Source organism: Agromyces sp. Root81 (genome assembly GCF_001429165.1).
In the GTDB taxonomy this organism is placed as follows: domain Bacteria; phylum Actinomycetota; class Actinomycetes; order Actinomycetales; family Microbacteriaceae; genus Agromyces.
In genome coordinates, this window is sequence record NZ_LMIR01000004.1 from 226,274 (window position 1) to 283,944 (window position 57,671).

At 70.7% G+C, this 57,671-nt stretch carries 49 protein-coding genes and 1 tRNA gene (2 of these 50 running past the window's edge); 16 read left to right on the forward strand and 34 right to left on the reverse strand.

The features are described 5' to 3' along the window. The 7 genes from ASE14_RS17885 to ASE14_RS17915 all read right to left on the reverse strand — a co-directional run. A protein-coding gene (locus tag ASE14_RS17885; protein WP_056658352.1) for a transglutaminase-like domain-containing protein crosses the window boundary here: on the reverse strand, positions 1–1,877 show its 5' portion. It extends 520 nt beyond the left edge of the window; the window shows 1,877 of its 2,397 coding nt (coding positions 1–1,877); the start codon lies at positions 1,875–1,877; its stop codon lies off the left edge, out of view. Then, positions 1,874–3,196: a DUF58 domain-containing protein gene (locus tag ASE14_RS17890; protein WP_056658354.1), complete on the reverse strand. Its 1,323-nt coding sequence runs from the start codon at positions 3,194–3,196 to the stop codon at positions 1,874–1,876. The genes ASE14_RS17885 and ASE14_RS17890 overlap by 4 nt, the downstream gene beginning before the upstream one ends. Next, positions 3,193–4,164: a MoxR family ATPase gene (locus ASE14_RS17895; protein WP_056658356.1), complete on the reverse strand. Its 972-nt coding sequence runs from the start codon at positions 4,162–4,164 to the stop codon at positions 3,193–3,195. The genes ASE14_RS17890 and ASE14_RS17895 overlap by 4 nt, the downstream gene beginning before the upstream one ends. Positions 4,165–4,176: 12 nt before the next feature. Then, positions 4,177–10,065: an Ig-like domain-containing protein gene (locus ASE14_RS17900; RefSeq protein ID WP_056658360.1), complete on the reverse strand. Its 5,889-nt coding sequence runs from the start codon at positions 10,063–10,065 to the stop codon at positions 4,177–4,179. Further along, positions 10,065–11,552 carry a serine/threonine-protein kinase gene (locus tag ASE14_RS17905; protein ID WP_082601031.1) on the reverse strand — a complete coding sequence of 496 codons (1,488 nt, stop codon included), beginning with the start codon at positions 11,550–11,552 and terminating at the stop codon, positions 10,065–10,067. Before ASE14_RS17905 ends, ASE14_RS17900 begins: the two co-directional genes overlap by 1 nt. A gap of 70 nt (positions 11,553–11,622) precedes the next feature. Continuing rightward, entirely contained in the window at positions 11,623–12,450 is an 828-nt protein-coding gene (locus ASE14_RS17910) for a PP2C family serine/threonine-protein phosphatase (protein WP_056658364.1), read from the reverse strand. Between the two features lie 25 nt (positions 12,451–12,475). After that, complete coding sequence (locus ASE14_RS17915) at positions 12,476–13,603, reverse strand: FHA domain-containing protein (protein WP_162257764.1); 1,128 nt, start codon at positions 13,601–13,603, stop codon at positions 12,476–12,478. A 221-nt stretch (positions 13,604–13,824) separates the two neighbouring features. On the opposite strand from ASE14_RS17915, the gene ASE14_RS17920 reads away from it, so the two are divergent. Genes ASE14_RS17920 through ASE14_RS17930 form a run of 3 tightly spaced genes read left to right on the forward strand, consistent with a single transcriptional unit; the run spans position 13,825 to position 17,180 of the window. Continuing rightward, positions 13,825–14,307, forward strand: coding sequence for an Lrp/AsnC family transcriptional regulator (locus ASE14_RS17920; protein WP_056658369.1), 483 nt, complete (start codon positions 13,825–13,827; stop codon positions 14,305–14,307). A 33-nt stretch (positions 14,308–14,340) separates the two neighbouring features. After that, positions 14,341–15,729 (forward strand): aspartate aminotransferase family protein, encoded by a 1,389-nt coding sequence (locus ASE14_RS17925; RefSeq protein WP_056658371.1) that lies wholly within the window; start codon positions 14,341–14,343, stop codon positions 15,727–15,729. Then, entirely contained in the window at positions 15,729–17,180 is a 1,452-nt protein-coding gene (locus tag ASE14_RS17930; protein ID WP_082601032.1) for an FAD-binding oxidoreductase, read from the forward strand. The genes ASE14_RS17925 and ASE14_RS17930 overlap by 1 nt, the downstream gene beginning before the upstream one ends. On the opposite strand, the gene ASE14_RS17935 is transcribed toward ASE14_RS17930, so the two are convergent. Next, entirely contained in the window at positions 17,167–18,309 is a 1,143-nt protein-coding gene (locus tag ASE14_RS17935) for a DUF4192 family protein (RefSeq protein WP_056658376.1), read from the reverse strand. The two genes, ASE14_RS17930 and ASE14_RS17935, sit on opposite strands and share 14 nt — an antisense overlap. A 188-nt stretch (positions 18,310–18,497) precedes the next feature. On the opposite strand from ASE14_RS17935, the gene ASE14_RS17940 reads away from it, so the two are divergent. Both ASE14_RS17940 and ASE14_RS17945 read left to right on the forward strand, forming a co-directional pair. Next, positions 18,498–18,989, forward strand: coding sequence for a methylated-DNA--[protein]-cysteine S-methyltransferase (locus ASE14_RS17940; protein ID WP_056658378.1), 492 nt, complete (start codon positions 18,498–18,500; stop codon positions 18,987–18,989). 5 nt (positions 18,990–18,994) lie between these two features. Continuing rightward, positions 18,995–19,585, forward strand: a complete 591-nt coding sequence (locus ASE14_RS17945) for a DNA-3-methyladenine glycosylase I (RefSeq protein ID WP_082601096.1) — start codon at positions 18,995–18,997, stop codon at positions 19,583–19,585. Positions 19,586–19,615: 30 nt separating this feature from the next. Here ASE14_RS17945 and ASE14_RS17950 read toward each other — a convergent pair whose 3' ends face one another. The 15 genes from ASE14_RS17950 to ASE14_RS18020 form a co-directional block, all read right to left on the reverse strand. Continuing rightward, positions 19,616–20,377 carry a YaaA family protein gene (locus tag ASE14_RS17950; protein ID WP_056658382.1) on the reverse strand — a complete coding sequence of 254 codons (762 nt, stop codon included), beginning with the start codon at positions 20,375–20,377 and terminating at the stop codon, positions 19,616–19,618. Then, positions 20,377–20,949 carry an ATP-binding protein gene (locus tag ASE14_RS17955; RefSeq protein ID WP_056658385.1) on the reverse strand — a complete coding sequence of 191 codons (573 nt, stop codon included), beginning with the start codon at positions 20,947–20,949 and terminating at the stop codon, positions 20,377–20,379. Before ASE14_RS17955 ends, ASE14_RS17950 begins: the two co-directional genes overlap by 1 nt. Positions 20,950–20,959: 10 nt before the next feature. After that, positions 20,960–21,220 carry a F0F1 ATP synthase subunit epsilon gene (locus ASE14_RS17960; RefSeq protein WP_056658387.1) on the reverse strand — a complete coding sequence of 87 codons (261 nt, stop codon included), beginning with the start codon at positions 21,218–21,220 and terminating at the stop codon, positions 20,960–20,962. Between the two features lie 2 nt (positions 21,221–21,222). Then, positions 21,223–22,686 (reverse strand): F0F1 ATP synthase subunit beta, encoded by a 1,464-nt coding sequence (gene atpD / locus ASE14_RS17965; protein WP_056014043.1) that lies wholly within the window; start codon positions 22,684–22,686, stop codon positions 21,223–21,225. Between the two features lie 23 nt (positions 22,687–22,709). Next, positions 22,710–23,621, reverse strand: coding sequence for a F0F1 ATP synthase subunit gamma (locus tag ASE14_RS17970; RefSeq protein ID WP_056658389.1), 912 nt, complete (start codon positions 23,619–23,621; stop codon positions 22,710–22,712). A gap of 94 nt (positions 23,622–23,715) precedes the next feature. Continuing rightward, positions 23,716–25,356, reverse strand: a complete 1,641-nt coding sequence (atpA, locus tag ASE14_RS17975; protein WP_056658392.1) for a F0F1 ATP synthase subunit alpha — start codon at positions 25,354–25,356, stop codon at positions 23,716–23,718. A 77-nt stretch (positions 25,357–25,433) separates the two neighbouring features. Then, positions 25,434–26,228, reverse strand: a complete 795-nt coding sequence (locus tag ASE14_RS17980; protein ID WP_056658394.1) for a F0F1 ATP synthase subunit delta — start codon at positions 26,226–26,228, stop codon at positions 25,434–25,436. 3 nt (positions 26,229–26,231) lie between these two features. Next, positions 26,232–26,798 (reverse strand): F0F1 ATP synthase subunit B, encoded by a 567-nt coding sequence (locus tag ASE14_RS17985; protein ID WP_056658396.1) that lies wholly within the window; start codon positions 26,796–26,798, stop codon positions 26,232–26,234. A 28-nt stretch (positions 26,799–26,826) separates the two neighbouring features. Continuing rightward, the gene (gene atpE / locus ASE14_RS17990; protein WP_022888426.1) at positions 26,827–27,060 is read right to left on the reverse strand and encodes an ATP synthase F0 subunit C; all 234 of its coding nucleotides are present in this window, start codon (positions 27,058–27,060) and stop codon (positions 26,827–26,829) included. Between the two features lie 45 nt (positions 27,061–27,105). Then, the gene (gene atpB, locus ASE14_RS17995) at positions 27,106–27,885 is read right to left on the reverse strand and encodes a F0F1 ATP synthase subunit A (RefSeq protein ID WP_235511473.1); all 780 of its coding nucleotides are present in this window, start codon (positions 27,883–27,885) and stop codon (positions 27,106–27,108) included. Positions 27,886–28,066: 181 nt separating this feature from the next. After that, complete coding sequence (locus ASE14_RS18000) at positions 28,067–28,543, reverse strand: hypothetical protein (RefSeq protein WP_056658398.1); 477 nt, start codon at positions 28,541–28,543, stop codon at positions 28,067–28,069. Then, complete coding sequence (locus tag ASE14_RS18005; protein WP_082601033.1) at positions 28,540–29,844, reverse strand: MraY family glycosyltransferase; 1,305 nt, start codon at positions 29,842–29,844, stop codon at positions 28,540–28,542. The genes ASE14_RS18000 and ASE14_RS18005 overlap by 4 nt, the downstream gene beginning before the upstream one ends. After that, entirely contained in the window at positions 29,841–30,659 is an 819-nt protein-coding gene (locus ASE14_RS18010; RefSeq protein ID WP_056658401.1) for an L-threonylcarbamoyladenylate synthase, read from the reverse strand. Before ASE14_RS18010 ends, ASE14_RS18005 begins: the two co-directional genes overlap by 4 nt. 125 nt (positions 30,660–30,784) lie before the next feature. Further along, positions 30,785–31,621, reverse strand: a complete 837-nt coding sequence (locus ASE14_RS18015; RefSeq protein WP_082601034.1) for an ABC transporter permease — start codon at positions 31,619–31,621, stop codon at positions 30,785–30,787. Positions 31,622–31,626: 5 nt separating this feature from the next. After that, the gene (locus ASE14_RS18020; protein WP_056658403.1) at positions 31,627–32,535 is read right to left on the reverse strand and encodes an ATP-binding cassette domain-containing protein; all 909 of its coding nucleotides are present in this window, start codon (positions 32,533–32,535) and stop codon (positions 31,627–31,629) included. Between the two features lie 132 nt (positions 32,536–32,667). On the opposite strand from ASE14_RS18020, the gene ASE14_RS18025 reads away from it, so the two are divergent. After that, positions 32,668–33,669 (forward strand): TetR/AcrR family transcriptional regulator, encoded by a 1,002-nt coding sequence (locus tag ASE14_RS18025; RefSeq protein ID WP_082601035.1) that lies wholly within the window; start codon positions 32,668–32,670, stop codon positions 33,667–33,669. 65 nt (positions 33,670–33,734) lie between these two features. On the opposite strand, the gene prmC is transcribed toward ASE14_RS18025, so the two are convergent. Next, entirely contained in the window at positions 33,735–34,619 is an 885-nt protein-coding gene (gene prmC, locus ASE14_RS18030; RefSeq protein ID WP_369816509.1) for a peptide chain release factor N(5)-glutamine methyltransferase, read from the reverse strand. Between the two features lie 85 nt (positions 34,620–34,704). On the opposite strand from prmC, the gene cysK reads away from it, so the two are divergent. Together cysK and epsC are read left to right on the forward strand one after the other, a co-directional pair. Then, entirely contained in the window at positions 34,705–35,640 is a 936-nt protein-coding gene (cysK, locus tag ASE14_RS18035) for a cysteine synthase A (protein WP_056658408.1), read from the forward strand. A gap of 87 nt (positions 35,641–35,727) precedes the next feature. Then, positions 35,728–36,306 (forward strand): serine O-acetyltransferase EpsC, encoded by a 579-nt coding sequence (gene epsC / locus ASE14_RS18040; protein ID WP_056658410.1) that lies wholly within the window; start codon positions 35,728–35,730, stop codon positions 36,304–36,306. Between the two features lie 81 nt (positions 36,307–36,387). Here the strand turns inward: epsC and prfA are convergent, their stop codons facing one another. The 8 genes from prfA to ASE14_RS18080 all read right to left on the reverse strand — a co-directional run bounded on the left by prfA (position 36,388) and on the right by ASE14_RS18080 (position 48,052). Next, positions 36,388–37,464, reverse strand: coding sequence for a peptide chain release factor 1 (gene prfA, locus ASE14_RS18045; RefSeq protein WP_056658413.1), 1,077 nt, complete (start codon positions 37,462–37,464; stop codon positions 36,388–36,390). 7 nt (positions 37,465–37,471) lie between these two features. Next, on the reverse strand, positions 37,472–39,694 hold the full coding sequence (gene rho / locus ASE14_RS18050) for a transcription termination factor Rho (protein ID WP_056658416.1): 2,223 nt from the start codon (positions 39,692–39,694) through the stop codon (positions 37,472–37,474). Positions 39,695–40,293: 599 nt separating this feature from the next. Further along, positions 40,294–41,268: a homoserine kinase gene (thrB, locus tag ASE14_RS18055; protein WP_056658417.1), complete on the reverse strand. Its 975-nt coding sequence runs from the start codon at positions 41,266–41,268 to the stop codon at positions 40,294–40,296. Then, positions 41,265–42,365 carry a threonine synthase gene (gene thrC, locus ASE14_RS18060; protein ID WP_235511474.1) on the reverse strand — a complete coding sequence of 367 codons (1,101 nt, stop codon included), beginning with the start codon at positions 42,363–42,365 and terminating at the stop codon, positions 41,265–41,267. Before thrC ends, thrB begins: the two co-directional genes overlap by 4 nt. Continuing rightward, the gene (locus ASE14_RS18065) at positions 42,362–43,672 is read right to left on the reverse strand and encodes a homoserine dehydrogenase (RefSeq protein WP_056658419.1); all 1,311 of its coding nucleotides are present in this window, start codon (positions 43,670–43,672) and stop codon (positions 42,362–42,364) included. Before ASE14_RS18065 ends, thrC begins: the two co-directional genes overlap by 4 nt. Then, positions 43,669–45,096, reverse strand: a complete 1,428-nt coding sequence (gene lysA / locus ASE14_RS18070; RefSeq protein ID WP_056658422.1) for a diaminopimelate decarboxylase — start codon at positions 45,094–45,096, stop codon at positions 43,669–43,671. Before lysA ends, ASE14_RS18065 begins: the two co-directional genes overlap by 4 nt. Before the next feature lie 187 nt (positions 45,097–45,283). Beyond that, on the reverse strand, positions 45,284–46,354 hold the full coding sequence (locus ASE14_RS18075) for a DUF2993 domain-containing protein (protein WP_056658424.1): 1,071 nt from the start codon (positions 46,352–46,354) through the stop codon (positions 45,284–45,286). 24 nt (positions 46,355–46,378) lie between these two features. Further along, positions 46,379–48,052: an arginine--tRNA ligase gene (locus ASE14_RS18080; RefSeq protein WP_056658426.1), complete on the reverse strand. Its 1,674-nt coding sequence runs from the start codon at positions 48,050–48,052 to the stop codon at positions 46,379–46,381. A 39-nt stretch (positions 48,053–48,091) separates the two neighbouring features. On the opposite strand from ASE14_RS18080, the gene ASE14_RS18085 reads away from it, so the two are divergent. The 8 genes from ASE14_RS18085 to ASE14_RS18120 all read left to right on the forward strand — a co-directional run bounded on the left by ASE14_RS18085 (position 48,092) and on the right by ASE14_RS18120 (position 56,060). Next, positions 48,092–48,709: a hypothetical protein gene (locus ASE14_RS18085; protein ID WP_056658428.1), complete on the forward strand. Its 618-nt coding sequence runs from the start codon at positions 48,092–48,094 to the stop codon at positions 48,707–48,709. A gap of 16 nt (positions 48,710–48,725) precedes the next feature. Further along, positions 48,726–49,907 carry an ROK family transcriptional regulator gene (locus ASE14_RS18090; RefSeq protein WP_056658431.1) on the forward strand — a complete coding sequence of 394 codons (1,182 nt, stop codon included), beginning with the start codon at positions 48,726–48,728 and terminating at the stop codon, positions 49,905–49,907. 65 nt (positions 49,908–49,972) lie between these two features. Beyond that, positions 49,973–50,045: transfer RNA gene (locus ASE14_RS18095), tRNA-Arg, on the forward strand. Positions 50,046–50,208: 163 nt separating this feature from the next. Continuing rightward, positions 50,209–52,188 carry a TPM domain-containing protein gene (locus tag ASE14_RS18100; protein WP_082601038.1) on the forward strand — a complete coding sequence of 660 codons (1,980 nt, stop codon included), beginning with the start codon at positions 50,209–50,211 and terminating at the stop codon, positions 52,186–52,188. Between the two features lie 78 nt (positions 52,189–52,266). Continuing rightward, positions 52,267–53,004: a PspA/IM30 family protein gene (locus tag ASE14_RS18105; protein ID WP_056658437.1), complete on the forward strand. Its 738-nt coding sequence runs from the start codon at positions 52,267–52,269 to the stop codon at positions 53,002–53,004. Positions 53,005–53,152: 148 nt separating this feature from the next. Beyond that, entirely contained in the window at positions 53,153–54,004 is an 852-nt protein-coding gene (locus ASE14_RS18110) for an arginase family protein (protein WP_056658439.1), read from the forward strand. A gap of 80 nt (positions 54,005–54,084) precedes the next feature. Continuing rightward, positions 54,085–55,596, forward strand: a complete 1,512-nt coding sequence (locus ASE14_RS18115) for an NAD(P)/FAD-dependent oxidoreductase (RefSeq protein WP_082601039.1) — start codon at positions 54,085–54,087, stop codon at positions 55,594–55,596. Continuing rightward, complete coding sequence (locus ASE14_RS18120) at positions 55,593–56,060, forward strand: hypothetical protein (protein ID WP_056658441.1); 468 nt, start codon at positions 55,593–55,595, stop codon at positions 56,058–56,060. The genes ASE14_RS18115 and ASE14_RS18120 overlap by 4 nt, the downstream gene beginning before the upstream one ends. On the opposite strand, the gene ASE14_RS18125 is transcribed toward ASE14_RS18120, so the two are convergent. Together ASE14_RS18125 and ASE14_RS18130 are read right to left on the reverse strand one after the other, a co-directional pair. Next, positions 56,023–56,961 carry a siderophore-interacting protein gene (locus ASE14_RS18125; RefSeq protein ID WP_056658443.1) on the reverse strand — a complete coding sequence of 313 codons (939 nt, stop codon included), beginning with the start codon at positions 56,959–56,961 and terminating at the stop codon, positions 56,023–56,025. The genes ASE14_RS18120 and ASE14_RS18125 overlap by 38 nt on opposite strands. Positions 56,962–56,989: 28 nt before the next feature. After that, positions 56,990–57,671: the 3' portion of an iron ABC transporter permease gene (locus ASE14_RS18130; RefSeq protein WP_082601040.1), read on the reverse strand. It continues 1,427 nt past the right edge of the window; the window shows 682 of its 2,109 coding nt (coding positions 1,428–2,109); its start codon lies beyond the right edge, outside the window — the gene reads right to left on this strand; the stop codon is at positions 56,990–56,992.

Genomic DNA, 57,671 nt, shown 5'->3' on the forward strand with positions numbered 1-57,671 from the left:
TCGACCGGCGTGCGCTCGGCCGGCGGCGGCAGCGCCGACTGCGGCCGCGAGACGATCGTCGGCTGGTCGGGCTCGCGCGGGGGGATCTCGCGCGGCACGGGGTTCGGGTCCACCGCGATCCACGCACCGTCGGCCCGCTGCACCTCGATCCAGGCCTGCTTGTCGCCGCTCACGAAACGGGTGACTCCCTCTGGCACGGGCTCGACTGCGGCATCCGTCTCGGTCGACGAGTCCTCGGTCGACGAGTCCTCGTTCGACGATTCCCCGTCCGACGAACCCGCCTCGTCGGCCGCATCGGACGCATCGGCCGTGCCCGGCAGGTAGCCGACGACGACCCGTGCCGGGAATCCGATGCGCCGCGCCATGAGGGCCGCGGCCACGGCGTACTGCTCGCCGTCGCCGACCATCGGCTTCTCCGTCGCGAGGTCCGCGAGCCGGTCGAGCGAGTGCCCCGAGCGGCTCGCCACCTCGTCTTCCAGACCGTGACTGACGTAGCCGTTCGCGTGGAAGCCCTCGATGACAGCCTGCAGGCGCTCGCCGGGGTCGTCGGAGGCCGGCGCCCATGCATCGAGCAGTTGTGCGAGGTCCTTGGGCAGCTCGGGCACCGCGGGCAGCACGCTCGTGCCGGGGCTCAGCTCGCCGAGCTCGTCGGGATCGACCGGCACCACGGACGCGGCGACGTACCGATCGCCGGCCTGCAGCGGGCTCTGCACTGCTCCCGTACTCGTGATCTCGTTGTAGAAGAACGATTCGGTGAGCACCTCGGCACGGGGCCCGCCGAACACCATGCGCTCGAGCCGGCCGACACCGGGCACCCACACCTCGGAGTAGCCGTCGACCTCGACCTCGACGGCGAGCCGCTCGGTGTCGCCGCTCGTCCCCGACTGGTCGAGCCGGTACGGGACCCGCGTGAACCGGCCGGACGCCGACTCCCCCTCGGCCCCGCCGACCGTGTAGACGATGCCGTCGTAGGAGTCGAGCGTCGCCATCCGCACCCCGGCGCCCTCGGGCAGCCCGCGCACGTCGAGCATCGACTCGTCCGCGATGTCCTCGCGGAATGCCGCCCGGAACCCGGCGAGCGGGCTGTCGTGCTCCCGCGGCTCGAACGGCGGCTGCAGTTCTGCCCGCACGACGTTGCGCGGCGGCACCGGCATGGCGACGGATGCCGCGGTCGCCCCGACGACCGCGATGGCCACGAGCGCAGACGCCCCCAGCACACGTCGTGCATCGGTGAGCGCGGCCTCGACCCGGCGACCGCTCGTGATCGCGCGGCGGTCGGCGATCGACACGCGGACGAGCCAGGCCACCGCCGTGATGAGGAATGCGACGCCCGCCTCGACGGCGAGGGCCGAGTGCACGACGCCGAGCGCGATGCCCGCGATGAGGAGCACGGCCGGCGGCAGCGCGGCCGCGGCGGGCCACCGACTGCGCAGGGCGATCGTGATCGCGGCGGTCGCGGCGATCAGCCCGAGGAGGAACGGCGGCACGAGCAGCGCCTGATACGAGCCGACCGGCACGGAGATCGTGACGAGCTGCTTCCACGAGAGGGCGGCACCTGCGAGCAGTTCGACGAGCCCCGCCGGGCTCGGCAGTACGCCGCCGATCGCGCGTCCGGGCACCGCCGCCGGCACGCCGAGCACCACGAACGCGCCGAACACGGAGAGCACGACGACCCACGTCGGCAGTCGGAACCGGGCGCCCACGACGCCGATCGCGACGCCCGCTGCGATCGCGATCGCCGCGGCGACGACGAATGCCGGACTCTCGTAGACGGGCCACCACGGCACCATCGCAGCGGCGAGCATCGCGACGACGAGCACGACCGTGACGAGGGTCGGCCCGAATCGCCGGGCGCCCGCCGGGGTCCGGTTCTTCATGAGACCGACGCCGATCTGGCGAGCATGGCACGGAGGTCTTCGAGGTAGCCGATGCCGAAGACGGTCAGCCCGGCGATCGTGCGCGCGCTCGCCTCGCCCTCCGGCGAGCACTGCACCGCGACCGTCTCGACCCCGGGCGGCAGTCGCGTCGCCGCGGCGCGCAGCGGAGCGACACCGCGGGCGGTGCCCGTCACGAGGAACGCGAGCGAGACGCCCGCGAGCGTCTCGGCCGCGGCGCGGGCGACGTCGGGCAGCATCACCGCAGCGGCATCCGTCTCGACGAGGCACAGCGCGTCGAGCAGCCGGTCGCGCGAGACCGTCGGGAGCTCGCGCATGGCGCTGCGACCGTCACGGGTGCTCTGCTGTCGACCCGAGACCACGAACGAGACCGTTCTGGCGTCGCGGATCGCCCGCGAGCCGACGGATGCCGCGGCGCTGACGGCGAGCTCGAACTCCGCAGCATCGGAGTACGCTCCGGGATCGAGGTCGAGGAGCACCATGAGCCGGCTGCGCCGCGTCTCCTCGAACTGGCGCACCATGAAGGTGCCGGTCTTCGCCGAGCTGCGCCAGTGGATGAAGCGCCGATCGTCGCCGGGCACGTACTCGCGCAGGGCGTGGAATGCGATGTCGCTCGCGGTCAGGTCGCGCGTCGGCGTGCCCTCGAGATCGCGGATGAACCCCGTGCTGAGCGCGTTGATCGGCACCGTTCGCGGGTGCACGTGCAACTCCGCGGTCTCCGACCACACGAACTCGCGTCGCATGAGGCCGATCGGGTCGGCCCGCACGGTGCGCGCAGGACCGACCGGAACGACGCCGCGGCGCTCGGTCGGAATGGGGAACTGCTCGTCGAACACGCCGCCGCGGGGCAGCCCCGGGAGCACTCGTTCGACGATGCGACGGCCGACGGGCAGCTCGAGCTGGACCCCGCCGAACCGGCGTCGACCCGGGTTCGCGGCGATGAGCCGCGCCTCGGCGGGCTCACCCACGACCACTCGCGGCGACGGCAGCACGAGCTGGATCGTTCCGGCGCCGCGGCCGATCAGCCAGATGGATGCCGCGGCAACGAGCACGGCGAGTCCCCATCCGAGCGCGATCAGCTCGAGCAGACCCCAGGTGTAGCCGGCGACGAGTGCGACCACGGCGGCGATGACCACCGCCCAGCCGAGCGGAGTCACGACCCCCTGCACCGCCCGTGACGCCTGGGCGATCGCCGCGCCCGCGCGGCGCGCCGCTCCGACGGCGCGCCCGATCACGACCGCGAGCAGACCGGCCTTCCTGGCCTCCTCGGGGATCGTCGTTCGGGTCTGGGTGAGCGTCACACCGCCTGCCTGGTCGAGGGTGGTGGCGTCTCGATCAACACCTGCGCGATCAGGTTCGAGGCCGTCACGCCGTCGAACTCGGCCTCGGGGTCGAGGATCAGCCGATGGGCGAGCACCGGTTCGGCGAGCGCCTTCACGTCGTCGGGCACGACGTAGTGGCGCCCGCGACCGGCCGCGTGCGTCTTGGCCGCTCGGATGAGGGCGAGCGCACCGCGCACGCTCACGCCGAGCCGCACCTCGCGGGCGGTGCGCGTGGCATCGACGAGACGCGAGACGAAGTCATGGATCGTGGGGTCGACGTAGACGGTGCGCGCGAGGGCGGCCATCTCCACGACCTCGTCGGCGGCGAGCTGGGAGGAGACGCGCTGCTCGTGCGCTCGCTGGTCGGCGCCTTCGAGGATGCGGATGGTCGACGCGTGATCGGGGTACCCGATCGAGGTGCGCATCAGGAAGCGGTCGAGCTGGGCCTCGGGCAGCCGGTAGGTTCCGGCCTGCTCGACTGGGTTCTGCGTCGCGATGACCATGAACGGATGCCCCACGGGATGCGTCTGCCCGTCGACGGTGACCTGCCCCTCCTCCATGACCTCGAGGAGCGCGGACTGCGTCTTCGGGCTCGCCCTGTTGATCTCGTCGGCGAGCACGATGTTGGCGAACACGGGTCCGGGGTGGAACTCGAACACGCCCGATCGCTGGTCGTACACCGTGACGCCCGTGATGTCGCCGGGCAGGAGGTCGGGCGTGAACTGCACGCGGTTGCTCGTGCCGTCGATCGACTGCGCCATCGCCCGGGCGAGCGACGTCTTCCCCGTGCCCGGCACGTCGTCGAGCAGCAGGTGCCCTTCGCTGAGGAACGCCGTGAACGCGAGCCGGATGACGCGGTTCTTGCCGAGCAGCACCTCCTCGACCGCACCGACGAGACGGTCGAGCGTCGCGGCGAACCGGGCCGCCTCATCCGGGGTCATCGTCATCTCTGCTCCTTCTCAGCGGTTCTGGTAACGGACGACGACGCCCGCGATCTCAACATCCAACCAGACGAGGTCGCCGGGCTTGGCTTCGGGGATCTGACAGCTCGTCGGCGACTGCGCCGGTCGGCCGTCGCGATCGCGGTCGATCCCGCACGTGAACGTCGCCGGGATGCCCGAGTTCACCGGCGCCGAGGTCCATGACCAGGTCTTCGTCGCCTCGTCCCAGACCCTGCTCGGCAGCGCGAACGTCAGCGACGGTTTCGCGTCGCCCGGCAGCACGCCCGACCACGGACCGCAGCTGCCCCAGATCGAGCACGTCCGCACCTGGAACTGCACGGACTCGCCGAACGGGCGGGAGAAGAGATCCTGCGCCCACCCCGAGCCGTTGAAGCTCTGCTGCGTGCCGGGGATCTGGGAACCGTTCGCATCGACGGCCACGATGTCGTAGCGCCAGGCCCCGGGCGAGACGCCGGCGATGTACCGGTCGTAGACGTCGGCGGTGCGCATCTCCATCCGGCTGTCGACGTCACGGATCCTGTCCGGTGCCGGTCGCACGACCGTGCCGGCGACCTCGGTGTTCACGCATGCGGCGCGGTTGTACCCCCACACGACGAAGGAGTACTTCGTCGACTCGGTCGCGGTGCCGGCGAACTGCACCGTCGTGGTGCCCGGGCCGACGGAGATCACGTCCGCGACGGAGCCGCCGCTCGACGGCGGCACGACCGTACCGGGAGCCGGACTGGTCACCGAGCAGGCCTGAGCACCGCCGGGTACGCTCGACGCTCCGTCGACGAGCCGCTGCACGAAGTAGCCACCGATGGGATCGCCGTTCCCGGCGAACGCGTCCCACGCGACCGTGACCGTGCCGGCCGCGGCATCGCCGTTGACCGAGATGCCTCCGGCGACCGGCGAGCCGAACGGCGTTCCGCTCGTGCCGGCCTCGGTCCAGACGGCGAGCGCCGGGTACGCCTGGTTCCTCGCGCTGACCGTGATGGGCACCTGGCTGCCGTTCTCGAGCGGCTGGGATTCCGTCGAGCAGAGCGTTGCCGTGCATGCGGTGCCCGCCGCGACCTCCGTCGAGACGCCGGCGACGGTGACCACGTACGACCGGACCGAGCTTCCGGATCCGGTGGGCGCCGGATCCCATTCGAGGCGCAGACGTCCGTCGAGGGGCATCGCACGCAACCCGCTCGGAGGAGGCGGAATGACATCGGACCAGATCGGGCCGGGAGCGTCGACGGGGTCGGAGAGTCCGATCGCGTTCCTCGCCCTCACCCGGACGTGGACGGCGTTCGCCTGGCCGTTGCCGGGCGTCGCCACCGTGCAGGTGGTCGCGGCGCAGTCGCTCGTGCTCACCACCTCGCCCGTGCCCGCATCGACGAGCTGGATCTCGTATCCCGTGATCGGCGAGTTGTTGAACGCGCCGGCGCCGAAGGCCACGTCGAGCGTTCGATCGCCGAAGCCCGTCACCTGCGCGGCGGTGACGGGGTCGGGGCGATCCTGCACGGAGATCGTGACCAGGCCCCATGCGTACCGGCTGGCGTCGCCGGTGGCGTCGGCCACCTGGTACTGCACCGTCGAGTTCACGGGTGCCGCACCGGGCTCGACGGTCACGTTCAGCGTCGAGCGGTCGTCGCTCGGTTCGATCGAGACGCCGTCGGGCAGGTCGTCTGCGTCGAGCCCGCGCACGTCGACGACTCGGAGCGGCACGTCGGGGAACGGGTTCGTCGACCGGTCGTTGTCGAGCACGTCGATCGATGTCGTCCGTCCGCGGGGTGCGATCGCGCTGTCGGGTGCCGGCCGGGCGATCGGCTTCGTCGACGGCACCACTCGCAGCTGGATCCGGCCGGGCTTGCCTGCACCGGCGTCGTCGGCGACGCCGATGGCGACCGCGGTCTCGGTGCCCTTCTGCGTGGAGGCATCCGCGTCGATCGTGAGTTCGCTGCCGTCGAATGAGAAGTGGAACCCCTCGACCGGCGGCGGCAGAAGTTCGAACTCGAGCTCGTCCAGGGACTCGGGATAGGGGTAGTTCGTGAGTTTCACCAGGTCGATGCGCTTGGACTCGCCCGGCTCGAAGTCGATGACCCCGCCGGTGAACACCGGAGGCTGGTTCTCCGTCGGCCGCACGGTGATCGGGATGACGATCGTGCCGGTGCGCGCGGAGGGATCCGCCGCCGACTCGCCGTCGGTCACGGTGAACGAGAGCGAGGCCGGACCGAAGTACCCGTCTTCGCTGCGGTACCTGAGCGTGTCCTGGTCGACGACGAGCTCCGACCCGTCGCTGTGCGACGCGCGCACGGTCGCGGTGTCCGTGATCTTCACCGGCCGCCCGGAAGCTGCGATGACGTGGTCGGCGAGGTCGAGGGTGACCTCTTCTCCGCTGACGACGCGCACGGCCGGGGCGTCGGTGCGCAGCTGCGGCAGTGCATCATCGCGGCCGGGCACCCAGATGAAGGCGTAGCTGACGACCGACGGGTCTTCCGGGTGGGCCACGGAGAACGGGATGACACGGCGTCGGTCCTCGACCTGCACCCGGATGCTGCCGTTGCGGCGCACCTCGACGCCCTCGTCGTAGCCGTCGACGAGTCCGACCTCGAGGTCGGCCACGTCGGCGTCGGCGAGGAAGACATTGCGGAGCACCGGCACGTCGACCTGGTCCTTCTCGAGGATGTCGCTGAGGGTCAGCACGGTGTCGGATGCCTCGGGGCGAGCGAGCGGCGCATCGTCGCGGGCCTCGATGCGGAGGAAGTTCGAGGCGCTGACGAACTGCTCGTTCTCGATCGTGTACATGAAGCCGTATTCGCCCTCGCCGGCCGGGATCTCGACCTCGATGCGGTCGTCGACGAACTCGGCCGCCGCTTCGCCCTCGGTGGGAGTCAGGCCCGTGATCGACAGCGCGCCGCCGTCAGGGTCGGAGTCGTTCTCGAGGACGCGCACGGAGATCGTGCGGCCGGGCCGCACCTCCACGAAGTCGGTGACGGCGATCGGTGCACGCGCCCCGTCGAGGCGGGGGGCGATGCCGACCCTGACGGTGCCGACGGCGCGTTCGCCGAGGGCGTCGACGACCTCGTACTCGAAGTCCTCGGTGCCCGCCGAGTACTCCCCCGCCTGGTATTCGAGCCAGTCGGGACCGTGAGCGGTGACGCTGCCGAGGTCGGGGTTGTCGCCCTGACCGAGCAGTTGCACGCTGTCGCCCTCGGGATCGGTTCCGCCGAGCGGCACCGGGATGCGGATGGTCTCGCCCGCGAGCACGCGGGCGGTCACCGTGGCGGGCACCGGTGCCGTGTTGGTCTCGGGGTCGGCGGCACGGACCGACATCTGCACGATCGCCGTCGCCGTCTGCGGGCCCGGCCCGGCGATCCGGTACGTCGCCTCGTACTCCCCGGGCGTCTCGGGGGCGAAGTACCGGAGACGGTCGCCGGCGACGAAGAGGAGACCCGCCTCGGGCTCACGCTCGAGCACCGGCTCGAGCGTGATCGGGAGCGCGTCGGGATGCTCGTCGTTGGCGAGCACCGCGATGTCGACGACGTCGCCGGTCCGTGCCGAGATCTTGTCGGGCACCGCGACCGGCGGTTGGGGGATCTCGAGCTGCGGCACCTCGACGATGGTCACCTCGCCCTCGGCTTCCGCGAGGCCGTTGCTGATGCGGTACCCGAACACCGTCGACCCGGTCTCGAGCGGGCCCGAGAGCGTCACCCGGAGGATGCGATGCTCGATCACCTCGACCTGCACGCCGGCCTCGGGGGCCGGTTCGCCGAGTCCGGTGAGGATCAGCACGCCGCCGGTCGGGTCGATGTCCGTGGCGAGCACATCGACGTCGACTGGCTGCTCGACGCGGAGGAACGCCGTGTGCGGCACGGTGATCGGGGTGGTGTCGAGCTCGGGCGGTGCGGAGACGTCGACCCTGACGCGCCCCGTCGTCGTCCAGGTGCCGTCGGTCACCGTGTACTCCAGATAGTGGGTGCGCACCGCCGAGCTCGCGAATCGGAATGTGCCGCCGTCGAAATCGGGGGTGAGCTGCGCATCGGGCTTGGCAGGCACCGCGCTCAGCTGGATCCGGCCCGAGCCGCCGCGCACGTGCCGCAGCGGGTCGACGCGCACCTCCTGCCCCTGTGTCGCGAGCACCACGAACGGGTCGGCCACGAGCGGCACGTCACCGGGGGCGCGCACGCCGACTCCGAGCACGCCGACCGCCGTGTCGCGGCCATCGGACATCTCGAGAGAGATCGTCCGCTCGCCGCCGGCGCCGCCCTTCTCGTCGAAGACGACCACACCGTCGGCGGTCGACGACAGCGTGTCGGGCGCGGCCGTCGTCGCCCGCTTGAGGAAGAACGGATCGCCGTCGGGATCGACCCAGTCGCCGAGCACCGCGGTGCTCACACGCCCTCCGGTCTGCACGAACGCCTTCGTCTGCCGCTGTTGCATCGGGGGCGAGTTCTCGTCAGGGTCCCGTACCGTCACGCTGACCATGGCATGAGCCGTGCCGCCGAAGCCGTCGTTGATCGTGTACCCGAACGAGATGACCCCGGATGCCTCGTCTCCGAGCGTGAGCTGCAACTGCTGATTCTCGGCGATCCGATCGATGCCGACGCCGGGCGGAAGCTCGCCGTCGACGGAGTCGACGACGACGACATCGCCGTTGGCGTCGTAGTCGTTGAGCAGCACGGGCAGCGACGTCGTCCGCCCGGGGCGGGCGCCGAACTCGTCGTCGGCCGCCACGGGCGGCACCTGGCTCTTCTCGATCGTCGGCGGCGTCTCCGGGTCGTTCTGCTCGACGGTCTCCTCGTCGCGTTCGATCTCGAGCAGGTCCTCCCAGTTGTCGATGAGCCCGAAGTCGGAGGCGACGGCCCAGGTGCGGCCGCTCCGGCGCTCGTTCAGCACGAGCGTCGCGCCGTTCGCGACGAAGGCGTAGTCGCCGATGGCCGGTGCCGACTTCAGGTCGACGTCCGGCTCCTCGTCGGTCCCGCAGGAGCGCCACGCCGTGCCGGAGGCCCACGCGGCGTAGAGGCATCCGTCGTGCACGAATGGAGCGGCGGGAAGCGCTGAGCGCCCGTCGACACGCATGCGCGGCGCTTCGCCGTCGAGCCCGACGCTGACGAGGCCCTTCCGAGTCGCGATCACGACCTCGTCTCCGTCGCTCGACGGGGTCTGCAGCACGGGCTCGTCGTTCGCGGCGATGAACTCCCGGAGGTCGACAGCACCCCGATCGAGGTGGAGCATCCGAGCGTCGACGTCGAGCACCGCCCAGCGGTCGGCGACCGAGGTGATCTGGACGTCGGGGTCGTCGGCGTCGGGAGCGATCTGCCAGCGCGCTGCGACCGTCTCGGCCTCAGCCGCATCGACCAGTTTGATGTCGCCCGTCGACGGGGAGTAGGCGAAGAGCGTGCCGTCGGGATCGACCGAGATGACCGAGCCTGCGCCGAATGCGAGCATCGGTTCCGAGTCGGCGTCGAACTGCGCGAACTGCGCGATGGGCGTCGTCCAGAGCTTGCCGCCCGATGTCACGACCACGCGGGAACCGGCCAGGGCGAGGGCGGCATCGTCGGGTGGGACCGCGACGGTCTCGGTGAGGCTCGACGTCGTCGCATCGACCATGCGCACGGTTGCGAGTGCCGTATCGAGCACGAGCACGGTAGAACCCTGTTGCACGATCTCGGCGCCGGTGGAGCCCGTCTCGACGACCGAGTTCAGTTCGTGAAGGGCGGTGTTCGCGCGCCCGACCGACTGGTGCTCGCCACTGCCGACCCACACCGCCGCGTCGCCGAGGTCGACCCGCTGCGAGGCGTACCCGCCCGAGGCGATCGCGACTCCGGCGACGAGGGCCACCACGGCCGTCGTCGCCGCCGCCGTGATGGCGACGGATCGCGGCTTCGGGACGCGGGACAGGTCGGGGAGCTTCGGCATCACGACCCCTGATCGACGTCGACGGACACCTCGACGCAGCGTTCGGCGCTCGACGCGCCCGACTTGCCGTCGCGCATGACCGTGACGGTCGCGCAGACCCGGTCGCCGTCCTCCGCCTGCACCGTCACCTGGGGTTCGCGCCGCACCGGGAGCGCCTCCCCGTCGACGGTCACGACATACGCGTCGGAGGTCTGGAGACCGGGGTCGTTCCAGGAGAAGGTCACGCTTCCGTCGGCCGCGGAGCCCTGCACGTCGGTCACGACCGGGATCGATCTGGTGCCCTGGATCACGGCGTAGGCGCCGACGCCGACGAGCGCGACCAGCAGCACCGACACGAGCGAGATGCCCCACGCCAGACGGCGGGCGGTCGGCGGCGTCGTGCGGCTGCGGCTCAGGCCGGCGTCACCGGGACGGGAGTCGGCGCCGCTGGGCGCTGGATGGTGGGACCCGGCGCGGGAGCGTCGTCGGCGGCCCCCCACATCACCGGTGCCGAACGCGCCGCTGATGCGGGTCTGCTCGTCGACATCGACCGCGGTCGCGAGCGCCCAGTCGTCCATCGCGACCTCGAGCTGGGTCTGAGCGAGCCCGAGCTCCTCCTCCACCGCCTGCAGGTCGCGGATGAACTCGAGCACGCTCGACTGCCGCGCCGACGGCTTGCGCGACATCGACCGTACGAGCACCTCCTCGAGGCTCTTCGGAACGTCGATCCGGCCGGTGGGGGCCACCTTCGCCTTGTCGATGCGTGCCATGAGGGCACCCGAGCTGTTGTCGCCGCCGGTGACCTCGAACGGACTGCGCCCGGCGAGGAGCGAGTACACCGTCGCACCGAGCGACCAGACCTCGCTCGCGACGCTCCCGGAGATCTCGTCATGCAGCACCTCGGGTGCCGACCACGGGATCGACAGCCCGACGGCGTCGCCGGTCTCCGCCTCGCCGAGGGTCGCGGCGATGCCGAAGTCCGACAGCACCGGGTGGCCGTATGCGGTGGTGAGGATGTTGGACGGCTTGATGTCCCGGTGCAGCACGCCCTGACGGTGGGCCGTCTCGACGGCGCTGGCGATGCGGACCCCGACGGAGAGCACCTCGGCGATCGGCAGCTGCACGGCCCGGTACCGCTGCCCGAGCGAAGCCGAGCAGTACTCCATCACGAGGTACGGGCGGCCGTCGGCGGCGACGCTCGCCTGGTACACGGTGAGGATCGACGGGTGCGACGAGAGCTGGGCCATGAGGTTCGCCTCGGCCTGGAACATCTGGCGCAGGTCGTCGTTGACGACCTCGGCGAGGAGCACCTTCACGGCGACCAGTCGCCTCGGCATGTTCTGCTCGTAGAGGAAGACGTCGGCGAAACCGCCCGATCCGAGCACGCGGATGAACGCGAACCCCGGCAGGTTCGGCGGTGTGGACGGCAGTCGACGCGACACGATCCTCCTGCCCTGCTCGGGGTCGATGCTGCGCCGCCCCGGTTGCCGGCGGCGCCCGGTGCCCATCATTGTATCCGCGGGTGACGGATGTCTCGTGGAGCCGTGGACAGGTCGAGCACCCGCCCCGGGGCATCCGTCAGCCGCGCTCGAGCTCGCCGTCGACGGGCTGCTTCGCATTCGCCGGCCTGGCGACCTTCAGCACGTCGACGACGATCGCGGTGACGTTGTCGCGACCACCATTGCCGAGGGCGGCCTCGAGCAACTGCCGCGCGGCCTTCTCGGCCTTCGCATTGGCCACGAGGAAGTGGCGGATCCCGTAGGTCGTGAGCTCCTTCGTGAGCCCGTCGGAGCAGATCAGCAGTCGCATGCCCGGCTCGACGGCGATCGCCCGGTAGTCGGGGATGGGCGCCTCGTGGAATCCGACGGCGCGCGTGATGACGTTCGAGTGGGGATGCGTGTCGGCCTCCTCGCGCGTGATCTGGCCGGCGTCGACGAGCTCCTGCACGATCGAGTGGTCGACCGTCAGCTGCTCGAGCACGCCGCCGACCAGGCGGTAGACGCGCGAATCGCCGATGTTGAAGACGATCCACGCGGGCTCGTCGGAGATCGCGCCGAGCGCCGCACCGGTGACTGTGGTGCCGCTGCCCTCGTCGGTGACACCGGCCCCGCGGCCCATGTCCTGCACCGCGAGCCGGAGCGCCTGGTCGATCTCGGGGGTGCCGACGAGCGCCTTGCCGCCGTGCTCGGCGAGCCGGGTCACGACCGCAGCGCTCGCGAAGTCGCCAGCGGCGTGCCCGCCCATGCCGTCGGCGACGGCGAAGATCGGCGCCTGCGCGATGAAGCTGTCCTCGTTGACCTCTCGGCGGAGCCCGGTGTCGGTGACCGCCGCCCACGCGAGGGTGATGTCGGTGCCGTCGGGCAGCGTGATCCGGTGGCGGGCGTTGCCATTGCCGATCTGGGTCACCTGTGAAGCCTGCTGTCTGTTCGGGTCATGCGCCGGGAGCACCCTGGGCGCAGAGGATCTCGATGATCGTATCGTCTCCGAGATCGAGGAGTGTGCCGGGGAGCACCACGATGGATTCGCCGGAGCGCAATCGGCGAGCGCCGGAGTTCGTGCGGAGCATCGTGCCGTTGGTCGAGTGCAGGTCGGTCGCGACGAGCCGGGCGCCGACGAGTCGCAGCTCGAGATGCGTCCCGGAGACGACCGACGCGGGAGAGGCGACGGCGAGCAGTTCCGGCTGCGGGCCGGGCGCCGCCACGCGCGGCCGCAGCGGACGCCGCCCGATGAGCACGGGTGCGGTGACCGTCAACGGCGACCCGGTGCCGACCCGGAATCTCGGCCCGCTCGGCACGACGGGCTGCGCAGGCACGACCGGCGCCGACCCGTTCGTCTCCGCCTCGCTCGCCTCCGCCGATTCGACGCCCGGTTCGGGCGATGGGTCGGACCTGCCGCTTCCCCGCCGGCGTTCGGCCGTGCGGGCGGTCACGATCGTGTCGGCAGCGGCCTCGTGCGCGTCGGCCTCGCGCGGGAGGACCTCGCGTTCGGCGACCTCGTGCTCGTTCGACCGAAGGAGGCGCGGTGCGAGCACGGTGTCGGCATCGAGCCACGTCTCGGTCGTCGCGGCGTCCGCGGGTCCCGCTTCGGCGGCCCACTCGACCGACGAGGCGCTCAGGCTCGCCCGCGGATGCGCCACCGGCGAGCCTGCGCGCTCGATGCGGTCGAGGGGCGCCGCGGCATCCGTGATGCGCAGCGCGACCACGTCGTCGAAGTCGGCGAGGTGCCACGGCCGGATGCCACGGGCGTCGAAGCGCCGACTGCCGCCCGGTGACGCGAGGTCGACGACCGCGTCGCCGCGCACCACCGCGGTGACGCTCGTCAGGGCATCGTCGGGCCACCACACGAGGCCGAACGAGGACACGGGGTCGACTCGGCCCGAAGGGATGAGTCCGACGAGCGTCTCGAGCGACAGTGCTGCGTCGCCTGCCGCCTCGGCGAGCGACGTGAGGACCCGTTCAGGAGCCGGGGCCGCGATCGCGGCGATGAAGCGGTCGCCCACGATCACATCCCACGCGCGCGCGCCGGCCACCGCCGCACTCGAGACTGCGCCTCCGACCATGCCGAACATTCTGGCACCGCTCGGCGCGGTGCACGAGAGGCCGCCATGAGGTGCGGGTGTCGATCCGCATGCGGTCGAAGTCGGGGTGCTTCGGGCCCGATGACCCGTGCTCGCCGCGATCCGCAAACGAAAGCGACCGTTTGCTGTGGATTCAGTCGATTTCGCGCCTGAATTCAACGGAATCGCTTGCACGGGGCATCCTTCACTGTCACAATCGTGCCATGACGAACACCGGGCGTTCTTCGCAGTCCCGACCCGTGCAACTCGACGACGTCTCGAAGGCGATCGTCGAGCAGCTGCAGGCCGATGGACGGCGCTCGTACGCCGATATCGGCAAGGCCGTCGGCCTGTCGGAGGCTGCCGTGCGCCAGCGCGTGCAACGGCTCACCGAGTCGGGCGTGATGCAGATCGTCGCTGTGACCGACCCGATGCAACTCGGATTCACCACGCAGGCGATGATCGGCATCCGCACGTCGGGAGACACCCGCGTGCTCGCCGCACGGCTCGCGGAGATCCCCGAGATCGACTACGTCGTGCTCACCGCCGGCAGCTTCGACGTGATGGCCGAAGTGGTCTGCGAGAACGACGATGAGCTGCTCGAACTCCTGAACACGCGCATCCGCGTGATCGAGGGCGTGCAGTCCACGGAGACGTTCGTCTACCTGAAGCTCCAGAAGCAGTTCTACAACTGGGGCACTCGCTGAGAAGGGCGAGCGCTCATCGAAGAAAGGAAGGCCATGACCGAAACGGTCTATGACAACGATGCGCTGCAGCAGAAGGCGAAGGATCATCTCTGGATGCACTTCTCCCGGCAGTCCACCATGGAGACGTCGGGGGTGCCGATCATCACCCGCGGTCAGGGCCACCACGTCTACGACGTCCAGGGCCGGGAGTACTTCGACGGGCTGGCCGGCCTCTTCGTCGTGAACGCCGGCCACGGCCGCGCGCGTCTCGCCGAGGTCGCCGCCAAGCAGGCGGAGCAGCTGGCGTTCTTCCCGATCTGGTCGTACGCGCACCCCTCGGCGATCGAGCTCGCCGACCGGCTCGCGGGCTACGCGCCCGCCGACCTGAACCGGGTCTTCTTCTCGACGGGCGGCGGTGAAGCCGTCGAGACCGCCTTCAAGCTCGCCAAGTACTACTGGAAGCTTCAGGGCCGGCCGACGAAGCACAAGGTGATCTCCCGCTCGGTCGCGTACCACGGCACCCCGCAGGGCGCCCTCGCGATCACCGGCATCCCCGGCATGAAGGAGATGTTCGAGCCGGTGACCCCCGGCGGGTTCCGCGTGCCGAACACGAACTTCTACCGCGCCGCCGAGATGGGCGCACCCGCCGACGACCTCGAGGCCTTCGGCCTCTGGGCTGCGAACCGCATCGAGGAGATGATCCTCTTCGAGGGCCCCGAGACGGTCGCCGCCGTCTTCCTCGAGCCCGTGCAGAACTCCGGCGGCTGCTTCCCGCCGCCCCCCGGCTATTTCAAGCGCGTGCGCGAGATCTGCGACCAGTACGACGTGCTCCTCGTCTCCGACGAGGTCATCTGCGCCTTCGGCCGCCTCGGTCACATGTTCGCGTGCGACGCCTACGGCTACGTGCCCGACATGATCACGTGCGCCAAGGCCATGACCTCGGGGTACTCCCCCATCGGCGCGACGATCGTCTCCGAGAAGATCTACGCCCCGTTCGCCGAGGGCAACACGTCGTTCTACCACGGCTACACCTTCGGCGGTCACCCGGTGTCGGCCGCGGTGGCGCTCGAGAACCTCGACATCTTCGAGGAGGAGGGGCTGAACGAGCGCGTTCAGGAGAACTCGCCGCTGTTCCGGGCCGAGCTCGAGAAGCTGCTCGACCTGCCCATCGTCGGCGACGTCCGCGGCGACGGGTACTTCTTCGGCATCGAGCTCGTGAAGGACAAGGAGACGCGCGAGACCTTCGACGACGACGAATCCGAGCGGCTGCTGCGCGGGTTCCTGTCGAAGGCGCTGTTCGACGCCGGGCTCTACTGCCGCGCCGACGACCGCGGCGACCCCGTCATCCAGCTCGCGCCGCCGCTCACGATCGGTCCGGCCGAGTTCGCCGAGATCGAGCAGAAGCTGCGCGGTGTGCTGACCGAAGCCTCCAACCGCCTCTGATGGCGGGAGCTCCCCCGACGGTGACGGATGCCTCACCGGATTCCTCCCGTCGGGTGAGCTTCTGGCTCGACGACCTGGTCGTGCGCGGACTGGACGATCTCCGTCCGCGCACGGCCCTCACCGCGAGCGCCCGGTTCGACGTCTGCCTCATCGGAGGCGGACTCACGGCGCTCTGGACGGCCTACTCCCTCGCGAAGTCCGATCCGAGCCTGCGCATCGCCGTGCTCGAGCGGGAGGTCGCGGGATTCGGGGCGTCGGGCCGGAACGGCGGTTGGTGCTCCGCCCTGTTCCCGCAGTCGGCCACCTCGATCGAACGCGATCACGGGTACGACCAGGCGGTCGCGATGCGCCGCACGATGCTCGACACGGTCGACGAGGTCGGCCGGGTCACGGCTCGTGAAGGCATCGACTGCGATTTCGTGAAGGGCGGAACGGTCACGTTCGCGCGAAGCGCCTCGCAGCGCGAGCTCGCCGCCGCCGAGGTCGAGGACTCGCGCCGCTTCGGCGTCGACGCACTCGAGTACTGGGACGAACGCTCGGTCGGCGCGCGGTTCGGAGCCACCGGACTCGACGACCGCGCGCCCGACGCGATGTTCGATCCCTCCTGCGCTCGCGTGCATCCCGCGAAGCTCGTGCGCGGCCTCGCGCGCGTGGTCGAGGCGCTCGGCGTCTCGGTGTTCGAGCAGACCGAGGTCGTGGGCTGGTCCGCGGGCCGGGTCGGATTCCGCTCGCTCGACGGCAGCGAGGCGGAGGGCACGGTCTCGGCGCGCCACGTGATCGTCGCGACCGAGGGATACGGCGCGCATCTGCCCCGCGTGCGCCGGCGCATCCTCCCGCTCTACTCCCTCATGATCGCCACCGAGCCCCTCGCCGACGACATCTGGGACGAGATCGGCATCGACCACGGCCAGACATTCAGCGATTACCGCCACCTGCTCGTCTACGGGCAGCGCACCGCCGACAACCGGTTCGCGTTCGGCGGTCGCGGAGCGAGCTATCACTGGGGCAGCGCGCTCGATCCCTCGTTCGAGCGCGTGGAGTCCGTGTTCGAGCGCCTGGATGCGGCCCTGCGCGATCTCTTCCCCGCGATCGGCGACGCGGCGATCACGCACCGGTGGGGCGGTCCGCTCGGCGTCGCGCGCGACTGGAACCCGACCGCGAGCTACAACCAGCGAACCGGTGTCGGTTTCGCCGGCGCCTACGTCGGCGACGGCCTCTCGACGACGAACCTGGCGGGCCGCACCATGTCCGACCTCGTGCTCGGGGTTCGGAGCGACCTCACCCGGCTGCCCTGGGTGAATCACCGCTCTCCCCTGTGGGAACCCGAGCCGCTGCGGTACCTCGGTGCGAATCTCGGAGTGCTCGGCATGCGGCTCGCGGATGCCGAGGAACGCCTCACCGGGCGGCCATCGCTGCTCGCGGGTGCGGTCGGCCGACTCACCGGCCACTGAACGCCCACTCGGGAAGCGCGCCGCTGCCGACGAGCGTTGCGAGCAGCCCCGCCATCGAGTGATCGGGTTCGAGCTCGAGTGCGCGATCGATGAACGCCCCCGACGCCGACCCCCGGCCGAGCGCCCAGGCCAGCCATGCCGCGATGCAGAGCGGGCCGACGCGATGGGTCGACGGCGCATTCGCGATCAGCGGGCGCAGGAGCGCGAGCGCCCGCTCCACGCGCCGCACATCGGGGCGAAGCGTCGACTGGCCCGTCATGAGGCGCGAGAGCAGGTCGCTCACCTCGCCGATCGTTCCGTTCGCCAGTTCTCGCACGACGAGCTCGTCGACCGTCTCGTTTCGTTCGGCCGCACGATCGGCCGTCGCCACGGCGTCGTCGTGCGCCGCCTCGCCGATGAGCGCGCCGAACCCGAACTGGAGCATCATGGCGTCGCGCATCGCGGGGACGGAGGCGAGGTGCAGGAACCACGCGAGGCGGAGCGGCGGCTGGTCGGCATCGCGTGCCAGCAGCGATTCGACGAGGGCCACCGGGTCGCCGAGGTCGCCGAGCCGCTCGAGCGCGGCCGCTCGGGTGCGTCCCGTGAGGTCCTCGAGCGCACGGGCGATGCGGTCGGCGGCTTCCGGGTCCGCGTCGGGCAGCCGGGCACTCTCCGACGGCGAAGAGCCCACCTCCCCGACCTCCGTGGCGAGCTGCGTCACGGAGCTCTCCTCGATCAGGGCGAGCGGATGGCCCGTAGCGGGCGTCGACCGGTCGAGCAGCGACCCCCAGCCGTCGGCGGCCCGGCAGAGCGCATCTCGGACGAGGAACCCGGCCTCCTCGGCGCGAGCGGTGAACATACCGAGGAGCGCCCGCTGGGGCATCCCGCGTCCGGCTCCGAACCTGGCGTCGGTGTACACGATCGGCACGGCGGCGTCGACCCCGTGCATGCGGCACAGCGTCCCGACGATCGTGGCGATGAGCGGTGCTCGATCCCGAGCCCGCCGCGGCAGGTCGTATCGCAGCACGCCGGCGGTGCGGTTGCCGCTGAATGCCACGCAGACGAGCGACCGCTCGGGGCGGAAACCGGCCAGCGAGGGAACGAGGGCGAGGAAGTCGTGCGCCGCTTCGGCGCGGATGATGGTCGTCATGCGGTGAGCCTGCCCCGCCGCTTCCCCGATGGGACGAGTCGAACGGCGTTCCGTCTCCGGTCCCGACGGATCCGCCCTGTGGAGGGAGAGTCGCGCCGTCTCCTCCTCCACAGCGCGGCGTCGCGCACGGATCACCCGATGTCCGATTCCCGCGAGCCGGTGTCGGATGCCGCGGCTACGCTCGAATCATGACGAACGTGTATCTCATCCGCCTCGACAGCCCGATCGGGCGTCTCGAGCTCGTCGCCGACGACGATGCCGTCACGAGCCTCTCCATCGAGAGCGGCGGCGTGCTCCCCCACGATGACGCCCCCGAACACCCCAACGACGTGCTCCGTGCCGCTCGCGAACAGCTCGAAGAGTACTTCGCCGGCCGGCGCCTCGACTTCGACATCCCGGTGCGGCTCTCCGGCACACCGTTCCAGCAGGCCGTCTGGGCCGAGCTCGAGCGCCTGCACTGGGGCGAGGCCACCTCCTACGGTGCCCTCGCCACCGCCGTCGGCAAGCCCGGTTCCGCCCGTGCCATCGGCGGCGCCGTCGGCGCGAATCCCGTGCCGATCATCGTCGGCTGCCACCGCGTGCTCGCGAGCGACGGGCGCATCACCGGTTACTCGGGCGGCGAGGGTGTTCCGACGAAGCTCTGGCTGCTCGGTCACGAGCAGATCGGCTTCGCCGCGTGAGCGTCATCCCGAGACCCGAGATCATCGTCGGCGACGACGGGCTGGCCAGGTGCGGCTGGGGTGCTTCCGACCCCGAGTACCGCCGCTACCACGACGAGGAGTGGGGCACACCGCAGCACGACACTGTGCGGCTCTTCGAGAAGGTGTGCCTCGAGGGATTCCAGGCCGGCCTGTCGTGGATCACGATCCTGCGACGTCGTCCGGCCTTCCGCGAGGTCTTCCACGGATTCGATGCAGCACAGGTCGCCGTCATGACCGACGACGACGTCGTGCGCCTGCTCGGCGACGAGCGCATCATCCGCCATCGGGGCAAGATCGAGGCGACGATCCAGAACGCCCGGGCAACCCTCGAGCTCGATGTGCCGATCGACGAACTGCTGTGGAGCTTCGCCCCCGCGCCGCGAACGGCGCCGCCGGTCAGCTTCGCCGAGGTGCCCGCGACGACGCTGGAGTCCACGGCGATGAGCAAGGAGCTGCGCCGTCGCGGGTTCCGATTCGTCGGCCCGACGACGATGTATGCGCTCATGCAGGCGGCCGGCATGGTCGACGATCACCTCGCGGGTTGTCACCGTTCGGCATCTGCGGTCGCGGCATGAAGCCGTCCCGCAGCAGCGCGCGATACTGGGTCAGGCGACGAGTTCGAGTTCGCGAACACCCGCAGCGTCTCGCTCCGGGCTGAGCGAGAGCGAGAAGCCCGCTTCGTGCGCCCACGCGATCAGTTCATCGATCGAGGCCGGGTGCGGCCGAGACCTCAGCAGGGCGCGGGTGAAGAGACCCTTCGCCTGCTTGTTGAAGTGGTTCAGCGCACGCCTCCGGCCCGAGCCGTCGACCGAGACGACCCGCACGAACGCCGCACCGGCGCGCACGGGCGCCGGCCCGAGTTCGACATAGGCCTCTGAACGGAGGTCGAGCACCACGCCGGTCTCCGCCGCGAGTGCAGCCGCGATCGGCTCTCGCCAGAGGGCCTTCAGCCGCACTCCCGGCAGGCGCGAGTCGTGCGAGAGCCGGTACGCCGGGATCAGGTCCATCGCCCCGAGCAGTCCGAACAACGCGGAGTGCACGACCACATGGTCCGCGGCGTACGCACGTGCCTCGGCATCGAGCGACGCCGCGTCGAGGGCGTCGAAGAGCACGCCGGTGTAGCGATCGAGTACCGGCATCGTGGGCGAGGCCAGCAGGTTCCGGTTCCGCTCGACCTCGTGCGCCTGGCGTGGTCCCAGTTTCAACGCCCGCATCATGTCCGCGGGCTCGTGGGCGAGCGCGACCACCGCGGCGGTCGTCTCCGCCCGGATCGGTGTGAGCGAGCCGAAGGAGAGGGTGCGCAGGTCGAGCGCGACCTCGGCACCGCCGTCGCGCTTGGTCTCGGACGGCGGAAGCAGGACCCGCACTACGAGCCGATGAAGGCGAGCGCCGCGTCGACGTTCGAGCCGAGCGAGCCGATGCTGTCGATCGTCACCCGAGGAAGTGCGGACGACGGACCGGTCCAGGCCGCGTAGCCCTCGAGGCTCTGCTCGACGGCACGCCATGTGGTCTCCTCGAGGTGCGGGAGGCCCCGCTCGCGCTTCTCGAGACGCGAGCGGTGGAGCGCCTCATCGGAGCACACGACCTCGATCACCCGGAGTCGCACGTCGGCACGCTCAGCGAGGTCGCGCCACTGCAGGCGCGCCGCCTCGCCGGCGTTGACGGCGTCGACGATCACCGTGCGACCGGAGTCGAGTTCCTTCTCGGCGATCTCCTCGGCCACGAGGTAGGCCGCGAGACCGGTCGGCTGGTCGGCATCGATGCCAGCCCGCAGGATCGCGGACTCGATCGGGTCGACCGACACGACCGTGGCGCCGAGGCGGGCGCCGACGATCTCACCGATCGTCGACTTTCCCGCACCCGGCAACCCGGCCATGACGATGAGCTGGGTGACACTCAGGTCACCGAACTGGCGTTCGATCGGCTGCTCCCCCTGCATCCGTTACTCCTCAGACGAGTTCGGCGCGGGACGCGACGACCTGCACCGCGTTCGCCTGCACCGACAGGAATCCGTCGTCAGCGTTGGCGGTGATCTTCTCACCGCCGGGCAGGGTGACCCGCACCTCGCCGCGGGCGAGGATCGCGAGCATCGGCTCATGACCCGGCAGAATGCCGATCTCGCCTTCGACGGTGCGTGCCACCACCATGGTCGCCTCGCCCGACCAGACCTGCTGGTCGGCCGAGACGACACTCACGTTGAGGCTGGCCATGCTCAGCCGTTCTCCTTCTGGATCTGCGCCCACTTCTCTTCCACGTCGGAGATGCCACCGACGTTGAAGAAGGCCTGCTCGGCCACGTGGTCGAACTCGCCCTTGGCGATCGCGTCGAACGACTCGATCGTGTCCTTGAGCGGAACCGTCGAGCCCTCGACACCGGTGAACTTCTTCGCCATGTAGGTGTTCTGCGAGAGGAACTGCTCGATGCGGCGCGCGCGCGACACCGTGATCTTGTCTTCCTCGGAGAGCTCGTCGACACCGAGGATGGCGATGATCTCCTGCAGTTCCTTGTTCTTCTGGAGGATCTGCTTGACCGTGGTGGCGACGCGGTAGTGGTCCTCGCCCAGGTAACGGGGGTCGAGGATGCGCGAGGTCGAGGTCAGCGGGTCGACGGCCGGGTAGAGGCCCTTCGACGCGATGGCGCGGGAGAGCTCGGTCGTCGCGTCGAGGTGGGCGAAGGTGGTCGCCGGAGCCGGGTCGGTGTAGTCGTCGGCGGGCACGTAGATCGCCTGCAGCGAGGTGATCGAGTGACCACGCGTCGAGGTGATGCGCTCCTGGAGAACACCCATCTCGTCGGCGAGGTTCGGCTGGTAGCCCACGGCCGACGGCATGCGACCGAGAAGCGTCGAGACCTCGGAACCGGCCTGCGTGAAGCGGAAGATGTTGTCGATGAAGAGGAGGACGTCCTGCTTCTGCACATCGCGGAAGTACTCCGCCATGGTCAGTGCCGACAGGGCGACGCGCAGACGCGTTCCCGGTGGCTCGTCCATCTGGCCGAACACGAGGGCCGTCTTGTCGAAGACGCCGGCCTCTTCCATCTCGTGGATGAGGTCGTTGCCCTCACGGGTGCGCTCGCCGACACCGGCGAACACCGACACACCACCGTGGTCCTGCGCGACGCGCTGGATCATCTCCTGGATGAGGACGGTCTTGCCGACACCGGCACCACCGAAGAGACCGATCTTTCCACCCTGCACGTACGGCGTGAGGAGGTCGATGACCTTGATGCCGGTCTCGAACATGGAGGTCTTCGACTCGAGCTGGTCGAATGCGGGAGCCTTGCGGTGGATCGGCCAACGCTCGGTGATCTCGATCTGCTCGCCGGGGGCCGCGTTCAGCACCTCGCCGATGACGTTGAAGACCTTGCCCTTGGTGACATCGCCGACGGGAACCGAGATCGATGCGCCGGTGTCGGTGACCTCCTGGCCACGGACGAGACCATCGGTCGGGTTCAGGGCGATCGCGCGGACCAGGTCGTCGCCGAGGTGCTGGGCGACCTCGAGGGTCAGCACCGTGGTGTTGCCGTCGATCGTGATCTCGGTCTTCAGCGCGTTGTAGATCGGAGGGATCGAGTCGTGCGGGAACTCGATGTCGACGACGGGGCCGGTGACCCGGGCGACGCGGCCGACGGCGCCGGCCACAGGCGCGGCCGCGGCCGGGGCGGTAGCGGTGTCAGTCATGTGTTCTCTCTCTTCGTAAGGGGCTACTTGGCGGACGACAGCGCGTCAGCGCCGCCCACGATCTCGGAAATCTGCTGGGTGATCTCGGACTGGCGCGCATTGTTCGCCAGACGCGTGTAGTCGGTGATGAGCTTGTCGGCGTTGTCGGAGGCCGACTTCATCGCCTTCTGCGTCGCAGCGTGCTTGGCCGCGGACGACTGCAGCATCGCGTTGTAGATGCGGCTCTCGATGTAGACCGGCAGGAGACCGTCGAGGACGGTCTCGGCATCAGGCTCGAACTCGTAGAGCGGGAAGACCTCGTGCTTCGTCGAGGAAGCCTCGGGGGTCTCGTCGCTCTCGACGACCTCGAGCGGGAGGAGACGCGTGACCACCGGAACCTGCGTGATGCGGCTCACGAAGCGGTTGTAGACGATGTGGATCTCGTCGACGCCGCCGTCGCCCGCGTCCCGGAGGAACGCCTCGAGCACCGCGTCGGCGATCTCCTTCGCCGTGTCGAAGTCGGGGTTGTCGGTGCCGCCGATCCAGCTGCGCTCGAAGGAGCGGTGCCGGAAGTTGAAGTAGCCGACGGACTTGCGGCCGACGAGGAAGTACTCGACCTCCTTGCCCTGGCTCTTCAGGAGCTCGGTGAGCTCCTCGGCTTCACGCAGCACCTGCGAGTTGAACGCGCCGGCGAGGCCGCGGTCCGACGTGAAGATCACGATCGCGGCGCGATCGATGCGCTCCGGCTCGGTCGTCAGCACGTGTGCCACGTTCGAGTAGCTCGCAACGGCCGAGACTGCCCGCGTGATGGCGGTCGAATAAGGCTCCGACGCCGCAACGCGCGCCTGGGCCTTCTGGATCCGCGAGGCGGAGATGAGCTCCATCGCCCGCGTGATCTTCTTGGTCGTCTGGGCAGACTTGATCTTCTGCCGGTAGACCCGAAGCTGCGCTCCCATGTTTCTCCTGTGTCCTGTCTTCCTGGTACTGAGGCTCTCGACTCGACCCCGTGAGGTCAGTTCCCGTCGAGAGCCTCAGGGAACCTCGGAATGACTAGCGGCGACCCTTGACGATCTTCTCCTGGACGACCTCTTCTTCAGCGATCGCCTCGAACTGCTCGGATCCGACCGAGGCGAGCGGCTTGCCCTCGCCGGTCTGGAACTCGAGCTTGAACGCGTCGACGGCTGCGGCGAGCTCGGCCGCGGTGTCGTCGGAGAGCACGTTGGTCTCGCGCAGCGAGTTCAGCACCTCGGTGTTGCGCGCGAGGTAGTCGTGCAGCTCGCTCTCGAACCGGAGGATGTCCTCGACGGGAACCTCGTCGAGCTTGCCGTTGGTGCCGGCCCAGATCGAGACGACCTGCTTCTCGACCGACATCGGCGAGTACTGCGGCTGCTTGAGCAGCTCGGTGAGGCGTGCGCCTCGAGCGAGCTGACGACGGCTGGCCGCGTCGAGGTCGGAGGCGAACATCGCGAACGCCTCGAGCGAGCGGTACTGCGCGAGCTCCAGCTTCAGCGTGCCCGAGACCTTCTTGATCGACTTGACCTGTGCGTCACCGCCGACTCGGGAGACCGAGATGCCGACGTCGACAGCGGGGCGCTGGTTCGAGTTGAACAGGTCGGACTGGAGGAAGATCTGGCCGTCGGTGATCGAGATCACGTTGGTCGGGATGTACGCCGAGACGTCGTTCGCCTTGGTCTCGATGATCGGAAGACCCGTCATCGAGCCGGCGCCGAGCTCGTCGGACAGCTTCGCGCAACGCTCGAGCAGACGCGAGTGCAGGTAGAAGACGTCACCGGGGTACGCCTCGCGTCCCGGCGGACGACGCAGGAGGAGCGACACGGCGCGGTAGGCCTCGGCCTGCTTCGACAGGTCGTCGAAGATGATGAGGACGTGCTTGGAGTCGTACATCCAGTGCTGGCCGATGGCCGAGCCGGTGTACGGCGCGAGGTACTTGAAGCCGGCCGGGTCGGACGCGGGAGCCGCGACGATGGTCGTGTACTCCATGGCTCCGGCGTCTTCGAGGGCGCCCTTCACCGAGGCGATGGTCGAGCCCTTCTGGCCGACGGCGACGTAGATGCAGCGAACCTGCTTCGACGGGTCGCCCGTCTCCCAGTTGGCCTTCTGGTTGATGATCGTGTCGATCGCGATGGCCGTCTTGCCGGTCTGGCGGTCGCCGATGATGAGCTGGCGCTGGCCGCGGCCGACGGGGATCATCGCGTCGATGGCCTTGATGCCGGTCTGCAGCGGCTCGTGCACCGACTTGCGCTGCATGACGCCGGGCGCCTGCAGTTCGAGCGCACGACGGCCTTCGAGGCCGGTGATCTCGCCGAGGCCGTCGATCGGGTGGCCGAGCGGGTCGACGACACGGCCGAGGTAGCCCTCGCCGACGGGGACGGAGAGGACCTCGCCGGTGCGGGTCACCTCCATGCCCTCTTCGATGCCGGTGAACTCGCCGAGCACGACGACGCCGATCTCGTCTTCGTCGAGGTTCTGCGCGAGACCGAGCGTGCCGTCCGCGAAGCGGATCAGTTCGTTCGCCATGACCGAGGGAAGGCCTTCGACGTGCGCGATGCCGTCGCCGGCGTCGGTGACGTACCCGACCTCGGTCTTCTCCGCCTGGCCCGGCTCGTACGACGAGACGAACTCCGAGAGAGCCGAACGGATCTCGTCGGGGCTGATGGTGAGTTCTGCCATTGTCTTTTCCCTTTTTCTGTACCGGTTGTACAGCTACTGGTGTGTCGCGGCGCGGACGCCGGTCGTTTCAACCGGCGTCAGCCGGCAAGCTTCTGCCGCAGCGAGCTGAGGCGCGAGGCGACGCTGCCGTCGATGACGTCGTCGCCGATCTGCACGCGGATCCCGCCGAGCACGGCGGGATCGACGATGGTGTCGAAGCGGACACGGCGGCCCGCCTGGGCGACGAGGCCCTGCTCGAGCCGGCCCAGCTGGGCGGCGGTGAGCGGGACGGCGCTCGTGACCGTCGCGATGTCGAATCCGCGCTGGTCTGCGACGACGGATGCCCCGTGCCGGAGCAGCTCGCCGATGCGGCGACCGCGAGGCTGCCGCACGAGGTGCTGCACGATCACGACCGTCTGCGGCGATGCCTTGCCGACGAGGAGCCGGTCGACGATCTGCGTCTTGGCGGCGACCTCGCCCAGCTTCGACCCGAGCGCGAGCTCGAGCTCGGCGTCGCTCGCGACGGCCCGCTCGAACGCGAGCAGCTCGGCGTCGAGGTCGACGCCGTCGGGAGCGGAGTCCGCGGCGACGCGGATGCCGATCTCTTCGACGCCGGCCAGGAAGTCGTCGCCCGACGACCACCGGCGCGAAGCCGCGCTCACCAGGAGCGAGGCGGCCTCGGCCGGGATGCGGGAGCCGAAGACGGCACCGACGAGCGCGCGCTTCTGCGCGACGTCGGCCTCGGGGTCGATGAGTGCCGTGCGCAGGTGCGCGGACTCGCCGATGATCCGGCCGGCGGCGAGGAGTGCCTCGGCGACCGGAAGCTCGGCGCGGCCGAGCTCCGCCAGCGCGGCCTTCGATCCGGCCAGGGCCTCTCTCGTAGCGCTACCCATGGACTACTTCTTCCCTCCGGCGGCGGCCTCGGAGGCCTCCAGGTCGGCGAGGAACCGGTCGACGACCGCGGTCGCCTTGGCGTCGTCGGAGAGCGACTCGCCGATGACCCCTGATGCGAGGTCGATGGCCAGCGTGCCCACCTCGGTGCGGAGCGTGACGAGTGCCGTCTGGCGCTCCGCCTCGATCTGCGCCTGTGCGCTCGCGGTGACGCGTGCGGCCTCGGCGGTCGCGGCGTCCTTCGCCTCGGCGACGATCTTCTTGCCGTCGTCGCGAGCCGTCTCGCGGATGCGACCGGCTTCGGTGCGCGCGTCGGCGAGCTGGGCGGTGTACTCCTCGAGTGCCGCCTCGGCCTTGCGCTGCGCCTCGTCGGCCTTCGCGATGTTGCCCTCGATCGCCTCGCCGCGCTCATCGAGCAGCTTCTGCACGCGCGGCAGCACGTACTTCCAGAAGAAGATGAGGATGATGACGAAGCACACCGACGACCAGATGATGTCGTACAACTCCGGAATGACCGGACTCGGGCTCGCCTCGGCGCCCTCGGTTGCAGCGCTCAGTACTGCATGAAGCACGTTGGCCTCCTCAGTTGCGGCGGGTGGATCAGACGAAGATGAAGTAGGTGGCGATGCCGATGAAGGCGAGCGCCTCGGTGAAGGCGATACCGATCCACATCAGCACCTGGAGGCGGCCGGCCAGCTCGGGCTGACGGGCGACGCCCTCGATCGTCTTGCCGACGACGATGCCGACGCCGATGGCCGGGCCGATCGCCGCGAGGCCGTAGCCGACCGTCGCGATGTTGCCGTTGATCTCAGCGAGAACGGTGGTTGCGTCCACGTTGGGTTTCCTTTCCTAGGGAATGTTCTGGGCGGATGCCCGGGCTCAGTGCTCTTCTGCGACCGCGAGCTGGATGTAGACCGCGGTGAGGAGTGCGAAGACGTACGCCTGCAGGACGGCGACGAGGATCTCGAACAGCGTGAACGCGAAGCCGAAGGCCAGCGTTCCGACACCGAGGAGGGTCCACCATCCACTCATCTGCACGACGAAGAACTGAGTCGCCGCGAAGAAGAGCACGAGCAGGAGGTGTCCGACGATCATGTTCATCATGAGTCGGAGCGTGAGGGTGATCGGGCGGATCACGAACGTCGAGATGAACTCGATCGGCGTGACGATGATGTACACCGGCCACGGCACACCCGAGGGGAAGAGCGAGTTCTTGAAGAAGTTCTTGGGGCTCTTCTTGACACCCGCGTAGATGAACGTGATGTACGCGACGATCGCGAGCACGAGCGGCACGCCGATGACGGAGGTGCCGGCGATGTTCAGGAACGGGATGACACCCGTGAGGTTCATGAACAGGATCATGAAGAACATGGTCGTGAGGATCGGCAGGAACCGCTTGCCGTCCTTCTTGCCGAGCAGGTCGTCGGCGATGTTGACGCGAACCATGTCGAGACCCATCTCGACGAGGCTCTGGAAGCGACCGGGCACGACGCTCATGCGACGGGTGCCGAGCCAGAACACCAGCAGCAGGGCGATGACCGCGACCCAGCGGACGAGGATGATGCGGTTGATCTCGAAGTTGGTGTCTTCGAAGAGCAGCGGCCCGGGGAAGAATTCGTCGATCGACGGCCCGTGGAAGCCACCATCGTCGGTTGACATCGGAACCAGCAGGTTCAGAGCGTTAGCTAGCAGCGCTTTCTCCTGTTTCGGGGCGTGGAGCTCGGCTCTCGCGGCGACGAACATGGACCTCGGCAGCCCGTGCGCGAGCAGGGCAGTACCGTGGGGGGATCCCCATTACTCTAGCAATACTTCGGGCAGCAGACGAATCGCCGAGGCGGTCTCACTCTTCGGTGGGCGCCTTCGGCAGTTCGACGTCGCTGACGTAGGGCAGTCGGGACTTCGCGACGACGATCACGTCGACGGCGAGCGAGGCGAGCACGCCCGCGACGAGGCTGAGGAAGAGCGCGGTCGTGTTCAGCCAGTCGGCCTCGCGCAGCACCACGACGAGCACGATGAAGACGACGAACTTCAGGATCCAGCCGCCGAGCACGATGCCGAAGAACGCCCCGACGAAGAGATCGCTCGAGGCGAAGCGGTTGGCGGCGAGGATGCTCGCCGCGGTGATGCCCATGAAGACCACGGCCATGAGCGTGCCGATGAGCGCACCCAGCAGGCCGGGCACCCCGGCGAGCAGGAAGCCGAGGATCGCACCGACGACGAGGATCACTCCGGCGAGGATGCCGCCCCACACGAGCGCCCTCCGGAGTACGGGGTTCGAGGTCGGGGTGCGGTCGGCTTCAGCTCGTGCGTCGTTCATCGTGCTCCAGGTTCGGGGTCGCTGGATTCTACCGAGCCGTCCTGAGCACTCGCCGGGCTCTGCTCCGGGCCGGCAGCAGCGGATGCCTCGGCTCCGGCGAGCTCGTCGAGGCCGGCGACATCCGATTCGGGGAGCTCATCGAGCGGCTCCGCCTCGGCCGCGACGGTGAGTCGCTTGCGGCGGCCGAGCGGAGCGAGCGTGATGACCGCGCAGACGACGAAGCCGATGAAGATAGCGAGGAGTGCCCAGAGCGACGAGATCTTGAGGTAGACCGGGAAGACGTAGGCGAGCAGGCATCCGATCGAGGCGACCGCGGTCCATGCGTAGAGGATCAGCACGGCGTGGAGGTGCGAATGGCCCATGTCGAGCAGGCGGTGGTGGAGGTGCTTGCGGTCGGCGGAGAACGGCGACTTGCCGGCGCGGAGGCGCCGCACCACCGCGAGCCCGAAGTCGAGCAGCGGGATCACGAGCACGGCGAACGGCAGCAGGATCGGGATGAACGCGGCGACGAACTGGTTGAGGCCGACGCCGGTGGGGTTCAGCTGCCCCGTGACCGCGACGGCGGAGGTGGCCATGAGCAGGCCGATGAGGAGTGCACCCGCGTCGCCCATGAAGAGCTTCGCGGGGTGCCAGTTGAGCGGCAGGAAGCCCGCACACGCGCCGACGAGGATGATCGCCACGAGCGAGGCCAGGTTGAAGTAGTTCGTCGGCGAGGTCTGCTGCACGAGCAGGTACGAGTAGAGGAAGAACACGCCGTTGGCGATGAGCGCGACGCCGGCGACGAGGCCGTCGAGCCCGTCGATGAAGTTCACGGCGTTCATCACCAGCACGATCACGAACACGGTGATGATCGCGAACATCCACGACGAGCCGACGGTGATGCCGCCGATCGGCAGCGACACGATCGAGACGCCCTGCCAGGTGATGAGGCCCGCGGCGAGGAACTGCGCGGCGAGCTTCGTCGTCCAGTCGAGGTCCCAGATGTCGTCGGCCACTCCGACGATCACGATGAGGAGCGCAGCGCCGAGGATCGCGAGGATCTGCCCGGGGTTCTGGAAGACGATCGCGATGTTCGAGAACCGCGATGAGCCGAGGGTCGAGACGAAGGCAGCGGCGCCGAACGCGATGAGGATGCCGACGAACATCGCCACGCCGCCGAGGCGCGGCGTCGGCCGGGTGTGCACGTCGCGCTCGCGGATCTTCGGGTAGAGCTTGTACTTCAGGCTCAGTTTCCAGACGACGATCGAACCGCCGAACGTGACGAGCGCCGTCAGCAGGGCGATGGCCAGGAAGAGGGTCATGAGGCGGCGGCGTCCGCATCATCGGCGGATGCCGCGGCATCGACACGCTCGTCGGCCGCGGGGGTCGCGGGCTCGACGGCCGAGTCGTCAGCGGCAGCGGGTGCAGCGGGCTCGACGGGCACGGCCGGTTCGACGAGCTCCTCCCCCACGACCTCGACGATGCGCTCGCGGGTGATCACGCCGGCGCGCACGATGCGGAGGCGTCCGCCCTCGTGCGAGAGCGCCGTCGCGTCGACGATCGTCGACGAGGTGTCGCCGGGCCGCTCGCCGACCGACTCGTAGGAGGCGCCTGCCGGGCCGCCGTCGAGGTACACGGCGATCGAGTCGCCGAGCATCTCCGCGGCGTCGGCGGCGGTCGTCGCGGAGGGCATGCCGGAGCGGTTCGCCGACGAGACCGCGAGCGGCCCCGTCTCGGCGAGGAGTTCGAGGGCGATGGGGTTCGCGGGCATGCGGAGCGCGACCGTGCCGCGCGTGTCGCCGAGGTCCCACTGCAGGGAGGGCTGGGCGTGCAGGATCACCGTGAGCCCGCCGGGCCAGAACTCGCCGACGAGCTGCCTCACTGCCGGCGGGACCTCGCTCGCGAGGGCGTCGAGCGTCGGGATGCCGGGAATCAGCACCGGCGGCGGCGAGGTGCGCCCGCGGCCCTTCGCATCGAGCAGCGCGGAGACCGCCTTCGGGTCGAACGCGTTCGCGGCGACGCCGTAGACCGTGTCGGTGGGGATGACGACGAGCTCCCCCCGCCCGATGGCGCTCCGTGCGAGGCGCATGCCGGTGAGGAGCTCTGAGTCGACCGAACAGTCGTAGATGGCAGTCATGACCTGCCGATTCTAGACCAGGGCCCCATGACAGGACGTCGGTGAACGGCGGCGCCGTCCTGAGCCTGTCGAAGGGATGCCGCGGCGCAAGCGTGCGCCGCGGCATCCGCCGTCGCCCGACCGGCTCAGCGGCGGCCCGCCCTGCGACCGAAGAGCCAGCCGCCCCACACGACCGAGACGATGACGATGCCGACGCACCAGCCGAGCGCCCACCAGGCCGAGTCGCCGATCGGCGTGCCCATCAGCAACCCGCGGATCGTCTCGATGACGGGCGTGATCGGCTGGTTCTCGGCGATCCACTGCAGCCAGGTCGGCATCGTCTCGACCGGAACGAACGCGCTCGAGAGGTACGGCAGGAAGAGCAGGATGAAGCCGTAGCCGCTCGCCGCCTCGGGGCTCGACGCAGCGAGCCCGATCGCCGCGAAGAGATACGTGATCGCGAGGATGTAGAGCGCGACCAGACCGAGCACGGCGAGCCATTCGAGCGGGGTCGCGGTCGGGCGGAACCCGACGAGGAGCGCGACCGCGATGACCACGCCCGTCGCCACGAGGTTGCGGGCGAGGCTCGCGACGACGTGGCCGGTGGTGACGGCGCCGCTCCGCAGCGGCATGGTGCGGAACCGGTCGATGATGCCCGTCGTCATGTCGCGGGAGACCGAGATGGCGGTCGACGAGGCGCCGAATCCCGCGCAGAGCAGGATGATTCCCGGCACGACGTAGTCGACGTAGCCGCCCGACGGGTCGATCGCGTTGCCGAAGATGAAGGTGAACATCAGCATGAGCATCGTCGGCAGCAGCACCGCCATGAGCATCGCGTCGATATCGCGCACCGAGTGGCGGAAGCTGCGGGCGATGAACGTCGACTCGGCGGTGAACGCGCCGAGTTTCGCTCGAGCGGGGGCCGGCGCGATGCCGGTGCCCGGGGTCGACGTGGTCGCGGTGGTGGTCGTCAGTGTCGTCATTATGGTCACTTCGATTCGATGAGCTCGGGGGCGGATGCCGCGGCGCCGGCGGTGATCGCGAGGAACACGTCGTCGAGGCTGGGTCGCCGGATGGCGACCTGCGTGCCGTCGATCGCCGAGGCCGGCGAGCGGTCGAGCAGGTCGATGGCCGCGCGCAGCCCGTGCACGCTGCCGTCGGTCGGCAGTTCGAGGAGCAGTTCGCCGTCGGCGCCGCGGAGTTCGACGACGTCGCCGCCGATGCGCGCCTTCAGCTCGTCGGCCGTGCCCTCCGCGGCGATGCGGCCGCGATCGAGCACGGCGATGCGGTCGGCGAGCCGGTCGGCCTCCTCGAGGTACTGCGTCGTGAGGAAGACCGTGGTGCCGGCTGCCGCGAGCGAGCGGATGACGTTCCAGAGTTCCTGGCGGCTGCGGGTGTCGAGACCCGTGGTCGGCTCGTCGAGGAACAGGATCGGCACGTCGACGACGAGGCTGAGGGCGAGGTCGAGGCGTCGGCGCATGCCGCCCGAGTAGGTGCCGACACGTCGGCGCGCGGCATCCGTCAACTCGAAGCGTTCGAGCAGTTCGGCGGCTCGGTCTCGTGCCTGCGGTCGACCGAGTCCCGACAGCCGGCCCATCATGACGAGGTTCTCGGTGCCCGTCAGCACCTCGTCGACGGCCGCGGACTGCCCGGTGAGGGCGATGCGCTGCTTCACCTCCTCAGGAGAGGCGGCGACGTCGAAGCCCGCGACCCGCGCGATGCCGGCATCAGGCCTCACGAGCGTCGTGAGGATGTTGATGGTGGTCGTCTTGCCGGCGCCGTTCGGCCCGAGCAGGGCGAACACCGATCCCGCCGGCACGCTGAGGTCGAGGCCGGCGAGCACTTCGGTCGACCCGAACCGCTTGCGGAGCCCGTGCGTGTCGATCGCGACTGTCATGGATCTCTCCTGTTCTCTCTTCTGCGCCTGCCGATTGTTGCGTATGGCGCAAACTGTTTATGTGATGCACTGTTGTTTAAGTAATACACAGTTCTAGACTGTCGTCAACACCATCTCGAGAACGGACCCCCAGTGAGCCCTGAGCGTGTGAGCCCCGAGCGACGCGATCCCGAACTCCCGCGAGGGGTGGCGCTCGCCTGGGGCGTCGCGGCCAATCCGCAGCGCGGGCCGAAGCGGGAGCTCTCGATCGAGCGCATCGTCGACGCCGCCGTCGAGATCGCCGATACGGAGGGGCTCGGCGCCGTGTCGATGAGCCGGGTCGCCGCGTCGCTCGGCTTCACGACGATGTCGCTCTACCGCTACGTCACGAGCAAGGACGACCTGGTCCTCCTCATGCAGGAGGGCGCGGTCGCTCCGCCCGTGCCCGACGAGGTGGTCGAACGCGGGTGGCGCGACGGTATCACGGCGTGGGTGCTCGCGATGCGCGCCGCCTACCGCGAGCACCCCTGGCTCGTCGACATCCCGATCTCCGGTGCACCGATCACGCCCAACAGCCTGCTCATCGTCGACTGGTTCCTGCGCGAGGTGCGCTCGCTCCCCTTCAGCGACGGGGAGAAGATGTCGACTCTGCTCCTGCTCACGAGCTACGCGCGCGCCACCGGTGCGCAGGAGCGGGACCTGGGTGCCGCGGCCGCGGCGGCGGCCGACCCGGCGGATGTCACAGGTGCGAGCTTCTTCGAGGCGCTCGCCGAGCTCGTGACCCCCGAGCGGTTCCCCTACCTGAGCCCGCTCCTCGCCGCCGGCGGCTACGTCGCCGAACCCGGCACGGACGCCGACGACACCGACGAGGACTTCTCATTCGGGCTCGAACGCATCCTCGACGGCATCGAGTACCACGTGGGGCGGGTCGAGTCGGGCGCCGTCGTCGTGGCGGCGGAGCCGCTGCCCCCGGCACTCGACCTGCCCCGCGACAAGCAGGTCCGAGAGGCTGCGAAGGCCCGCCGCGAAGCCGAGAAGGCGCTGCGCGAGGCGCAGAAGCGCGAACGCGAGGCGATCAAGCACGCCCTTGAGCGCGAGAAGATCGCGCTCGAGCGGGAGAAGCACGCGCGGGAGAAGGCCGAGCGCGCCAAGTAGCAGGACGGCGGTTGCCGGCCGGAGCGCTGCAGCCGGGGCACGGCGGTCGGAGCACAGCCGACCGCTCAGCGCACCGCCGTGGTCGCCCGATCGCGGGTCGTGAGGTCGCGGTGGTGGGCGATCGCCCGCCATCCGTCGGCCGCGAGCACCGCGGCGATCGCCGCCGACTGCTCCTCGCCGTGCTCGATCACGAGCACTCCCCCGGGCCGGAGCAGTGCCAGCGCACGTCGGGAGAGCACGCGCACGACGTCGAGTCCGTCGGCGCCGCCGTAGAGGGCATGCTCCGGGTCGTAGAGGCGCACCTCCGGATCGCGCGGCACCTCGCTCAACGGCACGTACGGCGGGTTCGAGACGACGACCGCGACCCGGCCGTCGAGTTCGGGCAGCGCCTCGGCGAGATCGCCGAAGACGAGCTCGAGGTTCGGGGCCGCGACCTCGTCGACGTTGCGCCTCGTCCAGACGAACGCCGCGGGCGAGTTCTCGACCGCCCAGACCTTCGCGTGCGGCACCTCCGTCGCGAGCGCGATCGCGATCGCGCCGCTGCCGGTGCCGAGGTCGATGGCGATCGGCTCGGGCTCGGCGGCCGAGGCGAGCGCGTCGATCGCGAGCTGGGCGACCTGCTCGGTCTCGGGCCGGGGCACGAAGACGCCCGGCCCCACCCGGAGTTCGAGGTTGCGGAACGCGGCGCGCCCCGTGATGTGCTGCAGCGGCTCGCGCTGCGCTCGGCGGGCGATGAGCACGGCGAGCGCCGCGGCATCCGCTTCACTCACCTCTCCGCCCACGACCATGCGCGCCTGCACCGCGCCGCGGGAGAGGCCGAGCACGTGGCCGATCAGGAGCTCGGCGTCGACCTCGGGATCGGGGACGCCGACCGATGCGAGCGCCGCGACCGCCTCGTCTCTGAGCTCGCGCAGGGATCGCGCTCGGGCGTCGGGGGTCGTCGTATCCACGCAATGGAATGTAACGCACTCGCCTCCGTACCGGCCGAACCCTAGGCTGGGGCCGTCTTCACCACCCGATCCGAGAGGCAAGCCCATGGCGCAGATCTACGAGAACATCACCGAGGTCGTCGGCCGCACTCCGCTCGTGCGCCTGAACCGCCTCACCGAGGGCGCGGGTGCAACGGTGCTGGCCAAGCTCGAGTTCTACAACCCCGCCGCGAGCGTGAAGGACCGCATCGGCGTGGCCATCATCGACGCGGCTGAGAAGTCGGGCGAGCTGACCCCGGGCGGCACCATCGTCGAGGGCACGAGCGGCAACACCGGCATCGCTCTGGCACTGGTCGGCGCGGCCCGCGGCTACCGTGTGATCCTCACGATGCCCGAGACGATGAGCGTCGAGCGCCGCGTGCTGCTGCGCGCCTACGGTGCCGAGATCGTGCTCACCCCCGGATCCGAGGGCATGAAGGGTGCGGTCGCCAAGGCCAACGAGATCGTCGAGGCCACGCCCGGCGCGATCCTCGCCCGCCAGTTCGAGAACGAGGCGAACCCCGCGATCCACTACGCCACGACCGGCCCCGAGATCTGGGCGGACACCGACGGCGGCGTCGACATCCTCGTCTCGGGCATCGGCACGGGCGGCACGATCACGGGCGCCGGTCGCTACCTCAAGGAGCAGAAGCCCGGCCTGCAGGTCGTCGCCGTCGAACCGGCCGACTCCCCGATCCTGACCCAGGGCACGCCCGGGCCGCACAAGATCCAGGGCCTCGGCACGAACTTCGTGCCCGACGTGCTCGACCGCGAGGTCTACGACGAGGTCATCGACGTCGCCACGAGCGATGCGATCGCGATCGCGCGCAAGCTCGCCACCGACGAGGCGATCCTCGGCGGCATCTCCTCGGGTGCCGCCGTCTGGGCCGCGCTCGAGGTCGCGAAGCGACCCGAGAACGACGGCAAGACGATCGTCGTCATCGTGCCCGACTTCGGCGAGCGGTACGTCTCGACGGTGCTCTACGAAGACCTCCGCGACTGAACGACCGAGCCGCCCGGCGCGACGTCCACGACGCGGCGTCGGGCGCGCGTTTCTCCCGATCGACGTGCGGACTGATTGACTATCGACGTGAACTTCTTCCGAGCGCTCCGTGAGGACATCGCAACCGCGCGCGCGCACGACCCCGCCTCCCGCGGCGACCTCGAGGTGTTCCTCGCGTACTCGGGGCTGCACGCGATCTGGGGCTACCGCCTCGCGCATGCGCTCTGGCGCGGCGGGCTCCGCCTGCCCGCCCGACTCGTCTCGCAGCTCGTGCGGTTCCTCACGGGCGTCGAGATCCACCCCGGCGCCACGATCGGGCGGCGCTTCTTCATCGACCACGGCATGGGCGTCGTCATCGGCGAGACGGCGGTCGTCGGCGACGACGTGATGCTCTATCACGGGGTCACCCTCGGCGGGAAGGCCGCACGCGGCGCCGATCGCGGGGCCAAGCGCCACCCCACCCTCGACGACGGCGTGACGGTCGGCGCCGGCGCCAAGGTGCTCGGCGACATCACGATCGGCGCGTGGAGCGCGATCGGCGCGAACGCGGTCGTCACGAAGGACGCCCCGGCGCACTCGCTCATCGTCGGCATCCCCGCCACGTTCAAGCCGCTCACGCACGAGACGGCCGACGCCGCACGCGGCATCCACGACTGGCACATCTGAGACCTCGCCGCCACGCGGAACGAGCGGATGCCCCGGACACTCGAGGTGTCCGGGGCATCCGCTCGTCGTGGTGGTTCGTCGCTACTGGTCGCCGAGGTGGGCCAGTCGCGCCTCTTCGTCGGCCTGGATCGCCGATTCGATGATCGGGTCGAGCGCGCCGTTCATGACCTGGTCGAGGTTGTACGACTTGTACCCGGTGCGGTGATCGGCGATGCGGTTCTCGGGGAAGTTGTACGTGCGGATGCGCTCCGAACGGTCCATCGATCGGATCTGCGACTTGCGGGCGTCGGACGCCGCGGCCGCGATCTCCTCCTGCTGACGCGCGAGGATGCGGGCGCGGAGCACGCGCATCGCGGCCTCTCGGTTCTGCAGCTGCGACTTCTCGTTCTGCATCGAGACGACGATGCCCGTCGGCAGGTGGGTGATGCGCACCGCCGAGTCGGTCGTGTTGACCGACTGGCCGCCGGGGCCCGACGACCGGTAGACGTCGATCTTCAGGTCGTTCTGGCTGATGTCGACCTCTTCGGGCTCATCGACCTCGGGGAAGACGAGCACGCCCGTCGTCGAGGTGTGGATGCGCCCCTGCGTCTCGGTCACGGGCACACGCTGCACCCGGTGCACGCCGCCCTCGTACTTGAGGTGCGCCCAGACGCCCTGCGAGGGATCGGTGGCGTTGGACTTGATCGCCACCTGCACGTCCTTGTAGCCGCCGAGGTCGGACTCGTTCTGGTCGAGGAGCTCGACCTTCCACCCCTTCGACTGGGCGTACTGCACGTACATGCGCAGGAGGTCCGCCGCGAAGAGGGCGCTCTCCGCGCCGCCTTCACCGCCCTTGATCTCCATGATCACGTCGCGGCCGTCGTCGGGGTCGCGCGGGATCAGGAGCCGCCGGAGCCGCTCCTGGGCCGATGCCAGCCCCTCTTCGAGGGCGGGCACCTCCTCGGCGAACGCGTCGTCCTCCTTCGCGAGTTCACGCGCGGCGGCGAGGTCGTCTTGGGCCTCGAGCCACGCCGAGTGCGCGGCGACGATGCGGCTCAGCTCGGCGTAGCGCCGATTGACCTTCTTCGCCCGCGCGGCGTCGGCGTGGAGCGCCGGGTCGGCGAGCTCCTCTTGCAGCTGACCGTGCTCGGCGAGCAGGCTCTGGACGGACTCGAACACGCGAGCCTCAGCGGTGGTCGGTCTCGTGCCCGTGCGAGTTGCCGTGACCGGTGGCGACCGGCATCGACTTCTGCATGAGCATGAGGAACTCGACGTTCGACTGCGTCTCCTTCAGGCGACCGAGCACGGCTTCGAGCGCCTGCTGCTGCTCGAGGCCGGCGAGGGCGCGGCGCAGCTTCCAGGTGATCTTGACCTCGTCGGGCGAGAGCAGCATCTCTTCGCGGCGCGTGGACGACGCGTTGACGTCGACCGCCGGGAAGATGCGCTTGTCGGCGAGCTGGCGCGAGAGGCGCAGCTCGGAGTTGCCGGTGCCCTTGAACTCCTCGAAGATCACCTCGTCCATCTTCGAGCCGGTCTCGACGAGCGCGGTGGCGAGGATGGTCAGCGAGCCGCCGTTCTCGATGTTGCGCGCAGCACCGAAGAAGCGCTTCGGCGGGTACAGCGCCGAGGCGTCGACACCGCCGGAGAGGATGCGACCGGATGCCGGTGCGGCCAGGTTGTACGCACGGCCGAGACGCGTGATCGAGTCGAGCAGCACGACGACGTCGTGACCGAGCTCGACGAGGCGCTTCGCGCGCTCGATGGCGAGCTCGGCGACCGTCGTGTGGTCCTCGGCGGGGCGGTCGAAGGTCGAGGCGATGACCTCGCCCTTCACCGTGCGCTGCATGTCGGTGACCTCTTCGGGGCGCTCGTCGACCAGCACGACCATGAGGTGGACCTCGGGGTTGTTGATCGAGATGGCGTTGGCGATCTGCTGCAGCACGATCGTCTTGCCGGCCTTCGGGGGTGCGACGATGAGGCCGCGCTGGCCCTTGCCGATCGGGGCCACGAGGTCGATGATGCGCTGCGTGAGCTTGGTCGGCTCGGTCTCGAGGCGCAGACGCTCCTGCGGGTAGAGCGGCGTGAGGCTCTGGAACTCGACGCGGGCTGCGGCCTCATCGGTCGTCTGGCCGTTGATCGAGTCGACCTTCACGAGCGCGTTGTACTTCTGGCGGCTGTTCGAGTCGTTGTCGCGCGGCTGCTTGATGGCGCCGACGACCGCGTCGCCCTTGCGCAGGTTGTACTTCTTCACCTGGCCGAGCGAGACGTAGACGTCGCTCGGACCCGGGAGGTAGCCGGTCGTGCGCACGAAGGCGTAGTTGTCGAGCACGTCGAGGATGCCCGCGATGGGGATCAGCACGTCGTCGTCGAGGATCTCGGGCTCGAGCTCGTCGCCCATGCCCTGGCCGCGGCGCTTGCGGTCGCGGTAGCGGTTGCGACGGCCGCCTTCGCCGTCGAGCTGGGCCTGGGGGTCGCGCGACTGGCCGTCGCGCGACTGGCCGTCGCGGGCCTGGCCGTCGCGGGCCTGGCCGTCACGGGCCTGGCCGTCACGGGCCTGGCCGTCACGGGCCTGGCCGTCACGGGCCTGGCCATCACGGCCGCGGCCTTCGCCCTGCTTGGCCTTGTCCGCGTCGCCCTGACGGGGCTCGCCGGACTTGGCGCCCTGCTCCTCGCCCTTGCGGCCCTGGTCGGCGTTCTGACGGTCGTTCTGTCGACCGGCCTGACGCTCGCCCTGCTTCTGCTCGCCCTTCTGGGCGTCGTCGCCGCGCTCGGCGCGCTCGGCACGATCGCCACGCTCGCCGCCGCGACGACCGCGGTTGCGGCTGCGGCCCTGGCGGGGCTCCTCAGCGGGGGCGGCTTCGCCGTCGGTTTCGTTCGGCTGCGCGGCGCGGGCGCCTTCGCCGGTCGCCGCTGCGAGCTCCTCGCGCACTGCGGCGCGAGCGGCCTCACGGGCGTCGTCGGTCTCGGGAACGAGGCCGACGCCGGCGCCGCCGCCGTTGACGTGCTGCACGGCGGAGGTCGTCGCGCTCGTGGCACGACGGGGCTGACGACGCTGGCGGGTCGGAGCGATGGTCTCGGGCGCTTCGGCCACGGCCTCCGTCACGACGGACGCCGCTGCAACCGGAGCCTCGGGCTCGGCGGGTGCATCGGTCACGGCGGGCACGTCGAGTTCGACGGGCGCGGTCGCCACGGGCGCCGCGGTCTCGATCTCCTCGACCGGCGCTGCCGGCTCCCCGCCGGCTGCCGACTCCTGGTGGGCGGAGATCAACTCCACGAGTTCTCCCTTTCGGCGCTTCGAGCCGCCCGCGAGACCGAGGGACGCGGCGAGCTCCTGGAGCTCGGCGACCTTCATGGCGGACAGACGGGCGGTGTTGGCCACGCGGTCGGCGTGGTCGGTTCCGTTGGTCACTGGGTATGTTCCTTTCCCCTGTCGCAAGAGTTGCGGATTCAGGAGAGCTGATCGCTGACACGAGCGATGCCGGTGCGCACGAAGGCGCAGACACGCGCGAGAGCGAAAGCAATAGATTGCCGGGAATTGCACGAGCGAGCTGAGACGCGAACAGTGCGTCACCTGCCGGGTGCGTGGTCAGTCTACCATCACCGAACCGTTCGTCCCGCCACACGACGCGCCTGCGGAATGGATGTCACGCGGCGGTGTCGCCTGGGGAGGCTGCCGCCTTGCGCTCTCCGGTCTACCGCAGGGGGCGGCGTCACCTGGGGAGGCTGCCGCCTTATGCCTGGCGGTCTTCCGCAGGGGGCGGCGTCACCTGGGGAGGCTGCCGCCTTATGCCTGGCGGTCTTTCGCAAGAGGCGGTGTCGCCTTTCCGGGTCTCCCGCGGACGCTTCGCGGCGCCGGGGCGCCGCGGAAGCTGGGGCTGCCGCCTTGCGCTCTCCGGTCTTCCGCAGGGGGCGGCGTCACCACGCGCGGTCTGCCGGATCCCGCCGGCTGCGCCGACGACGGCGACGATGTCGCCGTTGGGCTGCCGCCTTTCGCGACGGTTCAGACCGCTACGCGCTCTGAACCGTCGCGCCCTTGAAGTCCACGGCGAGCGGCAGCGCCTGCCAGGCGGTGTCGGCCGACGACTCGACGAGGGCGATCGCGGCAGCACGCTCGCTGGGATCGCTCGCGAGGACGAGGATCGACGGTCCTGCGCCGGAGACGACCGCCGGATGCCCCGCTTCGCGGAGCACTCGGATGAGCCGATCGGTCTCCGGCATCGCCGCGGCACGGTAGTGCTGGTGCAGCTTGTCCTCGGTCGCCTGGAAGAGCAGCTCGGGGCTCTGGATGAGCGCCGCGATGAGCAGCGCCGAGCGCGAGACGTTGAACACGGCGTCCTCGTGCGGCACCGACTCGGGCTGCAGCGACCGCGCGAGCGCCGTCGACATCTCGTGCTCGGGCACGAGCACGAGCGGCGAGACGCCGCGATGCACGATGAGCTTCTTGTGCCGAGGGCCCTCCGGCGTCACCCACGCGATCGTGAGTCCGCCGAAGAGCGCGGGAGCCACGTTGTCGGGGTGTCCCTCGAGCTCGGTGGCGAGCTCGAGCAACTCGTCGGCGCTGAAGTCGACGATGCCCTCGAGCAGCCCCTTCGCGGCGACGACGCCCGCGACGATCGCCGCACCGGAGGATCCGAGGCCGCGGCCGTGCGGAATGACGTTGTGCGCCACGAGCTTCAGCGCGGGCAGCGGCACACCGGCACGTGCGAAGGTGTGCGCGATCGCGCGCACGACGAGGTGCGACTCGTCGAGCGGCACCTCGCCCTCGCCGACGCCGTGCACCTCGATCTCGACCCCCGGGACATCCTGTGCCGTCGACTCCGCCGGAACCGAGACCTCGAGCTCGTCGTACCTCGCCAGCGCGAGCCCGAGCGTGTCGAACCCGGGGCCGAGGTTGGCCGAGGTCGCCGGCACCTTGACGATCACGCGGCGGCCGATCAGCGACGGCGCCGCATCGGTGTGCTGTGCGGAAGCGGTGGCGGTCATGAGGCGAGCCCGAGCACCGAGGCGATCTGCGCGGTGTCGACCGGGACGATCGTCGGCTGCACGTCGGAGCCGTCGGCCGTGCGAAGCGCCCACTGCGGGTCCTTCAGGCCGTGGCCGGTGACCGTGAGCACGACGCGCGCGCCCGCCGGGATGACGCCGGCGGCCGAGCGCTCGAGCAGGCCGGCGACCGAGATGGCCGACGCGGGCTCGACGAAGATGCCGACCTCGGCCGAGAGGATGCGCTGGGCCTCGAGGATCTTGTCGTCGTCGATCGCGCCGAAGTACCCGTCGGTCTCGTCGCGCGCCTGGAGCGCGAGCTCCCACGACGCCGGGTTGCCGATGCGGATGGCGCTCGCGATGGTGTCGGGGTCCTTCACCGGCTCGCCGCGGACGATGGGCGCGGAGCCCGAGGCCTGGAACCCGAACATGCGGGGCATCCGCGTGGCATTGCCGGCCGCGATGTCCTCACGGTAGCCGCGCGTGTACGCGGTGTAGTTGCCGGCGTTGCCGACCGGGATGAAGTGGAAGTCGGGTGCGTCGCCGAGCACCTCGACGACCTCGAACGCCGCCGTCTTCTGCCCCTCGATGCGGTCGTTGTTGACCGAGTTCACGAGATGCACCGGATAGTTGGCCGCGAGGTCGCGGGCGATGTCGAGGCAGTCGTCGAAGTTGCCCTGCACCTGCAGCAGCTCCGCGTTGTGGGCGATGGCCTGGCTGAGCTTGCCCATCGCGATCTTGCCTTCGGGCACGAGCACGGCGGCCTTGATGCCGGCATGCGTGGCGTAGGCGGCGGCCGACGCCGAGGTGTTGCCGGTCGAGGCGCAGATGACGACCTTGGCGCCGTGTTCGACGGCCTTCGTGACCGCCATCGTCATGCCGCGGTCCTTGAAGGACCCCGTGGGGTTCATGCCCTCGAACTTCACCCAGACGTCGGCACCCGTGCGGGCCGACAGCGCAGGGGCGGGCAGGAGCGGCGTGCCGCCCTCGCCGAGGGTGACGACGGGGGTGGCGTCGGTGACGTCGAGCCGGTCGGCGTACTCGCGGATGACTCCGCGCCACTGGCGCGAACCTGCCTTGGGGGTGATGGGGGTGTTCACACTGCTCCTTCGACTCGGAGGACGGACGCGACGGATGCGACGACGGGGCTCTGAGCGAGGGCGGCGACGGTCTCGGCGAGCGCGGACTCCTTCGCCTCGTGCGTCCCGATCACCAGCGTAGCCCGCTCCGAGCCCTCGCTGACGGTCTGCTGCAACTGCTCGACGGAGACGCCGTGATCGGCGAACGTGCGCGCGATCTGCTCGAGCACGCCGGGCTCGTCGGCGACCTCGAGGGTGATGGCGTACCGGGTCGTGATGCGGCCGATGTCGAGCACGGGCAGTTCGGCGTGCGTCGACTCGGCCGTGCCGGGGCCGCCGATGACGTGCCGGCGGGCGATGGCCACGAGGTCGCCGAGCACGGCGGACGCGGTCTGCACTCCCCCGGCGCCCGCGCCGTAGAACATGAGCGGGCCGGCGGCTGCGGCCTCGACGAACACGGCGTTGTTCGCACCGTGCACGGCGGCGAGCGGATGGCTGCGCGGCACGAGGGCGGGATAGACCCGTGCCGAGACGCCCTCTTCGCCGGTCTCGGCGTCGGTGAGGCGCTCGCAGATCGCGAGGAGCTTCACGACGTAGCCCGCGCGCCGGGCCGAGTCGACCTGCTCGGCGGAGACGCCCGTGATGCCTTCGCGGTGCACGGCCTCGACCGGGACGCTCGTGTGGAAGGCGAGGCTCGCGAGGATCGCCGCCTTCTGCGCCGCGTCGTAGCCGCCGATGTCAGCGGTCGGATCGGCTTCGGCGTAGCCGAGCTCGGTCGCCGTCGCGAGGGCGTCTTCGAGCGAGGCACCCGTCTGGTCCATGCGGTCGAGGATGAAGTTGGTGGTGCCGTTCACGATGCCGAGGATCCGGTCGACGCGGTCGCCGGCGAGGCTGTCGCGCAGCGGACGGATGATCGGGATGGCGCCGGCCACGGCGGCCTCGTAGGAGAGCTGCGCCCCGACCTGCTCGGCGGCGGCGAAGAGCTCGGGGCCGTGATTGGCGAGCAGAGCCTTGTTGCCGGTGACGATGTCCGCGCCGGAGGCGATCGCCTGGAGCACGAGCGTGCGGGCCGGTTCGATGCCGCCCATGAGCTCGATCACGATGTCGGAGCCGAGGATGAGCGTGTCGACGTCGGTCGTCAGCAGTTCGCGCGGCAGTTCGACGTCGCGTTCCGCTTCGAGGTCGCGCACGGCGATGCCGACGAGCTCGATACGGGCGCCGATGCGCTGGGCGAGCTCGTCGGAGTGCTCGAGCAGGAGGCGCGCCACCTGCGAGCCGACGGAGCCCGCGCCGAGCAGGCCCACTCGAATGGAGCGGTACTCGATCATGCAGGGTTCCCTTCGATGGGGCGGTCGTTCGATGCGTCGGATGCCTCGAGCCCGGCGTCGCGCGCGAGCAGCTGCTGCTCGGTCTCGCCGTGCACGATGACGCGCGCCACGCCGCCTCGCACGGCGACGACGGGCGGACGCGGCACGTGGTTGTAGTTGGAGGCCAGCGACCAGCAGTAGGCACCCGTCGCCGGCACGGCGAGCAGGTCGCCGGGGGCGACGTCGCCCGGCAGGTACTCGGCGTCCACGACGATGTCGCCCGACTCGCAATGCTTGCCCGCGACCCGCACGAGGGCGGGCGCCGCGTCGGAGACGCGGGAGGCGATGCGGGCGGAGTACTCGGCGCCGTAGAGGGCGGTGCGCGCGTTGTCGCTCATGCCGCCGTCGACCGAGACGTAGTGGCGCACGCCGCCGTCGATCGGCACGGGCTTGATCGTGCCGACCGTGTAGAGCGTGATCCCTGCGGGACCGATGATCGAGCGGCCGGGCTCGAAGGCGAGCTTCGGCACGGGCACGTCGTGCTCGCGGCATCCGTCGGCGACGGCACGGACGATGCCCATGGCGATCTCCTCGATGGGCGCCGGCTCGTCGGCCGCGGTGTAGGCGATGCCGAAGCCGCCGCCCAGGTTCAGCTCGGGCACCGGAGCCTCCCGCGACAGCTCCGCGTGCACGCCGATCAGGCGTTCGGCCGATTCGGCGAAGCCGGCGGCGTCGAAGATCTGCGAGCCGATGTGGCAGTGCAGGCCGAGGAACGCGAGCGAGGCGTGCGAGCGGATGCGGGCGCCGAGCTCGACCGCGCGATCGAGGGGGACGCCGAACTTCTGGTCCTCGTGGGCGGTCGCGAGGAACTCGTGCGTCGAGGCGTGCACGCCGCTGTTGACGCGGAGCCGCACGGGCTGCACCCGGCCGGCGCGCGCCGCGGCATCCGCCACCCGCTCGATCTCGATCTCGCTGTCGATGACGATCACGCCGACGCCCACGCCGACGGCGCGCTCGATCTCGGCGGCCGACTTGTTGTTGCCGTGGAAGCCGATGCGGGCCGGTGCCGCGCCCGCCGCGAGCGCGACGGCGAGTTCGCCGCCGGTGCACACGTCGACCGCGAGTCCCTCGTCGGTCACCCAGTGCACGATCGCGCCGGAGAGGAACGCCTTCCCGGCGTAATAGACCGTCACGGTCGTGCCGATGGACGCCGCGGCGTCGTCGAAGGCTCGCCTGATGCGGGCGGCGCGGGCGCGCACGTCGGACTCGTCGACGACGTAGAGCGGGGTGCCGAACTCGGCGACGAGCGATGCGGCGTCGCGGCCGGCGATCACGATCCTGCCGGATGCATCGCGCGCGGCGCTGGACGGCCAGACGAGGGGCGCGAGCGCGTTGGCGTCGTCGGGCACGCTGGGCCCTCCGGGGACGGGTGCGGTGGATGCCACGGGGAGAACCTCACGGACGAAAGACGATGGCATGGATCGCTCGCGGCGAGCGAACCCGGATCGGTTCCTGAAGCCTGCTGTGCGCGCCACCTTGTGGGCCGGCGTACCGCGAGTCTATCGAGGCGTGCATGCCGAGCCGAATCGACGGCCTCGCGCCCACGCCGCGACGAGGATCACCGCGCGAGCTCTAGCCGCACGTGCCCGTCTGCTGGAGGGACGCGGAGTCGAGCACGATCCCATCGGCGTCGAGCCGCACGACGGCCGCGTCGGGCGAGACCGCGACCGAGTCGAGCTGCACGCCCTGCGGCAGCCGGTCGGCGATGCACACCTCGAGCGGGTTGCCGCCGAGGAGCCGCTCGACGACGCCCGACACGTCGATCGACGCTCCGACGGCTCCGACCTCGACACCGGCCGGCTCGAGGAGCACGGAGTCGCCGGCCGCGATGGGGGTCGCCGTGACCTGGTAGGTGATCGGCAGGCCGAAGACCTCGAGACGGCCCTCGTAGCCGACGGTGCCGTCGCCGAGGGTGAGCCCGGTCTCGATGCCCGCGACCGAGACGAGCTGGTTGATCGACGCCTCGTCGGCGGTGATCGTGGCCGTCAGCCGCTCGACGGGCGCGTCGAGGTCGACCGGCATGCCCTCGGCGACGACCGAGACGGCCACCGGTGCGCCGTCGACACTCAGCTCGGGGGCGGTGAGCTCGACGTGCTGCATCGTTCCGGTGAGGTACTGCGCGATGACCGAGAACCCGCCGATCGTCACATCGATGTCGCCGTCGACGCCGTCGGGCAGGTTCGCCTCGATCTCTTCGGCGACCCGCTCCTCGGCGATGCCCCGTGCGACGTTGTCGACCACGACGACGAGCGCGACGAGCACCGCGAGCACGACGCCGACGATGATCCAGATGCGCGCCGCACGGCCGAGCCCTCGGCGCGCTCGAGGTTCGCGTTCGCCGGCGGTGGAGGGGGCGGTGGCGGGGGCATCGCCCTGCGCTGCGGCGGCCGGAGCAGCGGCCGGGGGTGCGATGACCTCCGTCGGCTGCGCGTCGGCGATGTCACTCGGCAGGACCGCGGTCGCCGCCAGCGCCTCGTCGGTCGCGCCCGGATCGGCCGCCGGCGTCTCGTCGGTCGCGCCCGGCTCGGCCGCCTCCGCCGGCGAGGGCGGGTCGGTCGGGTCGGTGGGCTCGGCCGCTTCCGCCCGCCACCACGCCGCCTCGGAGACCTCGTCCTGGTCGTGCTCGTCGCCGTGCTTCGCCATCGGGGCCTCCGGGGTCGGGGTGGGTCACATGCGTTCGGGTGCCGACACGCCGAGCAGCTCGAGGCCGTTGCGGAGCACCTGGCCCGTCGCGTCGTTCAACCAGAGCCTCGTGCGGTGCAGCTCGCCGATGGGCTCCTCGCCGAGCGGCAGCACACGGCAGTTGTCGTACCAGCGATGGTAGAGCCCGGCGAGCTCTTCGATGTACCGGGCGACCCGATGCGGTTCGCGGAGCTCGGCAGCCTGGGCGACGATGCGCGGGAACTCCTGCAGCGCGCCGAGCAGCGCCGACTCGGTCTCGTGGGTGAGAAGCTCGGGCGCGAACGACGAGCGGTCGAGGCCGACGGATGCCGCGTTGCGGTCGACCGCGCAGGTGCGGGCGTGGGCGTACTGCACGTAGAAGACAGGGTTGTCGTTCGTGCGACGCTGCAGGATCTCGGGGTCGATCGTGAGCGGCGAGTCGGCTGGGTAGCGGCCGAGCGTGTAGCGCAGCGCGTCGGTGCCGAGCCACGCCTGCAGGTCGTCGAGCTCGATGATGTTGCCCGCGCGCTTGGAGAGCTTCGCCCCGTTGATCGAGACGAGCTGGCCGATGAGCACCTCGATGTCGCGCTCGGGGTCGTCGCCTGCTGCGCCCGCGAGCGCCTTGAGCCGGTGCACGTAGCCGTGGTGGTCGGCGCCCAGCAGGTAGATCTTGTGCCCGAAGCCGCGGTCGCCCTTCTCGAGGTAGTAGGCGGCGTCGGCCGCGAAGTACGTGTAGACGCCGTTGCTGCGGCGGATCACCCTGTCTTTGTCGTCGCCGAAGTCGGTCGTGCGCACCCACACGGCGTCGTCGAGGTCGTACACGTGCCCCTGGGCGCGCAGGCGCTCCACGGCGGTGTCGACGTCGGAGAGTCCGTCGTCGCCCTTCGCATGCAGGCGGCGCTCGCTCGTCCACACGTCGAAGTGCACGTTGAAGCGGGCGAGCGAGGCGCGGATCTCGGCGAGCTGCAGCTCGTAGGCGATCTCGGTCGCGGTGTGCAGCGCGACGGCGTCGTCGAGCTCGAGCAGCTTGGGCTCGCGCTCGAGCACCCGGCGGGCGAGCTCGCCGATGTAGGCGCCGGGGTACCCGCCCTCCGGGGTCGGTTCGCCCTTCGCCGCGGCCAGCACCGAGGCGCCGAAGTTCTCCATCTGGTTGCCGGCGTCGTTGATGTAGTACTCGTCGGCGACCTCTGCGCCGGCAGCGCGGAGCACCCGGCCGATCGAGTCGCCGAGCGCGGCCCAGCGGGTGTGGCCGATGTGCAGCGGACCGGTGGGGTTCGCCGAGACGAACTCGAGGTTGATGACCTGGCCGGCGAGGGAGTCGCTCCGGCCGTAGCCGGGGCCGGCCTCGACGATGGTCTTGGCGAGCGCGCCGGCGGCCGCGGCATCGAGCCGGACGTTGATGAAGCCGGGGCCGGCCACTTCGGCGCTCGCGACGCCGTCGACGTCCGCGAGGCCCGCCGCGAGTTCGGTCGCGAGTTCGCGGGGGTTCGTGCCGAGCGGCTTCGCCACGCGCATCGCGATGTTCGAGGCCCAGTCGCCGTGATCGCGGTTCTTCGGGCGCTCGAGCACGACGTCGTCCGCCGTGAGACCGAACTCGACCTCGTCGCCCGCGCCGCGACGTCGCTCGACGATGGCGAGGACGAGAGCGTACAGGGCATGCGAAAGATCGGCGGGAGTCACCCGCAAATCCTACCCGCCGCCATTGATAAGGTTCGTCACATGCTGCGCTCGTCCCTCCTGTCCCGCACTCGTCCCGCCGCCGCCGCGGCACTCATCGCCGCGGCATCCGTGATGCTGCTGAGCGGATGCACCGGCGAGACCTCGGCCCCCGAGAAGACGACCGCCCCGCCGAAGGCGAGCGAGACCCCCGGCGCCTCCGCCGAACCGACCGCGACCGCCGAACCGCCCGTGCCGTTCGCGATCGAGTGCGACGCGCTGCTGACACCCGACCAGCTGTACGCGTTCAACCCGAACTTCGGCACGGCGCCCGACTTCCAGCCGAAGGGCGGGGACATCGTCGCCGTCGTCGACGAGGCGGGCACCGCCTGCGGCTGGCTGAATCAGACGAGCGGGGAGATCATCGAGATCGCCGTCGCCACTCCCCCGGCCGCCACGCTCCTCGCGCACCAGAACGCCGCCGCGATGGGGTCGACCCCCGTGCCCACGTACGGCACCCCGCCCGAGGTCGAGGGCTACTTCAGCCAGGCGAACGGCACCGGTGAGGCGCAGGTCTTCAGCGGCCCGTACTGGATCGTGATCGAGTCCTCCGCGCTCTTCGAGCCCGGTGACGCGGGACAGCTCGTCGCCGACGTGCTCGGCAACCTCCCCGCGGCCTGATCGCGTCCGAGCGACCATGAGATCAACACAGGGCACACCGTCGTGGCTCGGAGCGGTCAACGATCGCGTCGGACTCTCGGCCCTGCTCGATCACGGCCCGCTCACCCGCAACCGCATCTGCGAGCTGGTGGGGGTCTCCAAGCCGACCGCGTCGATGATGATGACCCGGCTGATCGCCGCCGGCGTGGTGGAGGAGCGCGGGCAGGTCGCCGGCAATCCCGGCCGCAGCGCCACGCTGTACGCGGCGCGCACCGACCGGCCCCTCGGCGTCGCGATCGCGATCGAGGCCGACGAGCTCCGCGCGTCCGTCGTCGACGCTGCGGGCGGTGAACGGCCGGTCGTCCGCGCGGCCCTCTCCCGCGACCCCGCCGAGCGCGACGCCGTGCGCGAGGTCGCCGCGGCGATCCGGGGTGCGAGCGAGGCGGCGGGCACCGATCCCGACGTCGTCCACACGGTCTGCATCGGCACGGCCGGGTACGTCGACCCCGGCGAGGAGGGCACGCTCTTCAGCGAGACCCTGCCCGGCTGGCCGACCACGGGCCTGCGCCGCCTGCTCGAGGCCGAGCTCGGTGTCTCGGTGTTCGTCGAGAACGACGTGAACCTGGCGGCGATCGCCGAACGCGAGTCGGGTGCGGGCGAGGGCCGGGACGTGTTCGCACTGCTCTGGCTCGGCAACGGCGTCGGCGCGTCGTTCGAGGTCACCGGCGACCTGCACCGCGGCAGCTTCGGCGGCGCGGGCGAGATCGGGTTCCTCCCGCTGTCGGCGGCCGCCCAGGCGCTCGACGAGCACGCCGTCACGAGCCAGGACCTCGCAGGAGCCGTGGCGGTGCGCCGCATCGCGGCCGCGCACGGACTCCACGCCGCCGACCACCGAACGACGCTCGAGGCGATCGCCGCGAGCGATGATCGCGACGCGATCATCGAGGACCTCGGCGAGCGTGTCGCCCATATCTCGCTGCCGCTGCTCGCGACGCTCGATCCCGGTCGGCTCGTGCTGGCCGGCCCCACCGCGATCGTCGGGGGCGAGCCCCTCGCCGATGCGGTGGAACGAGGCATCCGTCGCATCAGCAGGTGGTACCCCGAGGTCGTCGCGACGCGCATCGACGACGACCCGGTCCTGCACGGGGCACGCGCCTTCCTCACCGCCAAGGTGCGCGACGACCTGCTCGGCACCGTCGCGCGGCTCAGCCTCTCCTGACCCGCCCGAACGCGGCCCGACGGGTCGGGAACGGGTGCGCGAAGTGGTAATGTCTCTAGCTGTGCGCCTCCGTAGCTCAGGGGATAGAGCGCCGGTTTCCGGTACCGTAGGTCGGGGGTTCGAATCCCTCCGGGGGCACGAAATCGAGTAGCCTCGGCCGTCATCGGCCGGGGCTCTTCTCGTCTTCCGCACCGTCGCCTTCCGCCGTGCGGATCGAGCCTGAGGACTGATCATGGACGCGGCGCGCGGCCTCCCCATAGACTCGGGATCGTCCGCTCGGACGGGGGAAAGGCACTGGTGCATGCGCGCAGTACGCAAGTGGTCCGCGACGCTCACGATCGTCGCAGGGATGGTGATCGGCACCGGCGCGACCGGCCTCGCCTGGGCTGAGGACCCCGTCTCGTTCCCGCCGTCGTCGCCCGTGGTCGACACCGTCGACGCTCTGGGAGGCGGTACCGACGAGGTCGTCGCCGCACTCGACGCCGCTGCCGACCGCAGCGGCCGCCAGCTCTTCGTCGCGTATGTCTCGACCTTCACGAACCCCGCTTCGGCGGCCGAATGGGCCGACGAGACGGCGATCGCCAGCAACATGGGCAGTGAGGACTACCTGCTCGCCGTGGCCGTCGACGGCGGCGCCTACTACCTGTCGGCGGCGAGCGACGCCTCACTCTCCCCCGAGGAGCTCGACCGCATCAGCCTCGAGGTCATCGAGCCGGAGCTCCACGACGGCGACTGGGCCGGTGCTGCGGTCGCGGGCGCGAACGCCATCGCCGGCGACGCCGCCGGTGGCGGAGGCGGAGGCGGCTGGGGCTTCGTGTGGTTCATCGTGATCGCCGCGGTCATCGTGGTGATCATCGCGATCGTGCTGTCACGGCGCAAGAAGAAGCGTGACGCGGCCTCGGGCGAAGGCCGGGTGCCGCTTCCCTCGATCGATGAGCTGCGCCGCCAGGCCGGCAGCGCCCTCGTGCAGGTCGACGACGCGGTGAAGACGAGCGAGGAGGAGCTCGGCTTCGCCGTGGCCTCCTACGGCGAGGCCTCGACCGAATCGTTCCGCACCGCGCTCGACACTGCGAAGGCGAAGGTCGCCCAGGCGTTCACCCTGCAGCAGCAGCTCGACGACGCGACCCCCGATACCGACGAGCAGCGTCGCGAGTGGTACGGCGGCATCATCCGGCTCACGACGGAGGCCGATGCGCTCCTCGACGAGCAGGCCGAGCAGTTCGACGAGCTGCGTGCGCTCGAGCGCGATGCACCGGCGCAGCTCGCCCGCGTGCAGGAGGCGGCGACCGCCGCCGAGGCGACCATCGACCCGGCCGAGCAACGTCTCGCCGCGCTCGGCACGCAGTACGCGGCATCCGCCACCGCCCCCGTCGGCGACAACCTGACGCAGGCGCGATCGCGCATCGGCTTCGCCCGCGAGGCGCTCGCGGCCGCGAGCGCCGACGTGGCGTCGGGCGACGCGGCGCAGGCCGCGGTCGGCATCCGCGCGGCCGAGGAGGCGGTCGACCAGACCGCGCTGCTGACGGCGGCGGTCGAGCGGCTCGCCGTCGATCTCGCGGCCGCCGACACGGCGGTGGCCGCCGGCGTCGACGACCTCGATCGCGACGTCGTGACCGCCAGAGGGCTGCAGAACGCCGACGCGGCGGCGATCGCCGATCGGGTCGCGGCGGAGTCCGCGTCGATCCGGGCAGCGATCACCGCACCCGGGCGCGACCCGATCGCCCTGCAGGCGAGGCTCGAGCAGGTCGACGCCGAGATCGACGGCACGATCCAGAGCGTGCGGGATGCCGCGGAGCAGGCCGCCCGCGTGCAGGCGCAGCTCTCCCGGTCGCTCACGAGCGCGAGGTCGCAGGTGCAGGCCGCCGAGGACTACCTCGTCGCCCGGCGCGGTGCGATCGGCGCGGAGGCGCGCACCCGTCTGGCCGAGGCCGGGCGACTCCTCGTCGAGGCCCAGGGCGGCGCAGCGACCGACCCCGCCGCCGCGCTGGCGTCCGCCCAGCGCGCGGAGCGACTCGCGGCGGAGGCCATGTCACTCGCCCAGCGCGACGTCGGCGGCTTCGGCGGCATGAGCGGCGCCGGCATGAGCGGGTACGGCGGCGGCGCCGGCGGCTCGGGCGGCGGCGATGTCTTCGGCGCGGTGCTCGGCGGCATCCTCATCAACTCGGTGCTCGGCGGCGGGGGCGGCGGCGGCTTCGGCGGCGGGCGCAGCAGTGGCCGCTCCGCCGGGAGCTTCGGCGGCTCGGCGACGCGCTCCCGGCGCGGAAGCGGAGGCCGATTCTGAACCACCCGACCGCCTACTGACCTCCGACCGACCACGAACCGGCACGACCGAACCCTGATCACCACGAAAGGAACGACCATGGCAAAGCAGTCCATCTTCGGACGGATCTCGCAGCTCCTGCGAGCCAACATCAACGGCCTCATCGACCAGGCGGAAGACCCGCAGCTGATGCTCGACCAGATGGTGCGCGACTTCACGAACTCCATCGCCGACGCCGAGGCCGCCATCGCCGAGACGATCGGCAACCTGCGCCTCCTCGAAGACGACCACCGCGAAGACGTCGAAGCCGCGCGCGAGTGGGGCGAGAAGGCCGTCGCAGCGAGCCGCAAGGGCGATGAACTGCGCTCGGCCGGCGATGCATCCGGTGCCGACAAGTTCGACAACCTCGCGAAGGTCGCGCTCAGCCGCCAGATCTCCTCCGAGAACGAGGCCAAGTCGGCCGAGCCGCAGATCGCCGCGCAGACCGAGGTCGTCGACAAGCTGAAGTCGGGCCTGAACGGCATGAAGGAGAAGCTCGTCCAGCTGCAGAACAAGCGCTCCGAGCTCGTCGCCCGTGCGAAGACCGCTCAGGCGCAGAAGCAGGTGCACGACGCCGTCAAGTCGATCGACATCCTCGACCCCACGAGCGACATCGGCCGATTCGAGGACAAGATCCGCCGCGAGGAGGCGGTCGTCCGCGGCCAGGCCGAACTCGCCGCGTCGAGCCTCGACTCGCAGTTCAACGAGCTCGACGACCTCGGCGAGCTCACCGAGGTCGACGCCCGGCTCGCCGCGCTGAAGGCTGGCGGCTCCGGCCAGGGCGCCCTCGGCGGCTGAGCCGGGAGCCCGGGACCGTTCGGATGACACGGCCGCGTCGCGCGAGGATTCGCGCGGCGCGGCCGTTCCCGTGTCCGCCGGGTGCAGCGACGGTGGAGGCTCCCCCGGGCAGGCGCGAACGGCCGCCGCTCGCGCGATACTTGAGGACATGCCCGCAACGTTCGTGGTGGTCCCGCTCTGGCAGGGATCCGTCTCCTCCCGTGCCATGAGCCACGCCGACGGCGCCGACGCCATCCTCGGCGATCTCCCGACCTCGTCGACCATCGTCGTCGAGGTGCCGGTCGAGGCCGGTGAATCGCTCGGCACCGGCGTGCAGCGGTACAGCACGCTCGTGCGCGTGCGCGAGCGCACCGCCAAGGCACTCGCCCGCGTTCCCGACTGGGCGCTCACGATCGGCGGCGACTGCGGCGCATCGCTCGCGTCGGTCGGTCACGCCTCCGCGCGCGCCGACGGCGACCTCGCCGTGCTCTGGCTCGACGCGCACCCCGACCTGAACACGCCCGAGTCGTCGCCGTCGGGCGGCTTCGGGGGCATGACGCTGCGGGCGATCACCGGCGAGGGCGCCGAAGGGCTCGCCCTCGACCCCGAGACCCGCATCGCGCCCGAGCGGCTCGTGCTCGGCGGCATCCGTGCCATCGACGACGAGGAGAGCCGGTTCATCGAGGCGCACGACGTGACGACGCTCACCGTCGAAGACCTCTCCGACCCATCGGTCGTGGTCGCCGCCCTCGAGGCGACCGGCGCCTCGCAGGTGTTCATCCACATCGACCTCGACGTGCTCGACCCGGCGGCGCTCGCCGGGCTCTCGTACCCGATGCCCTTCGGCATCGGTGCCGCCGAACTCGTGGCGCTCCTGCGCGCCGTCGCAGCCCGCTTCCCCATCGCGGGCGCGGCCATCGCCGGATTCGCGCCGGCGTCACCGCAGGCGGCCGACGACGACCTGCCCACGATCCTGCGACTCGTCGGCGCGCTCACCTCGGCCGCCGCCGCGCCGCGCTGATCGCCTGCCCCGTGACGCCCTCTTCTGCCTAGGCTGGGCGTCAGGCGTCGGCGAGTGCCGGCACGCCGGAGGGGAACGGGATGGAACGCGAAGTCGACGTCATCGTCATCGGCGGCGGGCCGGTCGGTGAGAATGCGGCCGATCGGGCTCGAGCCGCCGGGCTCGAGGTCGTGCTGGTCGAACGGGAACTCGTCGGAGGCGAGTGCTCCTACTGGGCGTGCGTCCCGTCGAAGACGTTGCTGCGCAGCGCCGCCGCACTCCGCGCCGCCCAGCGCGTCGACGGCGCGAGGCAGGCGGCGACCGGCCGCCTCGACGTGCCGGCGGTGCTCGCCCGACGCGACGACTGGGTCTCCGACTGGAACGACCAGGGCGGCGCCGACTGGCTCGAGAGCATCGGCGTCAGCCTCGAGCGGGGTCACGGCCGCATCGACGGCGTGCGCCGCGTCGTCGTCGAGCGCACTGGCGGCGAGGAGGTCGTGTACCTGGCCCGTCACGCGGTGATCGTCGCGACCGGGTCCGATCCCGTGATTCCGCCGATCGAGGGCCTCGCCGAGGCCGCCCCATGGACGAGCCGCGAGGCCACGAGCGTCACCGAACCGCCGGCGAGGCTCGTCGTCATCGGCGGCGGGGTCACGGGGGTCGAGATGGCGACCGCCTTCGCCGGTTTCGGCACCGAGGTCACCGTGCTCGCCCGCAGCGGTCTGCTCGGCGCCATGGAGCCGTTCGCCGGAGACGCCGTGGCGAATGGGCTGCGGGGGCTCGGGGCATCCGTTCGCCTCGGCAGTCGGCCCGCCCGTGTCGAGCGCGACGCAAGCGGCGAGGTCGTCGTCACCCTCGACGACGGCGACGTCCTGACGGCTGACGAGGTCCTCGTGGCCACCGGCCGCCGGCCCCGCTCCGAGCGGCTCGGCCTCGAGACGATCGGCCTCGAACCCGGCGACTGGATCGCCGTCGACGACACCATGCTCGCCACGGGAGCCACCGGCAACGACGCGCAGCCGTGGCTCTACGCCGTCGGCGACGTGAACCACCGGGCGCTGCTCACACATCAGGGCAAGTACCAGGCGCGCGGCGTCGGCGACCTCGTCGCCGCGCGCGCCCTCGGCGTGCCCGAGCAGACGCTGCCGTGGGGCGCACACGTCGCGACGGCCGACCACACGGCCGTGCCGCAGGTCGTGTTCGCCGAGCCCGAGGCCGTCTCGGTCGGCATCACGGCGGCGGGTGCCGAGCGCGACGGGCGCCGGGTGCGCATCGCCGACGTGTCGTTCGCGTCGGTCAGCGGCGCCGGCATCCTCGCCGACGGCTACGAGGGGCGGGCGAGGCTCGTCGTCGACGCCGAGCGCGGCACGGTCGTCGGCGCGACGTTCGTCGGGCAGGACGTCGCCGAGCTCCTGCAGTCGGCGACGATCGCGATCGTCGGCGAGGTGCCGATCGACCGGCTCTGGCACGCCGTGCCGGCCTTCCCCACCATGAGCGAGGTCTGGCTGCGACTGCTCGAAGCCCTCGGCAGACCTGCCGCAGCGGATGCCTCGGGGCCGGCTGAAGCCGAGCAGGACGCCGCCGACCGCACCGACGACGAGGCGGCGGCATGAGCGGCGACGCGAGCGGCATCCGGAGCGGCGCCGTGAACGGCATCCGGCCCGAGCGTCCGAGCGACCGCACGATCCGCATCCCCCTGACGGACTCCCGCATCAGCCGTCTCGGCTACTGGTGGGCGACCGCCGTCGGCTTCACGTGGGGCTTCATCTGGAGCACGGGCCCGATCGAGCGCCGGCACGGGCTCATCGTCTTCACCGGCATGCCGAAGTGGACCTTCGGCCGCGGAGGATCGTGCGTCGGCGGCTGCTACCTCACGAACCGCAACGCCGGCGAGCGCGTGCTCGGGCACGAGGCGGTGCACAAGGAGCAGTGGCTGAAGTACGGCATGCTCTTCCCGCTGCTCTACTTCGTCGCCGGCCGCAACCCGCTGAAGAACCGCTTCGAGATCGAGGCGGGCCTCGAGGCGGGCGGCTACCTGCCTACCCCTCGGCGCGGCCGAGCTTCCAGTACCCCATGAAGGCGACTCGGCGCCGATCGACGCCGAGTCCCTTCACGAGGTGGCGGCGCAGCGTCGTGATCGCGGTGGCCTCGCCGGCGAGCCAGGCGTAGACCCCGCCGTCGTCGGCGGCCGCGGGCGCCTCCCAGACGAGGTCGTCGTCGTCGAGCGCGGGCAGTTCGCGCGCGGTCGCCGGGGCCGCGGCCGGCACGGCGGCCGCGGCGGGGTCGGCGGCGACCCACGCGTCGGCCCACGCGGTGACCGCTTCGACGAGGCGCGCGCCGTACCCGGGCTCGCCGTCGTGCCCGTGCGCTGCGGCGTCGCGGGCCAGCCAGTGCACCGCGACGCCGGACGGACCGCGCAGCTCGAGCGCGTCGGCGGCCTCGGGCACCTCGAGGAACACCGCTCCCCGGGAGTCGTCGGGCAGCTGTTCGAGGATCGCGCCGACCGCGGGCACCGCGGTCTCGTCGCCCGCGATGAGCAGGGTGCCTGCGGCGCCCGGGCGCCACTCCCATCCGCCCGACTCCTCCTCGCTCGTCGCATCGGGCGCGATGACGAGCAGGCGGTCGCCCGGCTTCGCCGTGCCGATCCACCGCGACGCGGGGCCGCTGTCGCCGTGGGCGACGAAGTCGACGTCGAGCTCCCCCGCCGCGGGCCGCGCCTCGCGGATCGTGTACGTGCGGATCGGGTTGCGGCGCTCGTCAGGCAGGGCCCGCCACGCCGAGTACCAGTCGCCCTCGAACGGCACGTGGTCGTATCCGCTCGACGCGAGCGGGAGCACGACCTTGATGCGCTGGTCGGGGCCGTCCCAGCCGAGCTCCCTCAGGTCGTCGGAGCGGAACGTCACGCGCACGAAGTGCGGCGACATCCGCGTGATCTGGGCGACCTGGGTGTCGAACACTCGGTATCCGGGCTTGGCCATGCGAACTCTCTTCCGTGGGAATGGCGGGTCAGGCGCTCCGGCGCGAACGCCACAGCAGCCAGACGAAGTAGGGGGCGCCGACGACGGCGGTGAGGAGGCCAGCGGGCAGCTGCGCCGGGGCGATGACGGTGCGTCCGAGGGTGTCGGCGACGCACACGAGCAGCGCCCCGAGCAGTGCCGCGAGCGGCAGCACGAGCGCGTGGCGGGACCCCACGAGCGCTCGCGCCGCATGCGGCGCGACGAGACCGACGAAGCCGATGACGCCCACGGCCGAGACGGCGGTCGCCGTGAGGGCGACGCTGACGGCGAGCAGGCCGAGCCGAGCCGAGCCGAGTCGCACGCCGAGCACCCGCGGGGTGTCGTCGTCGAACGCGAGCAGGTCGAGCTCCCGGCGCGCAGAGACGAGCAGGGGCACGGCGACGAGGATCACGATCGCGAGCGGGATGAGCTGCGGGAAGGTGCGCCCGTACGTCGAGCCCGACATCCAGGTGAGCGCCTTCGCCGCGTTGTACGGGTCGGTCGCGATGATCAGCATCGAGGTGATGGCTCCTGCGGCCGCCGAGACACCGAGGCCGATCAGGATGAGCCGGGTCGAGGCGAGACCGCCGCGCATCGCGAGCCCGAAGACGATGAGCGCGGCGAGCGCGGCACCGGCGAGGCCGCCGATCGTGACGCCGAGGAACGTCGCGAACGGCCAGAAGGTGATCACG

Excerpts from the sequence above, each read along its gene's own strand:
- ASE14_RS17895 (WP_056658356.1), bottom strand. The coding sequence starts at position 4,164 with ATGACGATGACCCCGGATGAGGCGGCCCGGTTCGCCGCGACGCTCGAC.
- ASE14_RS17900 (WP_056658360.1), bottom strand. The coding sequence starts at position 10,065 with ATGCCGAAGCTCCCCGACCTGTCCCGCGTCCCGAAGCCGCGATCCGTC.
- ASE14_RS17905 (WP_082601031.1), bottom strand. The coding sequence starts at position 11,552 with ATGGGCACCGGGCGCCGCCGGCAACCGGGGCGGCGCAGCATCGACCCC.
- ASE14_RS17915 (WP_162257764.1), bottom strand. The coding sequence starts at position 13,603 with ATGGTCGGAGGCGCAGTCTCGAGTGCGGCGGTGGCCGGCGCGCGCGCG.
- ASE14_RS17920 (WP_056658369.1), top strand. The coding sequence starts at position 13,825 with ATGACGAACACCGGGCGTTCTTCGCAGTCCCGACCCGTGCAACTCGAC.
- ASE14_RS17925 (WP_056658371.1), top strand. The coding sequence starts at position 14,341 with ATGACCGAAACGGTCTATGACAACGATGCGCTGCAGCAGAAGGCGAAG.
- ASE14_RS17930 (WP_082601032.1), top strand. The coding sequence starts at position 15,729 with ATGGCGGGAGCTCCCCCGACGGTGACGGATGCCTCACCGGATTCCTCC.
- ASE14_RS17935 (WP_056658376.1), bottom strand. The coding sequence starts at position 18,309 with ATGACGACCATCATCCGCGCCGAAGCGGCGCACGACTTCCTCGCCCTC.
- ASE14_RS17940 (WP_056658378.1), top strand. The coding sequence starts at position 18,498 with ATGACGAACGTGTATCTCATCCGCCTCGACAGCCCGATCGGGCGTCTC.
- ASE14_RS17955 (WP_056658385.1), bottom strand. The coding sequence starts at position 20,949 with ATGCAGGGGGAGCAGCCGATCGAACGCCAGTTCGGTGACCTGAGTGTC.
- ASE14_RS17960 (WP_056658387.1), bottom strand. The coding sequence starts at position 21,220 with ATGGCCAGCCTCAACGTGAGTGTCGTCTCGGCCGACCAGCAGGTCTGG.
- atpD (WP_056014043.1), bottom strand. The coding sequence starts at position 22,686 with ATGACTGACACCGCTACCGCCCCGGCCGCGGCCGCGCCTGTGGCCGGC.
- ASE14_RS17970 (WP_056658389.1), bottom strand. The coding sequence starts at position 23,621 with ATGGGAGCGCAGCTTCGGGTCTACCGGCAGAAGATCAAGTCTGCCCAG.
- atpA (WP_056658392.1), bottom strand. The coding sequence starts at position 25,356 with ATGGCAGAACTCACCATCAGCCCCGACGAGATCCGTTCGGCTCTCTCG.
- ASE14_RS17980 (WP_056658394.1), bottom strand. The coding sequence starts at position 26,228 with ATGGGTAGCGCTACGAGAGAGGCCCTGGCCGGATCGAAGGCCGCGCTG.
- atpB (WP_235511473.1), bottom strand. The coding sequence starts at position 27,885 with ATGTCAACCGACGATGGTGGCTTCCACGGGCCGTCGATCGACGAATTC.
- ASE14_RS18000 (WP_056658398.1), bottom strand. The coding sequence starts at position 28,543 with ATGAACGACGCACGAGCTGAAGCCGACCGCACCCCGACCTCGAACCCC.
- ASE14_RS18005 (WP_082601033.1), bottom strand. The coding sequence starts at position 29,844 with ATGACCCTCTTCCTGGCCATCGCCCTGCTGACGGCGCTCGTCACGTTC.
- ASE14_RS18010 (WP_056658401.1), bottom strand. The coding sequence starts at position 30,659 with ATGACTGCCATCTACGACTGTTCGGTCGACTCAGAGCTCCTCACCGGC.
- ASE14_RS18015 (WP_082601034.1), bottom strand. The coding sequence starts at position 31,621 with ATGACGACACTGACGACCACCACCGCGACCACGTCGACCCCGGGCACC.
- ASE14_RS18020 (WP_056658403.1), bottom strand. The coding sequence starts at position 32,535 with ATGACAGTCGCGATCGACACGCACGGGCTCCGCAAGCGGTTCGGGTCG.
- cysK (WP_056658408.1), top strand. The coding sequence starts at position 34,705 with ATGGCGCAGATCTACGAGAACATCACCGAGGTCGTCGGCCGCACTCCG.
- thrB (WP_056658417.1), bottom strand. The coding sequence starts at position 41,268 with ATGACCGCCACCGCTTCCGCACAGCACACCGATGCGGCGCCGTCGCTG.
- ASE14_RS18065 (WP_056658419.1), bottom strand. The coding sequence starts at position 43,672 with ATGATCGAGTACCGCTCCATTCGAGTGGGCCTGCTCGGCGCGGGCTCC.
- ASE14_RS18075 (WP_056658424.1), bottom strand. The coding sequence starts at position 46,354 with ATGGCGAAGCACGGCGACGAGCACGACCAGGACGAGGTCTCCGAGGCG.
- ASE14_RS18085 (WP_056658428.1), top strand. The coding sequence starts at position 48,092 with ATGCTGCGCTCGTCCCTCCTGTCCCGCACTCGTCCCGCCGCCGCCGCG.
- ASE14_RS18090 (WP_056658431.1), top strand. The coding sequence starts at position 48,726 with ATGAGATCAACACAGGGCACACCGTCGTGGCTCGGAGCGGTCAACGAT.
- ASE14_RS18100 (WP_082601038.1), top strand. The coding sequence starts at position 50,209 with ATGCGCGCAGTACGCAAGTGGTCCGCGACGCTCACGATCGTCGCAGGG.
- ASE14_RS18105 (WP_056658437.1), top strand. The coding sequence starts at position 52,267 with ATGGCAAAGCAGTCCATCTTCGGACGGATCTCGCAGCTCCTGCGAGCC.
- ASE14_RS18110 (WP_056658439.1), top strand. The coding sequence starts at position 53,153 with ATGCCCGCAACGTTCGTGGTGGTCCCGCTCTGGCAGGGATCCGTCTCC.
- ASE14_RS18115 (WP_082601039.1), top strand. The coding sequence starts at position 54,085 with ATGGAACGCGAAGTCGACGTCATCGTCATCGGCGGCGGGCCGGTCGGT.
- ASE14_RS18120 (WP_056658441.1), top strand. The coding sequence starts at position 55,593 with ATGAGCGGCGACGCGAGCGGCATCCGGAGCGGCGCCGTGAACGGCATC.
- ASE14_RS18125 (WP_056658443.1), bottom strand. The coding sequence starts at position 56,961 with ATGGCCAAGCCCGGATACCGAGTGTTCGACACCCAGGTCGCCCAGATC.